The 48,863-nt window shown below is 66.1% G+C and carries 43 protein-coding genes and 1 riboswitch; of the genes, 21 read left to right on the plus strand and 22 right to left on the minus strand.

Features of this window, described 5'->3' with window-relative positions; all coding sequences use genetic code 11:
* The first annotated feature begins 213 nt into the window (after nt 1–213).
* Nucleotides 214–1,080, plus strand: a complete 867-nt coding sequence (locus JO059_RS05015) for a rhomboid family intramembrane serine protease (protein WP_293315005.1) — start codon at nt 214–216, stop codon at nt 1,078–1,080.
* Nucleotides 1,077–1,538, plus strand: a complete 462-nt coding sequence (locus tag JO059_RS05020; RefSeq protein ID WP_293315006.1) for an SRPBCC family protein — start codon at nt 1,077–1,079, stop codon at nt 1,536–1,538. The genes JO059_RS05015 and JO059_RS05020 overlap by 4 nt, the downstream gene beginning before the upstream one ends.
* A 4-nt stretch (nt 1,539–1,542) precedes the next feature.
* Here the strand turns inward: JO059_RS05020 and JO059_RS05025 are convergent, their stop codons facing one another.
* The 4 genes from JO059_RS05025 to JO059_RS05040 are packed head-to-tail and all read right to left on the minus strand — an operon-like array spanning nt 1,543 to nt 6,353.
* Entirely contained in the window at nt 1,543–2,331 is a 789-nt protein-coding gene (locus tag JO059_RS05025) for an SDR family oxidoreductase (RefSeq protein WP_293315007.1), read from the minus strand.
* Nucleotide 2,332: 1 nt separating this feature from the next.
* Nucleotides 2,333–3,961, minus strand: coding sequence for an AMP-binding protein (locus tag JO059_RS05030; protein ID WP_293315008.1), 1,629 nt, complete (start codon nt 3,959–3,961; stop codon nt 2,333–2,335).
* A gap of 14 nt (nt 3,962–3,975) precedes the next feature.
* A complete protein-coding gene (locus JO059_RS05035; protein WP_293315009.1) occupies nt 3,976–4,725 on the minus strand; it encodes a GntR family transcriptional regulator in 750 nt (249 codons plus the stop codon).
* Between the two features lie 8 nt (nt 4,726–4,733).
* Nucleotides 4,734–6,353 carry an SMP-30/gluconolactonase/LRE family protein gene (locus tag JO059_RS05040; RefSeq protein ID WP_293315010.1) on the minus strand — a complete coding sequence of 540 codons (1,620 nt, stop codon included), beginning with the start codon at nt 6,351–6,353 and terminating at the stop codon, nt 4,734–4,736.
* Between the two features lie 148 nt (nt 6,354–6,501).
* On the opposite strand from JO059_RS05040, the gene JO059_RS05045 reads away from it, so the two are divergent.
* The 7 genes from JO059_RS05045 (at nt 6,502) to JO059_RS05075 (ending at nt 16,121) form a co-directional block, all read left to right on the plus strand.
* Nucleotides 6,502–7,401, plus strand: coding sequence for an SDR family oxidoreductase (locus tag JO059_RS05045; protein WP_293315011.1), 900 nt, complete (start codon nt 6,502–6,504; stop codon nt 7,399–7,401).
* Nucleotides 7,388–8,749 carry an aromatic ring-hydroxylating dioxygenase subunit alpha gene (locus tag JO059_RS05050; RefSeq protein WP_293315045.1) on the plus strand — a complete coding sequence of 454 codons (1,362 nt, stop codon included), beginning with the start codon at nt 7,388–7,390 and terminating at the stop codon, nt 8,747–8,749. The genes JO059_RS05045 and JO059_RS05050 overlap by 14 nt, the downstream gene beginning before the upstream one ends.
* On the plus strand, nt 8,746–9,921 hold the full coding sequence (locus tag JO059_RS05055) for an LLM class flavin-dependent oxidoreductase (RefSeq protein ID WP_293315012.1): 1,176 nt from the start codon (nt 8,746–8,748) through the stop codon (nt 9,919–9,921). The genes JO059_RS05050 and JO059_RS05055 overlap by 4 nt, the downstream gene beginning before the upstream one ends.
* Complete coding sequence (locus tag JO059_RS05060) at nt 9,918–11,771, plus strand: NAD(P)/FAD-dependent oxidoreductase (RefSeq protein WP_293315013.1); 1,854 nt, start codon at nt 9,918–9,920, stop codon at nt 11,769–11,771. The genes JO059_RS05055 and JO059_RS05060 overlap by 4 nt, the downstream gene beginning before the upstream one ends.
* Entirely contained in the window at nt 11,771–12,706 is a 936-nt protein-coding gene (locus JO059_RS05065; protein ID WP_293315014.1) for an SDR family NAD(P)-dependent oxidoreductase, read from the plus strand. Before JO059_RS05060 ends, JO059_RS05065 begins: the two co-directional genes overlap by 1 nt.
* Nucleotides 12,699–13,883, plus strand: coding sequence for a CoA transferase (locus JO059_RS05070; protein ID WP_293315015.1), 1,185 nt, complete (start codon nt 12,699–12,701; stop codon nt 13,881–13,883). The genes JO059_RS05065 and JO059_RS05070 overlap by 8 nt, the downstream gene beginning before the upstream one ends.
* A 228-nt stretch (nt 13,884–14,111) precedes the next feature.
* Entirely contained in the window at nt 14,112–16,121 is a 2,010-nt protein-coding gene (locus tag JO059_RS05075; protein ID WP_293315016.1) for an acyltransferase family protein, read from the plus strand.
* A 9-nt stretch (nt 16,122–16,130) separates the two neighbouring features.
* Here JO059_RS05075 and JO059_RS05080 read toward each other — a convergent pair whose 3' ends face one another.
* Complete coding sequence (locus JO059_RS05080) at nt 16,131–16,790, minus strand: class I SAM-dependent methyltransferase (protein ID WP_293315017.1); 660 nt, start codon at nt 16,788–16,790, stop codon at nt 16,131–16,133.
* Nucleotides 16,791–16,911: 121 nt separating this feature from the next.
* Nucleotides 16,912–17,086: riboswitch (M-box (ykoK) riboswitch) on the plus strand.
* A gap of 261 nt (nt 17,087–17,347) precedes the next feature.
* Between JO059_RS05080 and JO059_RS05085 the strand changes: the two genes are divergently transcribed.
* The 3 genes from JO059_RS05085 (at nt 17,348) to JO059_RS05095 (ending at nt 20,105) form a co-directional block, all read left to right on the plus strand.
* Nucleotides 17,348–17,554 carry a hypothetical protein gene (locus JO059_RS05085; protein WP_293315047.1) on the plus strand — a complete coding sequence of 69 codons (207 nt, stop codon included), beginning with the start codon at nt 17,348–17,350 and terminating at the stop codon, nt 17,552–17,554.
* A 118-nt stretch (nt 17,555–17,672) separates the two neighbouring features.
* Nucleotides 17,673–19,331 carry an NRAMP family divalent metal transporter gene (locus JO059_RS05090; protein ID WP_293315018.1) on the plus strand — a complete coding sequence of 553 codons (1,659 nt, stop codon included), beginning with the start codon at nt 17,673–17,675 and terminating at the stop codon, nt 19,329–19,331.
* Between the two features lie 132 nt (nt 19,332–19,463).
* Nucleotides 19,464–20,105, plus strand: a complete 642-nt coding sequence (locus tag JO059_RS05095) for a hypothetical protein (RefSeq protein WP_293315019.1) — start codon at nt 19,464–19,466, stop codon at nt 20,103–20,105.
* Nucleotides 20,106–20,304: 199 nt separating this feature from the next.
* Here the strand turns inward: JO059_RS05095 and JO059_RS05100 are convergent, their stop codons facing one another.
* Nucleotides 20,305–21,060: a L,D-transpeptidase gene (locus JO059_RS05100; protein ID WP_293315020.1), complete on the minus strand. Its 756-nt coding sequence runs from the start codon at nt 21,058–21,060 to the stop codon at nt 20,305–20,307.
* A gap of 205 nt (nt 21,061–21,265) precedes the next feature.
* Nucleotides 21,266–23,023, minus strand: a complete 1,758-nt coding sequence (oxc, locus tag JO059_RS05105) for an oxalyl-CoA decarboxylase (protein WP_293315021.1) — start codon at nt 23,021–23,023, stop codon at nt 21,266–21,268.
* Nucleotides 23,024–23,262: 239 nt separating this feature from the next.
* Between oxc and JO059_RS05110 the strand changes: the two genes are divergently transcribed.
* Nucleotides 23,263–24,822, plus strand: a complete 1,560-nt coding sequence (locus JO059_RS05110; protein ID WP_293315022.1) for a FadD7 family fatty acid--CoA ligase — start codon at nt 23,263–23,265, stop codon at nt 24,820–24,822.
* 18 nt (nt 24,823–24,840) lie between these two features.
* On the opposite strand, the gene JO059_RS05115 is transcribed toward JO059_RS05110, so the two are convergent.
* The 3 genes from JO059_RS05115 to JO059_RS05125 form a co-directional block, all read right to left on the minus strand.
* Entirely contained in the window at nt 24,841–27,006 is a 2,166-nt protein-coding gene (locus tag JO059_RS05115; RefSeq protein WP_293315023.1) for an elongation factor G-like protein EF-G2, read from the minus strand.
* A gap of 141 nt (nt 27,007–27,147) precedes the next feature.
* Nucleotides 27,148–27,573 carry a TIGR03668 family PPOX class F420-dependent oxidoreductase gene (locus JO059_RS05120; protein ID WP_293315024.1) on the minus strand — a complete coding sequence of 142 codons (426 nt, stop codon included), beginning with the start codon at nt 27,571–27,573 and terminating at the stop codon, nt 27,148–27,150.
* Nucleotides 27,574–27,660: 87 nt separating this feature from the next.
* The gene (locus tag JO059_RS05125) at nt 27,661–27,963 is read right to left on the minus strand and encodes a hypothetical protein (protein ID WP_293315025.1); all 303 of its coding nucleotides are present in this window, start codon (nt 27,961–27,963) and stop codon (nt 27,661–27,663) included.
* 516 nt (nt 27,964–28,479) lie between these two features.
* Between JO059_RS05125 and JO059_RS05130 the strand changes: the two genes are divergently transcribed.
* From JO059_RS05130 to JO059_RS05155, 6 genes are all read left to right on the plus strand, one after another.
* Entirely contained in the window at nt 28,480–29,313 is an 834-nt protein-coding gene (locus tag JO059_RS05130) for a GGDEF domain-containing protein (RefSeq protein ID WP_293315026.1), read from the plus strand.
* Between the two features lie 59 nt (nt 29,314–29,372).
* The gene (locus JO059_RS05135; protein WP_293315027.1) at nt 29,373–29,834 is read left to right on the plus strand and encodes a nuclear transport factor 2 family protein; all 462 of its coding nucleotides are present in this window, start codon (nt 29,373–29,375) and stop codon (nt 29,832–29,834) included.
* A 157-nt stretch (nt 29,835–29,991) separates the two neighbouring features.
* The gene (locus JO059_RS05140; protein ID WP_293315028.1) at nt 29,992–31,071 is read left to right on the plus strand and encodes a S1C family serine protease; all 1,080 of its coding nucleotides are present in this window, start codon (nt 29,992–29,994) and stop codon (nt 31,069–31,071) included.
* 120 nt (nt 31,072–31,191) lie between these two features.
* Nucleotides 31,192–32,967 carry a maltose alpha-D-glucosyltransferase gene (gene treS / locus JO059_RS05145; protein ID WP_293315029.1) on the plus strand — a complete coding sequence of 592 codons (1,776 nt, stop codon included), beginning with the start codon at nt 31,192–31,194 and terminating at the stop codon, nt 32,965–32,967.
* Nucleotides 32,964–34,322: a phosphotransferase gene (locus JO059_RS05150; RefSeq protein ID WP_293315030.1), complete on the plus strand. Its 1,359-nt coding sequence runs from the start codon at nt 32,964–32,966 to the stop codon at nt 34,320–34,322. The genes treS and JO059_RS05150 overlap by 4 nt, the downstream gene beginning before the upstream one ends.
* 65 nt (nt 34,323–34,387) lie before the next feature.
* A complete protein-coding gene (locus tag JO059_RS05155) occupies nt 34,388–35,113 on the plus strand; it encodes a YoaK family protein (RefSeq protein ID WP_293315031.1) in 726 nt (241 codons plus the stop codon).
* 43 nt (nt 35,114–35,156) lie between these two features.
* Here the strand turns inward: JO059_RS05155 and ag85C are convergent, their stop codons facing one another.
* The 9 genes from ag85C to JO059_RS05200 all read right to left on the minus strand — a co-directional run bounded on the left by ag85C (nt 35,157) and on the right by JO059_RS05200 (nt 44,225).
* Nucleotides 35,157–36,158 carry a diacylglycerol acyltransferase/mycolyltransferase Ag85C gene (gene ag85C, locus JO059_RS05160; RefSeq protein ID WP_293315032.1) on the minus strand — a complete coding sequence of 334 codons (1,002 nt, stop codon included), beginning with the start codon at nt 36,156–36,158 and terminating at the stop codon, nt 35,157–35,159.
* 180 nt (nt 36,159–36,338) lie between these two features.
* Nucleotides 36,339–37,649, minus strand: a complete 1,311-nt coding sequence (locus JO059_RS05165; RefSeq protein WP_293315033.1) for a PPE family protein — start codon at nt 37,647–37,649, stop codon at nt 36,339–36,341.
* An 11-nt stretch (nt 37,650–37,660) separates the two neighbouring features.
* Nucleotides 37,661–37,960 (minus strand): PE family protein, encoded by a 300-nt coding sequence (locus tag JO059_RS05170; RefSeq protein ID WP_293315034.1) that lies wholly within the window; start codon nt 37,958–37,960, stop codon nt 37,661–37,663.
* 191 nt (nt 37,961–38,151) lie between these two features.
* Nucleotides 38,152–39,426, minus strand: a complete 1,275-nt coding sequence (locus JO059_RS05175) for a Dyp-type peroxidase (protein ID WP_293315035.1) — start codon at nt 39,424–39,426, stop codon at nt 38,152–38,154.
* Nucleotides 39,416–41,461 (minus strand): iron uptake transporter permease EfeU, encoded by a 2,046-nt coding sequence (gene efeU, locus JO059_RS05180; RefSeq protein WP_293315036.1) that lies wholly within the window; start codon nt 41,459–41,461, stop codon nt 39,416–39,418. The genes JO059_RS05175 and efeU overlap by 11 nt, the downstream gene beginning before the upstream one ends.
* Nucleotides 41,462–41,556: 95 nt before the next feature.
* On the minus strand, nt 41,557–42,387 hold the full coding sequence (locus tag JO059_RS05185; protein WP_293315037.1) for an ABC transporter permease: 831 nt from the start codon (nt 42,385–42,387) through the stop codon (nt 41,557–41,559).
* Nucleotides 42,377–43,195, minus strand: coding sequence for an ATP-binding cassette domain-containing protein (locus JO059_RS05190; protein WP_293315038.1), 819 nt, complete (start codon nt 43,193–43,195; stop codon nt 42,377–42,379). Before JO059_RS05190 ends, JO059_RS05185 begins: the two co-directional genes overlap by 11 nt.
* Entirely contained in the window at nt 43,192–43,662 is a 471-nt protein-coding gene (locus tag JO059_RS05195; protein WP_293315039.1) for a MarR family transcriptional regulator, read from the minus strand. Before JO059_RS05195 ends, JO059_RS05190 begins: the two co-directional genes overlap by 4 nt.
* Nucleotides 43,663–43,709: 47 nt before the next feature.
* Complete coding sequence (locus tag JO059_RS05200) at nt 43,710–44,225, minus strand: metallophosphoesterase (RefSeq protein WP_293315040.1); 516 nt, start codon at nt 44,223–44,225, stop codon at nt 43,710–43,712.
* A 193-nt stretch (nt 44,226–44,418) separates the two neighbouring features.
* Here JO059_RS05200 and JO059_RS05205 point away from each other — a divergent pair, with 193 nt between their 5' ends.
* On the plus strand, nt 44,419–44,874 hold the full coding sequence (locus JO059_RS05205) for a MaoC family dehydratase (RefSeq protein WP_293315041.1): 456 nt from the start codon (nt 44,419–44,421) through the stop codon (nt 44,872–44,874).
* Between the two features lie 34 nt (nt 44,875–44,908).
* Here JO059_RS05205 and JO059_RS05210 read toward each other — a convergent pair whose 3' ends face one another.
* Both JO059_RS05210 and JO059_RS05215 read right to left on the minus strand, forming a co-directional pair.
* Nucleotides 44,909–46,204 (minus strand): acyl-CoA dehydrogenase family protein, encoded by a 1,296-nt coding sequence (locus JO059_RS05210; RefSeq protein ID WP_293315042.1) that lies wholly within the window; start codon nt 46,202–46,204, stop codon nt 44,909–44,911.
* 98 nt (nt 46,205–46,302) lie between these two features.
* Nucleotides 46,303–47,001, minus strand: coding sequence for a GAF and ANTAR domain-containing protein (locus JO059_RS05215; protein WP_293315043.1), 699 nt, complete (start codon nt 46,999–47,001; stop codon nt 46,303–46,305).
* A gap of 140 nt (nt 47,002–47,141) precedes the next feature.
* Between JO059_RS05215 and JO059_RS05220 the strand changes: the two genes are divergently transcribed.
* Nucleotides 47,142–48,038, plus strand: a complete 897-nt coding sequence (locus JO059_RS05220; protein ID WP_293315044.1) for a manganese catalase family protein — start codon at nt 47,142–47,144, stop codon at nt 48,036–48,038.
* A 58-nt stretch (nt 48,039–48,096) separates the two neighbouring features.
* On the opposite strand, the gene JO059_RS05225 is transcribed toward JO059_RS05220, so the two are convergent.
* Nucleotides 48,097–48,675: a hemerythrin domain-containing protein gene (locus JO059_RS05225; RefSeq protein ID WP_293315046.1), complete on the minus strand. Its 579-nt coding sequence runs from the start codon at nt 48,673–48,675 to the stop codon at nt 48,097–48,099.
* Nucleotides 48,676–48,863 lie beyond the last annotated feature (188 nt).

The following is a 48,863-nucleotide window of genomic DNA, read 5'->3' on the forward strand; positions in this document are numbered from 1 at the left end:
GCGCCTTGCCCTCGACGACGTCGCAGAACGGGCCCTCCCGGATCAAGCCGTCGTCGGCGATCGTGGTTGCCAGGCCGTCCCAATCGTGTGCCGCCAGGCAATCCAGGTAGCGCTCGACCACCCCGGTCGCATCGGTGGCTGCCACGCAATCACCGTAAGGGACGGCAGCACGGGGAAGGGCGCACCGGACGCGATTCGGGCGACAATGGTGCGATGAGCGCTCCCAGTGCACCGGAGTCGCCCGCCGAGGCGCCGACCTGCTACCGGCATCCCGACCGTCGGACCTACGTCCGGTGCAACCGCTGCGAGCGCTACATCTGCCCGGATTGCATGCGCGCCGCCGCGGTCGGTCATCAATGCGTGGAGTGCGTGCAGGCGGGTGCCCGGACGATTCGGCAGCCACGGACGCGCCTCGGCGGCCGGGAGCGGTCCGCCAGGCCGGTGGTCACTTACGCGCTGATCGCAATCAACGTCGCGGCTTTCATACTGCAGATGGCATCTAGAAATTTGGAAAGACAACTGGCGCTGTGGCCGCCGGCCGTCGCTGAGGGCCAGCTGTACCGACTGGTGACCGCGGCGTTCTTGCACTACGGCGCGACCCATCTGCTGCTGAATATGTGGGCGTTGTACGTCGTCGGCCCTCCCCTCGAGATGTGGCTCGGCCGAATGCGATTCGGCGTGTTGTATGCGTTGAGCGGGCTGGGCGGTTCGGTGCTGGTGTACCTGCTCTCGCCGCTCAACAGCGCGACGGCGGGCGCGTCGGGTGCAATCTTCGGGCTTTTCGGCGCCACTTTCGTGGTGGCGAGGCGGTTGAGCCTCGATGTCCGCGGGGTAGCCGCGGTCATCGTGATCAACCTGATCTTCACGTTCGTCGTTCCGGCGGCCAGTTCGCAGCGCATCAGCTGGCAGGCGCACGTGGGCGGGCTCGTTACGGGTGGGCTGGTCGCCGCAGCCTTCGTCTATCCACCGATAAAGCGCCGAAACCTGGTGCAGGCCGCGGTGACCGTCCTTGTCCTGGCCGTGTTTGCCGCGCTGATCTGGTGGCGCACAGGGGTTCTCCGCGCGGAGTTGTCGATATGAGTTGGTGGCTCTCCCATGCCGAGCGGACCCTGTCCGAAGCGGTCCCCGCGCCACCCGAGGAGGTCCGCAACTTCTATGTGGATCTGAACAACATCAAGCTCGTACACCCGCTGATCGTGTCCGTGCGGGCGACCTCGCGCACCGAGACGCCGGACGGGTACCTGCAGGACTACCGGGTCGTGGACCGAATTCCGTTGGGTCCATTCATCATTCGAATCACCTACCGGGCGCGACTGCAGGTGCCCGTGGATGGCGACGTGCTGACCGAGGCCGATCAGTCGCCCGGGGTGCGGCTGCGCGGCCGGGTGAGCTTTGCGCCGGTCGACGGCGGCACCCGCATCAGCGAGCGGATACGGATTACCGCGCCCCGGCCGCTGGCGTCCGTCACCACGCGCGAGGCGGTCAAGGCGCATATCGAAATGCTGGCGGGCATCCGGTGCCACTTCGAATCCGGCTGACCACCTAGGTTTTTGGCGGCCGCCACTGGGAGTTCAGCGCCGTGTCCGAGAGGTACTTCGTCGTGCTCCAACCGCCGTCGACGACGATTGTCTGTCCGTTGATGAAGGCGCCCCCCGGAGAGCACAAGAACGCCACGGTGCTTGCCACGTCATCGACGGTCCCCAAGCGCTGGTGAGGTGTCATCTCGGTGTTGATCCTGCGGAAGCGCTCGTCGCGCAGGCGCGGCTCGGTCATCGGAGTCTGAATAACGCCGGGAGCCACAGCATTACACCTTATCCCCTGCGCGCCGTACTGGCAGGCGATGTGGGTGGTCAGCGCCGTCAGGCCGCCCTTGGCCGCCGAGTAGGCGCCGCCGCGAAGTCCGCCGACGACGGCGAACGTCGAGGTGACGTTGATGATCGCCGATCCCGGTGGCATGTGCGGCAGCACCTCGCGAATCAGGCGGAAGGGCGCACGCAACATCAAATCCAAAAAATGGTCCAGTGTTTCGTCGTCAGTCTCGTGCACCGGCTTGGGACTGCCGATCCCGGCGACGTTGACCAAGAAGTCGACGTGCCCCCAACGGTCAAGGGCGAGATCGGTGATGTATCTGGGTGCTTCGTCGTCTCTCAGGTCGATGGCGAGCGTGGCCGAGCGATCCGGATCCCCGACGATTTCCGCCAGTCGGGCAAGCTTGGCCTCGTTGCGCCCGGTCGCGAGCACCGCCATCCCCATCCCGGCCAGCTTCGCCGCACAACCCGACCCGATCCCGCCGCTCGCGCCGGTGACGATCGCTACCTGCATGGTCTGCATCTCAGGGACCCGCTTCCATCAGCACCGCCTTGATTTGGTGCTTCAGCACCTTGCCTGCATCGTTCTTGGGCAGCACGTCCCAAATGACCACCTGCTCGGGCGCCTTGAACCGGGCGACGCCCGAATCCGTCAGGAAGCGGCGCAATCCCGCTACGGTGATGTCGGAATCCGGACCGGGCGCGTCCGTGGGCGCGGCGGTGGGCACGACGACCGCGCAGGCCCGTTCACCGGTCCGCTCGTCGGGCAGCCCGACCACGGTGACCTCGGCCACGCCGGGATGGCTCGCCAGGATGTCCTCGACCTCCTTGGGCGAGATGTTTTCGCCATTGCGGACGATGATGTCTTTGGCTCGCCCGGTGACCACGAGGAATTCGCCGTCGACCCAGCGAGCGAGATCTCCGGTGCGAAAAAACCCCTCGGCGTCGAACGCGCCCGCTTCGTCTTCTCGGTGCTGGTAGCCGACCAGCATTTGCGGCCCGCGGGCAAGGATCTCTCCCGCCTCGATCTTGATGTCGGCCAACCCCGCGTGCCCGTCGGTGTCGGCGGCGTGGTCGGGGTTCCCGGGTGAACCGATCGTCGTGACGGGCACCTCCGTCGAGCCGTACACCCTCGTCACCAGCGCCGACTCGAAATAGGTTGTCGCCCTGCGGATCAGCGGCGGCGATACGGCCGCGCCGCCGCAGACGAAGAACCTCAGGTCCGGTAGGCGGGTGCCCGCCCGCTGCGCGGCCGCGAGCAGCTGCTCCAAGAACGGCGTTGCGCCGGCCATGTGGCTGCACCGCTCCGCCTGCATCAGCCGGACCGCTTCATCGCCGTTCCATCGGTCCAGCAGCACGGCGGTGGCGCCCAGCAGCAGGGGGCACTCGAACGCGTAGATTGAGCCACCGATGTGAGCGATCGGCGATGCAACCAGAAATCTGTCTCCCTGCTCGACAAGCCAGTGGTCGCGGATCTGGCAGATCAGCGCATGGATCGAATTATGTGAGTGCAGCACGCCTTTCGGCCGGCCTGTGGTGCCGGAGGTGTAGAGGATCATGCGCACCGCGTCGGAGTTCAGCGTCGGCAGCCGGCCGGGGGCCGCGCGCTGGTCGAGCAGTGGCGCGAACGGGATCTGATCGGCGCCCAGATCCCCGCGGACCACAACGACATCGGGTGGCGATTGGAGCTGGGCGGCTACCCGGGCCAGCATCGCGGGGTAGTCGTGGTCCCCGAAACGGCCGGGGACGAAGATCATTCGGCTCTCAGCGTCCTCGAGGATGAATCGCAGTTCGCGGTCCCGCATGGACGGCAGGATGGGGTTGGCAACCATGCCCGCCAGGGTTGCGGCCAGGTAGATCACCGCGGCCTCGTACCAGTTGGGCAGCATGAAAGAAACCACGCTCCCGGGGGGAATGCGGTCTTGCAGTGCGTGCGCCAACGTTGTCGCCTGCGCGCACAGACTTTGGCAGTCCACGAGCCGATCGCCGTCTACCACCGCCACTCGATGCGGGGTATGCCGAGCGGCATTGCGCAGCGAGTCGGCCAACGTGCCCGGGACCCACCACCCGCGGGCGTAGGCATCGGCGGCGCGCTCGTCGTCCCAGCGAATCGAGCGTCCGCTCACAAGCTTTCGGCCCTGGGCTTTCGGCATGGCAGCGCTGCCGGTTAGCCTCTCATGCGCCGCATCGTCATCGAGTGACGGAAGCGCGACGCGGGGTGAGTGTTGATCGTGACCTGGGCGATCTGTCCGTCGGACGTCGTGTAGGTGCGCCGCACCTGCAGCGCGGGCGTCCCAGGCTCGACCTCGAGGCCGCCCGCCAGCGCCGGGGGAATGAGCATCGCCGCAATCTCTTGATGGACGTCAACGATAGTCAGTCCGAAGAGGTCTTCGATCAGCGGGAAGATCGGCCCTTGGTGGCGCTGCAGGAGTCTGCCGACCGCCGCGAATGCACGGTTGATGTAGTACTCGGTGCGGCACAACGCGGGCTCCGACGCCTGGGCCCCCTCGGCGCGCCGGAAACCGCGAACGGATAGCCACTGCTCGCCGCCGGCCAGGCCGGTGCGGGCGGCCAGCTCGTCGTCGAGCGTGACCATCGCGATCGATTCGATCGCGAACTGGGTACCGGCCGCGAACGCCAGCAGATCGTTGATCGACATGACATGCTGCACATAGGAATCCGATGACGGCCGCGGCACGACGAGGGTTCCGGTGCGCGGACGCGACGACACCAGATTGTCCTCGCGCAACCGACGCAGGGCCTCCCGAATGGTGTAGCGGCTGACCGCAAACCGCGCGCACAGCTCGTGTTCGGTCGGCAATTGGGATCCCACCGGGTATACCCCGTCCACGATCTCTTTTCGCAGGGTGCGCGCAACCTGCAAATAGCGATGATCCGCGACTTTGGTCTCAGGCATGGGGCCCTTCAGGTTTCCTGCCGTATCGCCAGCACGCTGCCCTCGGCGTCCGCCGAAACGTACAGCGTGCCGTCGAGCCCGGCGGCGATGCCCGCGAACGGGCCCTGCGGGCCCGAGAACGGCGGCATGCCCAGCAGCGGCTTCGGGATGACGCCCGGTGGGGCGCCGACCGGCAAGTTGGAGGCGATGGTGCACCGGGCGCCGGTGCGCGGGTCGAACGCGACGAGTTCCTTCGCACCGGCGTCGACGACATACAGTTGCTCGTCGAGCACCAGGACTCCCTGGGGTCGCTGCAAGCCGTCGAGCATGGTTCCCGTGCCCACCTTGACCAGCCGCCCGGCTGCCGCCTCGGTGACCAGACAGGCCCCGTCGGGAGCGATTGCCACGCCGACGGGATCCCCGAGCCCGGAGGCGAGCACCTCGACGTTCGGGCCGGACGGGCCGGGCCGGATCGACAGCACCCGCCCGGCCCCGAGTTCGGCGACCACGATTGTGCCGCCGGGAGCGATCGCCACGCCGTACAGCTGGTCAAAACCCTCTGCCAGGACATCGCTTTGGTTGTGCTCCGGTACATATCGGGCGACCTGACCGTTGGACGTGGTGACGACGAATTCGCCCGCCCCAGCGCATGTCACACCGCGAAGGAACCCCGGATATCCCGGACTGAAAAGCATCCCGACGGTCCGCAACGAGCCGGTCATGGGCGGCGAGACATAAAAGTACGTTCCGTCGGCGATGTAGAGACTGCCGTCAGCACCGACCGCGAGGTCCAGCGGCCAGTTCAACCCGGCTGGCAGCACGGTCCGGGCCTGCCCGCCGGGGAGGACCTCGGTGATCTTGCCGGTGAAGCTCGAGACCAACAGCCGCCGGCCCACGAAGGTGAGGTTGTCCAGGCCGGGGTCCAGGGTTGCCAACACCGTGCGTTCGCCGTTGCGGGGGTCGATGCGCAGCACCTGGCCGCTGTGCAACTGGGTCGAAACGAGGCGTCCGCTTGAATCGAACTTCACCGCATCGGGCACGCCAAGGTCGGCGGCAACGCGTTGCCCTTCGCCCCCCTCGGGATTGATGCGCCAGATCTCGTTGGCACCCATCACCGGGAAATACAACAAGCCGTCCGGGCCGACCTCCATGGCGTTGGGGAACGGCACACCCTCCAGCAGCACCCGCGGCGGGCCGCCGGCCAGATCGAGTTCGAGCAGCCGGCCGCCTTCGCGGCACTCGCCGACGAACAACCGGCCCCGGTGAAAAGTGATGCCGTTGGCCGACGCCACGTCGTCCCGGAGCACTCGTACGTGACCCGCCGCGTCGAGCGCGCTCACCCGCCCGTCCATGACCTCGGTGGCGTAAAGGTTGCCACTCGGGTCGAAGGCCACGTCATCGGGCGCGACGATGTCTCCTCCCTTGGCAGTAATGGTCTCCAGCTGCCCGGTCGTCAGGTCGAGCGCGCTGATCTGGCTGCCGGTCACCTGCGCTATGTACACCCGGCCGTCCGGACCGGTGCGCAGGCCGTTGGCCCCGAACAGCCGGCTGGGTGGCGTAAGCCGATTCAGGCTCCAGCCGTCGGCAAGGCATGGCCGTCCACCCGAGTAGCGGCCAGCATGCAGCGGTAACCCGGTTCCGGCGGCCATCACCGCTCGCACGTTATCAACGGGGCAATAGTCCAGACAATACACCAGCCAAAATATGCACCGCTCTTGACGGCGGGAGCTTGCCGGGAGAATCATGCTCTCTGATGTGTGCACGTCATTATCTTGTCCAGACAAATGCTACTAGCCGATGAGCCAAGATCTGCTCGGGCTTGACGGGCGCGTTGTCGTGGTTTCGGGCGCGGGTGGTGGCGGCATCGGGACGACCGTCACGCGCATGGTCGCGGAGGCCGGCGCCAGCGTGGTCGCGGTGAGCCGCGATCGCGACAACCTCGATCGACACCTGGGACCCCTCATTGCCGACGGTCTCTCGATCGTGCCCGTGGCGGCCGATGCCGCCACCGCCGACGGCGTGAGCACCGCGCTCGAGGCCGTGCGGCGCACCGGCGGCGCGCTGCACGGCCTGGTGAACGTCGCCGGGGGCGCCGATCCGTCGACCTGGATGTCGTCCATCCGGGTGACGCGCAGCGATTGGCGCGCATTGTTCACCCGAAATCTGGAGACGATGTTCTTCATGAGCCAGGCCGTGGCTGCCGAACTGCAGCGGAGCAACTGCGGGGGTTCGATCGTGTCGGTCTCGTCGATCAGCGGGATGAACACCGCCCCCTTCCATATCGCCTACGGCACTGCCAAAGCCGCGATCGTGGCGGTGACCCGCACTATGGCGCTCGAACTGGCCGTTGGCGGAAGCGGGGCCCGGGACGGGGCTGCCATCCGGGTCAACGCCGTGGCACCCGGCGTCACCAAGACACCGGCGTCGGGCACCTACGTCGACGAAGACGCTGAGCGCGATCGGCGCACCATCGCGATGGGTCGCCGCGGCCGCCCGGAGGAGGTGGCCGGCGCCATTCTGTTTCTGCTGTCGGACCTTTCGAGCTACATCACCGGGCAGACGCTGCTGGTGGACGGCGGCCTGAACCTTCGATGGTGTCATTTGGCCGCCGACAACACCTCGGTGTTCCTGAAGGACGAAACACTCCGGAAGGCGATCACACGCTGGGAAAGTGAGGACTGCGATGGGCCCGGCTGACGAAATGACCGCGCCCGTCACCATTCCGGTCGAAGCCTACGTCTCCGAGGAGTACGCCCGCGCCGAACGTGACAAACTGTGGCGCAAGGTGTGGCAGCAGGTCGGGCGCGTCGAAGACCTCCCCAAAGTGGGCAGCTACCTCACCCACGAGATCCTCGACGACTCCGTTCTGGTGGTGCGAACCGGGCCGGACACGATCGTGGCGCACCACAACGTGTGCATGCATCGCGGACGTCGGCTGGTGGACGTTCCCCAAGGCGCCAAAAGCGCTTGCGGCCATAGGAAGTCGTTCGTGTGCGGCTTCCACGGGTGGACCTATGACCAAGACGGCGGCTGCATTCACGTGCCCGAGAGACAGGACTGGCAGGGTGCCCTCACGCCGGAGAACACCCACCTGGCGCCCGTCAACGTGGACACCTGGGGCGGCTGGATCTGGATCAACATGGATCCGGCGTGCGAACCGCTGCGCGACTACCTCGAACCCGCCGCAACCATGCTGGATCCCTTCCGGTTACAGGACATGCGTTGCAAATGGCGCAAGTGGCTGCATTTCGGGTGTAACTGGAAGGTCGCCATGGAGGCCTTCAACGAGACCTACCACGTCGCCACCACGCATCCGCAGTTCAACAAGTTCGGGAACTTCCGCGGTTGGGCCATGGCACAGGGCAAGCACAGCAACATCGGCTACGACGCGCCCGCGGAGCTGGCAGAGACGAAGTCGAAGATCCGGCTCGGCACCGGCGCCGATCCCCGCGTGTCGACGGCCGAGATGCAGGTGTACACGCTGGAGGAGACCAACGCCACCACCACGCAGACACTGGTGGACGCGGCGCGCAGGCTCGTCGACGAGTTGCCGGCGGGCGCCCCGGCCGACAAGGTGCTCGAACACTGGTTGTCGTCGGCACGGCGGGACGACGCCGCGCGGGGCGTGGTCTGGCCGACGATCGCGCCCGAGCATCTGGCCCGCAGCGGCACCGCCTGGCAGATCTTTCCCAACTTCCAGATCGGGCAGGGACTGACCACCGCGTTGTGCTACAGCGCCCGGCCCCACGGGTACGACCCGGACAGCTGCATCTTCGAAGTCTCCAGCTACGAGCTGTATCCCGAAGGCCAAGAGCCCCAGACAGACTGGACGTATGCCCCGCCGGACGACCCGAACTGGCGAAGCGTGCTGCCGCAGGACTTCTCCAACATGGCCGCGGTACAGCAGGGCATGAAGTCCTATGGCTTTTCCGGCCCCAGGCCGAACCCCTACATGGAACGCAGCACCGCAAACCTGCACCGTCACCTTGCCGAATACATGGGCACCGGTGCGCCACGCAAGATAGTTACGGAGATCGAGCGATGAAAGTCAACCTCGGTTTTGGCGCTCACAATTCGCGCGACTGGGATCGTGTGCTGGCCAAGGATTTCGGTCACCAGCCCGCAATCCCGGACTGGGAATGCGTGCAGGCCACGCTGGCCATTGCCGATCTGGCCGAACCGCTGGGTTTCGACGGCATCTGGATGCCGGAGCACTGTGGAACCCCGTACGGCATGACGCCCAACCCGATTCAGACCCTGAGCTATTTCGCCGGGCGTACCGAACGTGTCAGCCTCGGCACTTTCGTGGTCGTCGCGCCGTGGTGGCATCCGGTCCGGCTCGCGCACCAGATCGCCTACCTCGACATCCTGTCCAACGGCCGATACACGACGATCGGAATCGGCCGTGGGGTCTCCAAGGGTGAGTTCGAGGCGGTCGGCGTACCCCGCGAGGAAAGCAGGCAGCGATTCAACGAAACCCTTGACATCCTGCAGCTGGCGCTCTCCGGCGAGAGGTTCTCCTATGAAGGGGAAATCTTCAAGGTCCCCGAGATGTCGCTTCGCCCCGAACCGCAAAGCAAAGACCTCTTTTCTCGCATTTACAGCTCCTCGTCGACGGCCGAGTCCCTGGAGATCCTGGCGCGGCGCGGCATGGTTCCGCTGTTCGTGGGCAACAAGCCGATCGGGGACGCCGGACGGGAAGTGCAGAAGGTCAACACGTTCCGCAAGGAGGAAGGCCTGCCGCCCTGCCAGCCGAAGAACGTGATGTTCATGTACTGCACGACGGAGGACCCGGCCAGAACGGAGGAGTGGATCTGGACCGCCAACCGCGACGTCACCGTACACTACGGATTCGCCGACGCGTCGAACTTCAAGGGCGTCAAGGGTTATGAGGCCTACGCAGCCCGGGAGGCCACCGCGACGGCGGTGCTCGCCTCGTCGGTGACTGGTGAAGCTCAGGGCGGCCCGTCCAAGACGCCGGGCTACCACGCCTCCAACCTGTTGATCGGCACGCCCGAGGAGATTTTCAGTCGGATCAAGGCTGCGCAGGAGGCCTGCTCCTTCTGCGAGCTGACGATCGTCCCGCAGTTCGGCACCATGCCGTACCCCGAGGCGATCGCCAGCACGGAGCTGTTCGCGAAGGAGGTATTGCCCGCGGTGCAGCAGATGCCGGCGCCGCTGCATCGCGCGGCGCTCCCGGAAAACGCGCTGGCATGACCGACCCAAACTGTCCACCCACTCAAACGCCCGACGACATCGATTTCGAGGCGCTGCGAGAAAGGTATCGCCGCGAACGCGAAAAGAGGTTACGCCCAGAGGGTTCCAAGCAGTACGTCGAACTCGTCGATGACTTCGCGGGTTACTACGAAACGGATCCGCACTCGCCGCCGTCGCTGCGCGACCCCATCTCGGAGGATATCGACGTCGCGGTAATCGGTGGCGGCTTCGGCGGCCTGCTCTGTGGGGCATACCTGAAAAAGGCAGGGGTCGAGGACGTGCGGATCATCGAGCTCGGCGGTGACTTCGGCGGGGTCTGGTACTGGAACCGCTACCCCGGCCTGCAATGCGACAACGAGTCATACTGCTACATACCGCTTCTCGAAGAGCTGAACTTCATGCCGTCGAAGAAGTTCGCCGACGGCATCGAGATCTACGAACATTGCCGGCGCATCGGAAAGCACTACGGCCTCTATGATTCCGCGATCTTCTCCACCCAGGTCCGCGACTTGCGCTGGGACGAGGACGTCAGGCGGTGGCGGATCGGCACGAATCGCGGCGACGAGATCCGCGCGCGTTTCGTGGTGATGGCCTCGGGTCCCTTCCATCGGCCGAAACTTCCGGGCATTTCCGGCATCAAGGACTATCGGGGCCACAGCTTTCACTCGTCCCGCTGGGACTACGGATACACCGGCGGCGACAGCAACGGGGGGATGGACAAGCTTGCCGACAAGCGGGTCGCGGTGGTGGGGACGGGCGCGACCGCTGTCCAGATCATTCCGTACCTTGGCCGAGACGCCAAGCATCTCTATGTCTTTCAGCGCACGCCGTCATCGGTCGGTGCGCGGAACAATGCCCCGACCGATCCGCAGTGGGCGGAATCGCTGCGACCGGGCTGGCAGAAGGAGCGGCAACGCAACTTTCATGCCTGGACGTTCGAGGGGATGGCACTGGGCCAGCCCGATTACGTCTGCGACTTCTGGACCGAACTCGGCCGCAATACCGCGGCGCGGGTGATGGCGCTGGAGGATCCCGCGGCGATGACGGCCGAGCAGTTCATGGCCATTCGGGAGGAAGAGGACTTTCGGGTCATGGAGCGCCTGCGCCGCCGGGTGGAAAACATCGTGGAGGACGCCGACACCGCGGAGGCGCTCAAGCCCTACTACCGGTTCCTGTGCAAACGACCGTGCACCAACGACGAATATCTACAGACCTTCAACCGCCCGAATGTGACGCTGGTCGACGTGTCTGCGGCAAAGGGCGTCGAGCGGGCGACGGCAAGGGGCCTCGTTGCCAATGGCGTTGAGTACGAGGTCGACTGCATCATCTATGCGAGCGGATTCGAGATCACGACGGAAATCAGCCGCCGGTATTCGATCGACGCGATCAAGGGTCGCGAAGGTCTTTCGCTCTTCGACTACTGGCATGATGGATACCAGACATTCCACGGGATGACCAGCCGCGGTTTCCCTAACCAGTTCTTCACCGGGTTCACCCAGGTGGGTATCTCGGCGAACATCGCCGCGAACTACGAACTGCAGGGCGAGCACATCGCCTACATCATCTCCGAGGCCCTGGCCCGCGGCGCGGTGACCGTCGAGCCCACCCAAGAGGCGCAGGACGAATGGTGCCACACCATCCGGAGAACCGCGATCGACACCAGCCAGTTCGACGCGCAATGCACGCCCGGCTACTACAACAACGAAGGCGGCGGCGCCGGTGTCGAGGAGGGCGAGGGCATCCGCTCGCATCTGGGCGAACCGTACGGACCGGGCTTTTATGCGTTCGGCGAGTTATTGGCCCAGTGGCGCGACGACGGCAAGCTTGCGGGCCTGGTTCTCGAATCGTGATGGGTGAACTACGATTCGACGACCGTGTGGCGGTCGTCACCGGCGCGGGGCGGGGGCTGGGGCGAGCCTACGCGCTGCTGTTGGCATCCCGGGGCGCCCGCGTGGTCATCAACGACACCGGTGGCGTGCTGAGCGGTGACGGCACGGATGCCGGTCCCGCAGAACAGTTGGTGGCCGAGATCAGGGCGGCGGGCGGCGACGCGGTGGCGTGCCTCGAGTCGGTCGCGACACCCGAGGGTGGTCAGGCAATCATCGGTGCGGCGCTGGACCGCTACGGCCGCATCGATATCCTCATCCACAACGCCGGCAACGTGCGCCGAGGATCGTTGAAGGACATGAGCTATGACGATTTCGATGCCGTCATCGATGTCCACCTGCGCGGCGCCTTCCACGTGGTTCGTCCCGCGTTCCCGCTCATGTGCGAGGCGCAGTACGGCCGCATCGTGTTGACCTCGTCGATCGGCGGCCTGTACGGAAACCATGGCATCGCAAACTATGCGGCCGCCAAGGCGGGCCTCATGGGGCTGTCCAACGTCGTCGCCCTTGAAGGCGCGGCGGACGGTGTGCTGTGCAACGTCATCGTTCCGTCGGCGGTGACGAGAATGGCTGAGGGGCTCGATATTTCGGCATATCCGCCGATGGGAACCGAACTGGTGGCGCCCGTGGTGGGCCTGCTTTCGCATGAAAGCTGCCCGGTGACCGGCGAGATGCTGGTCGCCATCGCCGGCCGGGTGGCCCGGGCGGTGGTCGCCGAAACAGCGGGAGTGCACCGCCCGTCCTGGTCCATCGAAGACGTTTTCTCACAGCTCGATACCATCCGTTATCCGGCCGCGCCGCTGGTCTTTCCCGTCGTACCTAGTGGTCATGCCGACCACATCCGTTACAGTTTCGAGGTCGCCGCAAGGATCGGACGGGAAGAGGCGCACCATGGTTAGCTCGGGCCCCCTGGCGGGGGTGCGCGTCGTCGACCTGACCGCGATGGTGATGGGACCCTATTGCACCCAGATCATGGCCGACATGGGTGCCGACGTCATCAAGGTCGAGCCCCCGCAGGGCGACGACACCCGGTACATCTCGGTCGGGCCGGCGCGCGGCATGGGTGGCGTCTTCGTCAACGTCAACCGCGGCAAGCGCGGTATCACGATCGACCTGCGGTCCGATTTCGGTAAGTCGGTGCTGCGTGCGCTGATCGAACGCGCCGACGTCTTCATTCACTCCATGCGGGCGAAGGCGGTTGCGCGGCTCGGATTCGGCTATGACGAGGTCGCGGCGATCAATCCCGCCATCGTCTACACCAACTGCTACGGGTACAGCCGGCGCGGACCCAACGGGGATCTGCCCGCCTATGACGACACCATCCAGGCGGCGTGCGGGCTGCCGTTCGTTCAGGAGCAGTTGACCGGCGAGCCGCATTACGTGGGCACGATATTGGCCGACAAGGTCGCCGCCCTCACGGCGCTCTACGCCACGGTCATGGCGCTCTTCCACCGTGAGCGCACCGGCGAAGGCCAAGAGGTGGAAGTCGGGATGTTCGAGACGATGGCGTCGTTCATGTTGGTCGAGCACGCCAACGGCGCGATCTTCGATCCGCCGTTGGGTCCCGCTGTCTATCCGCGTACGGTGGCGCCCAACCGTCGGCCGTACCGCACCAGCGATGGTTATGTCGCGGCGTTGATCTACAACGACAAGCATTGGGCGGCGTTCATCGACGCCGTGCGCCCCGACTGGGCCAGCGACCTGTACGCCACGCTCGAGCTGCGCGCGGGTCAGATCGACGCCGTGTACGCCCTGCTGGCCGAGACGCTGTCGCAGCGAACGACGCGGGAGTGGCTCGACCTGTTCCACGACCTGGAGATCCCCGCCTCCCCCCTGTCCAGTCCGGCGGCGTTGTTCGACGACAATCATCTCGGCGCCGTCGGTTTTTTCGAGACGGTGGACACGCCGCACGGTCCGGTGCGGTTCCCCGGTGTGCCGACCTGGTTTTCGCGAACGCCGGGCAGCGTCGCCGGGCCCGCCCCGGAGCTGGGCGCCGACACCGAAGACGTGCTCGAAGAACTCGGATTGGGGCTCCCCACCGCGAAAGCCACCGCCAAACCGGCGGCATCCGGATAGGGCAAGTCCGACACCGCAGAAGCCAAGAGCGCCTTCGCGTGTCTTCGCCGCGATCGGCTGCGTCGCCTCTAAGCTTGCTTCGAGCAAGAGGAGGGGCAACGACGTATCGGCAGCAACCACGGCGCCGGGCGACCTGCTGGTCAGGGCGCGCTGGCAGCGAGCACTGAGCCGGGCGGGGCACACCCCGCACCGGCGCGTTCTGGTTCGCGGCCGCGTTGGGTTGCTCCCGTGCGCCGGGTCGGGCGGCTGGCGATCTGGGATAAACCAGAGCGGCGCAGCGGCATTCCCGCGCTGGACGGGCTTCGCGCGGTAGCGGTTGCGCTCGTCCTCGTCGGGCACGGTGGGATCCCGGGTATGGTCGGTGGGTTCATCGGCGTGGATGTCTTCTTCGTTCTCAGCGGCTTCCTGATCACCTCGCTGCTGCTGGACGAGTTGGGACGCACCGGTCGGATTGAGCTGACCGGCTTCTGGATTCGGCGGGCACGACGGTTGCTCCCGGCGTTGGTGTTGATGGTGCTCACCGTGGGAGCGGCGCGTGAACTGCTGCCGTCGCAGGCTCTCACCGGGCTGCGCAACGACGCGATCGCGGCGTTCCTGTGGGTGGCGAATTGGCGGTTCGTGGCACAAAAGACCGACTATTTCACCCGGGGCGCTCCGCCCTCACCGCTCCAGCACACCTGGTCGCTCGGGGTCGAGGAACAGTACTACATTGTGTGGCCGGTCCTGTTGATCGCGGTGACCCTGATACTGGCCGCGCGGGCCAGGCGCTACTTCAGGCGAGCCACGGTGGGCGGCGTACGGTTTGCCATCTTCGTGATCGCCACCGTGGGCGCGCTGACGTCCGCGGCGGCCGCCGCCCTCCTTGCCTCCGACACCACACGCGACCGGATATATTTCGGCACCGACACCCGCGCGCAGGCGTTGTTGACCGGTGCCGCGGCCGCGGCCCTGCTGGTCAGAGATTGGCCGTCGCTCAACCGCGGCTGGTGCCTGATCGGCACCCGTTGGGGACGGCGGGTGGCCCGCTTGCTGCCGCTGGTCGGCGTGGCCGGGTTGGCGGCGGCGACGCACTACGCGACGGGCAGAGCGGACGAGTTCCGCCATGGTTTGCTGTTCGGCGTCGCGATCGCTGCCGTCCTCGTGATCGCTCCCGTGGCGCTGGAGCAGCGCGGAGCGATCGCCCGGCTCCTCGCGCTGCCTCCTCTGGTGTGGCTCGGCACCATCTCGTACGGCGTCTATCTGTGGCACTGGCCAATCTTCTTGGCGCTCAACGGCGAGCGCACCGGATGGTCGGGTTCGCCATTGTTCGCGGCGCGGTGCGCCGCGACGGTGGCGGCGGCCGCCGCTTCATGGTGGCTGATCGAACAGCCCATCCGGCGCTGGCGGCCGGCCCGGGTGCCGCTACTCCCGCTCGCGGCGGCCACCGTGGCCAGCGCCGCCGCGGTGACGTTGCTGGTGGTTCCGGTGGGCACCGGGCCCGGCTTGCGCGAGTCCGGCCTGCCCCCCGGAGTATCGGCGGTCGCCGCGGTGTCGCCATCGCCACCGGGTGGAAGCCGCCCAGGTCCGGTAGGGCCGCGAGATCCCAATCGGCCGTTCACCGTTTCGGTCTTCGGCGATTCCATCGGGTGGACCTGGATGCATTACCTACCGCCCACACCGGGATTCTCGTTCGTCGACCACACGGTCATCGGCTGCAGCCTCGTGCGGGGAACACCATATCGGTATATCGGTCAAACGCTCGAGCAGAGACCGGAGTGCGATGGCTGGCCGATCAGGTGGTCGGCGCAGCTCGGCCAGGACCAGCCGGACGTCGCACTGTTGATCATCGGCCGTTGGGAGACGGTTGACCGCGTCAATGAGGGCCAGTGGACCCATATCGGCGATCCGACGTTCGACGCATATCTCAGCGGGGAACTGCAGCGGGCCCTGAATATACTGGGCGCGAGCGGTATTCGCGTCATGGTGGCGACGGTCCCCTACAGCCGCGGCGGCGAAAAGCCCGACGGCCGCCTGTACCCGGAGGATCAACCGGATCGGGTCAATCTCTGGAATGCCATGCTGCGCAAAACGGTTGCTCTGCACCAGAATGTACAAATTCTCGACCTGAACAAGAAGCTATGTCCCGATGGCGTTTACACCGCAAAAGTCGACGGGATCAAGGTGCGCAGCGACGGCGTGCATCTCACCCCGGAGGGGGTGAAGTGGCTGACGCCGTGGTTGGAGGAGTCGCTCAGGTAGCTCACCAGCTCAGTCGCCCACGCGGCAGCTGACTTCCATGCTGTCGCTGGCCCGCACGGCGAAGTTGAAGCTCACGTAGCCGTTCCCGGGATCGCGCACCCGGTCGAGGTAGGGCCGGGTGTCGGCGGCGTTGGCATTATCGGCGACCACCAATGCGCCGGTCGACAGCCGCGGTTCGAGGAGCTCGATCACCGGAAGATACAGATCCTTCCAACCGTCGAGCAGAACGAACTCGATGGGCCCACCGACATCGGCGAGTGTGGACAGCGCATCTCCCTCGAGAATGGTGATCAGGTCGTCCAAACCGGTCTCGGCGAACGTCTGCCGGGCGGCGGCGATTTTGCCGGCGTTGAGCTCGGTGGTCACCACACGGCCGGTCCCGTTGTCGCGCACCGCGGATGCCAGATGGATGGCGGAAATGCCGAAAGACATGCCGAATTCGATCACCGTCGTCGGCCGGATCGCCCGCACCAGGGCATACAGCAGCCGGCCGGCCTCCGCCGTCACCGGGATGTAGAACTCGCTCATCGCGTCGGCGCGCTCCTGCGCGGTCATCGGCCGACCGAATTCGCCGTGCCTCGCGCGCAACAGCGACATTTGCGCCTTCGCTTCGGCGTACATCCGGTCGAGCGCGGCGGCGACCCTGGGGTCGCGAAGAGTGCTGGCCATGTCCTCGAGAGTAGGCAGGCAAGCGCCGCGAAACGCAAATTCGCTCTTGGTTACGAAAAGCTTAATTGAAGGTTGCGAAAAGGTTTGACGGCCCTTGGGTCACGCAGGCAAAATGGATGAGCAAGCACCTCGGTAGGTGAGGCGTCTGCACGGATAGAGGCCACTGACCCCGAACGTCGAGAGACGCCCCGGTTCAGGACAGCTCTTCCCGGGTCCAAGGGTTGAGCCCAAGTGGCTTCTGGACGCGGTTCCGGATACGCCGTGCAGTGCCGAAGCTCCGGCGAGAGGGGTGTGCGACCGGCGCGTTCGGCGTCGGTCAGTGGCGCCTCTTTCGTTCAGGTGGATGTCATGACACCCGCGTGTGTCCCGGCCGTGAGGAGGTGAGGGCGAGATGAGCAAGACCAGTCCGGGCGATAGTCGGTATCCAAAATCATCTCGTCCCGATCCGGATGTCGAGTTCTTCCCCACGTGCGTTGAATCCGTTGCGCGTGCGCGCAGTTGACGCAGTGGCGTGGAAACGAGACGAGTCGGTCGGGCCCTCCGGCAAGGAGAAGATCATGGCATTTGTCATTTCACGGCGACTCACCGGCCAACGAACCCGCTCCATGCTGCGTGCCGGCCGCCTATGGGCCGACAAGCTGCACCTGCGGAGCACGCTGACTCCGCAGGAGCGGGCGAATCTTTATGTCTCGCGGATGCCGATCGCGGTGGTCACCGCCTCGCTGGGCGGCCACCCCTCGGACAGCACGCGCAGCCGGCAGTGATTCCCTCCCATGGCTCAGCGGCGGGCGCCGGTGCGGGGCCCGCCGCTGAGCGAGCATTCCTCGCGGACGCAGGCCGCCGGTTTCCCCAGCTCGAAGTCGTTGAGCGGGCGACGATTCGATGACGTCTGTCTCGACCGATGCGGCGGCCGCGGTTCCCCCGTGCGAGGGGGACATCATCGGCGCATTCGGCCGCGTTGGCCGTGACGTCACCAGCGACGGTCGCAGATGGTGGCAACGGCTGCGTCTGCTGATGGTCATCGCCGGTCCCGGACTGATCGTCATGATCGGCGACAACGATGCCGGCGGGGTCGCCACCTACGCACAGGCCGGACAGAACTGCGGCATGCAGCTGCTGTGGGCGCTCGTGCTGATGATTCCGGTTCTTTACGTCAACCAGGAGATGGTCCTTCGGCTGGGCGCAGTCACCGGGGTGGGACATGCGCGACTGATCTTCGAACGGTTCGGCAAGTTCTGGGGCGCATTCAGCATCGGCGACCTGGTGGTTCTCAACGCGTTGACCATTGTCACGGAGTTCATCGGCGTGGCGCTGGCGCTCGGCTTCCTCGGATGTCCGAAGACCATCGCGATACCGGCGGCCGCCGTCTTGCTGTTCGCAGTGGTGGCCGGCGGCTCGTTCCGCCGTTGGGAGCGGGTGACATTCGTGCTCATCGCGGCGAACGTCGCGCTCATCCCGCTCATCCTGTTGGTGCATCCCGCCCTGGGCCCAACCCTGCACGGGTTGGTGCCGTCGTTGCCCGGCCATCCCGACTCGGTCGTGCTGTTGTTGATCATGGCGATCGTGGGTACCACGGTGGCGCCGTGGCAGTTATTCTTCCAGCAGTCCAACGTCGTCGATAAGCGGATCACGCCGCGCTGGATGCGTTACGGGCGAGCCGACCTGGCCATCGGCATCGTCGGCGTAATCGGAGGCGCGATCGCCCTGATGGCGACCACCGCGTTCGGTCTGGCCGGTACCGCCGCTGCGGGCAGGTTCACCGACGCCGCGGCGGTGGCCTCCCAGCTGTCCGGCCACCTCAGCCACACGGCCGGGGTCCTGTTCGCAATCATCTTGTTGGATGCGTCGCTGATCGGTGCGAACGTCGTCGGGCTCTCGACCACCTACGCGCTCGGTGACGCTATGCGCAAGCCGCATTCGCTGCATTGGAAAGTCACCGAGGCGCCACTGTTTTACGGGTGCTACGCGGTGCTGCTGGCGGTATCGGCGGCCGTGGCGTTCAGCCCGGACCACATCCTCGGGCTGATCACCCAAGGCGTGCAAGCGCTTGCCGGCGTTCTGTTGCCTTCGGCCACAGTGTTTTTGGTGCTGCTCTGCAACGACCGAGCTGTGCTGGGTCCTTGGGTGAACACCGTGCGGCAGAACGCCCTGGCGTGGACCATCGTATGGTCGCTGGTCGTGCTTTCGCTGATGTTGACCACGGTGACGTTCTTTCCCCAGCTGTCGACTCCGACGCTGGCGAGCGGGCTCGCCGTCGGCGCCGGGCTCGGCGCGCTCGGCGCCGCCGTCGTCTTTGCCGTCGGCTGGTTCACGGACCGACGCGACGGGGATACATCGGCGAGGTTCGGCGGCCTGACGTTGGCGGAAAACACCGCCATTCGCGATGAGATGCGCGCCAACTGGACCACGCCTGCATTGGCGACGCTGGAACGGCCGGTGATGTCGTCGATGCGGCGGGCCGGGCTGCTGACGTTGCGTTGCTATCTTGTCCTGGCCGGCGTTCTGGTCGTTGTCAAAGTGGTGGAGGCCGGCTTGGCTTGAGCGCGCCCGACTCCCGCGCTGGCCGGCGACCGCTGCTTGTTCCCGCAGGCATTTCGAAGTAGCCTCAGGCGCCGCGGCCGAAGTGCCATGGTTCGGCGCTTCACCGAGGGATGGATATGGAAGGGAATGCCGATGGAGGTCGGGCGGGCTCCCGTCGTGCGCTGGGCGGTCGCGATCGCCGTGGGCGGCGCCGCCATCTCCGGGTGCGCCCACAAACCCCCGTCGCCGTGGGTACCGGGGCCGGGCGCGGGTACCGTCGCTTCGTCCACCAGCCCGAGCCCAAGCACCTCAACCAGGACGAGCAGCCCGACGAGCCAGGCGCCCGCAGCGCCGCCCGATTACAGTTCCTTGTTGATCAAGGTGGCGGACCTTGGTGGCGATTTCACCACTCCCCAACCACCCGTGCTCAATCCCGGGATGCCCGGCGTCGCCCAGCTTTTCACCAACGCCGACAACACCAGACGCATCGGGGACACCATCTTGATCGTCGCCGACCCCGCCGCGGCGGTAGTGGGGGTTGCGAACACCAGGGGCAACTACGCGAGCAAGGTCAACGGTACGTGGCAATCGGTCGATGTCGGTTCCAACGGGACGATGATCTCCGGAACATCGCCGGACAACTCCCAGGCGGTGACCGCCCTCGTGTTCGCCGAGGGCAAGGCGCTGGTCAACCTGGAATTCGACAGCGCGGCCAACGATCCCATAGATCCTGCAGCCGCCATCGACATCGGCCTGAAGCAAGACGCCGCGATCAAGAGCGGGTTGCCCGGCTAGCTCGGTCCCCGGGCTGGATCACGTTGAAGCGCGCGCGGGAACTGCATGGACACATTGTATTCCGGTCCGGGCGGCGAAGGCCTGCGGAATATCTTGAGCTGCAACAGTTTTGGCTGAACCCGACGAAATTTGTCCGGCGATGCCGGCGCGGGGACCTGGGATCAGTCGGGCCCGTACCCAACCGCGGAATGCTCGACGGTCAGGCCACCACCTCGATGGGGTCGCCGACGTTGACCTGGTTGAAGTACCACGCGGCGTTGTCCGGGCTCAGGTTGATGCACCCGTGGCTGACGTTGGCGTGGCCCTGTGAATCGACGGACCAGGGCGCCGAATGCACGTAGACACCGCTCCAGGTGACCCGCACCGCGTACTGGGCCGTGATCTTGTATCCGTCGGGCGAACTCAGCGGGATACCGATGGTGCGCGAGTCCATCACCACCGTGCGGTCCTTCTCCAGGGCGGTGAAGTTGCCGATCGGCGTCGGGCGGCTGGGCTTGCCCATCGAAGCCGGCATGGTGCGCAGCACCTCTCCGTTTCGGCTGACGGTGAAGGTGTGCCCGGACAGGCTCGCAACGCCGAGCAACGCGTCGCCGGTGTCAAATCCCGACGTCAGTGCCTGGACGCCGACCGAGACGTGGGTGTGGGTGGGCCAGTAGTGGTTTGGTACCCACTGCACGACGTTGTTCTGCAACCACTCGAAATGTCCGGGTACGGCGCTCGGCGATGAAACATGGATAGAGCGTTCGGCGGCACCACGATCGGTGACCGGCGCGCTGAAAGTCACCACGACGGGATGTGCCACACCCACGAGCGCGCCATTCGCCGGCAGGACGGAGGCGATACTTGGTACGGGTTCGGTGACCGGGACCGCGGCCATAACGCGGGCGCCACTCCACAGCGCGCTGGTACCGGCGATCGCTACCATAACGAATAGATAACGAACCGCTCGTCGCATTGCGTTCACCCCCCGACACGGTGCAGTCAACACACGGTATTCTACTGGCTGTCTAACCATTACGGTTTTCAGCAACTTTGCGGCTTTCGTGCTGGCCGGTATCACGATCCCGCCATCGGTTCGGTTCGGTACCGTCGCGGGGGGACGCGCATCGAGTAGCAGCATCGTGGCAAACGATCGCTACACGCGGCACAGCCGTCGGGGATCATCCGTCGGTGCTGCCCCGGCCCGTCGGCGCCGCGGCCACGCTGGTCGGGTTGAGACCGGCCAGATGGCCGCTTTCCACGCCGGCTGCCGGATCCAGTTGGCAGTCGATGACCGCCGGCTCGTTGGAGGCGATCGCCTCGGCCAGGGCGGACCTCAGCTCGGGCGGTGAGGTGACGTGATATCCCTTGCCGCCGAACGCCTCAGCGATTAGCTCATGACGTGCCCGCGCATTGAGCACCGTCGGCGCCGGATCCCCGTTCGTGGGTGCCTCGTCGCCGCGGTAGACACCGCCGTTGTTGAGGATGACGACCGTCACCGGGAGGCGGTAGCGGCAGATCGTCTCGACTTCCATGCCGCTGAATCCGAACGCGCTGTCACCCTCGATCGCGACCACCGGGTCACCGGTTTCCACGGCTGCGGCGATCGCGTAGCCCATGCCGATGCCCATCACACCCCAGGTCCCGGTGTCGAGCCGGTGCCGTGGCAGCTCCATGTCGATGACGTTGCGGGCCAGGTCAAGTGCATTGGCTCCCTCATTGACCACGTAGACTCCCGGGTTGTCTTGCAGGACAGAGCGAATGGCTCCGAGCGCGTCGTAAAACCGCATGGGATGGTGGTGTTCCTCCAGGCGCTCACGCATCTTGGCGTTGTTGAGCGCTTTTCGAGCGGCCAGATCGTCGGTCCATTCCGCGGGTACCGCGATCAGCGGTACCGAAGAAGCGGCCATGGCATCGCAGAGCGCCGACATCACGGAGCCGATATCTCCGATCAGCGGCGCCACTATCGGTTGGTTGCTGTCGAGTTCCGACGCCGCGATGTCGACTTGCACGAATTTGGCATCGGCACGCCATTGCGGCGAATCCCCGTGTCCAAGGAGCCAATTCAGCCGGGCGCCCACCAGCAGAACCGTGTCGGCGCGGGAGATCGCCAACGAACGCGCGGCGGCGACGGAAAGCCGGTGTGAGTCCGGCAGCAAGCCCTTGGCCATCGACATCGGCAGGAAGGGAATTCCGCTGCCCTCCACGAATTTCCGGATGATCTCGTCGGCCTGCGCGTACGCGGCACCCTTGCCGAGCACCAGCAGTGGTCGCCTCGCCTGCGCGAGCACGTCCAGCGCACGGTCAATCGCTTCGGGTGAGGGCAGCTGGCGGGGCGCGGGATCGATCACCCGCCACACGGTGGCCGCGGCGGCCGATGCGTCGAGCGCCTGGCCAAGAACCTCGCCGGGGATATCGAGATAGACGCCGCCCGGGCGTCCCGACGTCGCCGTGCGAATGGCGCGTGAAACAGCGCGCCCGATGTCCTCGACGCGCCCGATTCGGTAGGCCGCCTTCGCGAAAGGTTTTGCGGCGCTGAGCTGGTCGAGGTCCTGGTAGTCACCGCGCTGCAAATCCACCATCGCCCGGTTGCTGGAACCCGAGATCTGGATCATCGGAAAGCAGTTTGCCGTGGCATTAGCCAAGGCCGGCAATCCGTTGAGGAAACCGGGCCCGGACGTCGTGAGACACACGCCTGGGCGCCGGGTGAGGAACCCTGCAGCGGCGGCCGCGTTGCCGGCCGATGTCTCCTGCCGAAAGCCGATGTAGCGAATGCCGGATGACTGCGCGATCCGGGCGAGATCGGTGATCGGGATGCCGACGATGCCGTAGATGGTGTCGACGTCGTTCGCCTTGAGAGCCTCCACCACGAGGTGGAAGCCGTCGATCCGCTGGGTCGACTCGGGCGCCGTGCCGTCGGATGCCGAGGCTGTGGTCATGGTGGCTGATCCTTGCGTGCGGTTTGGTCGACCCGTCGGTGACTTGTTGCCTCAGGGCCCGTCGTGTCCAAGACTAAGCGCGAACGGGGCCACGGCCGTCAGTGATCGGTGGCCCTTCGGTATCCGACGGACAGGTATGGGACGGACAGGTATGCGACGGACAGGGATGCGACGGACAGGAAGGCGGCGCGAGGTGGCGCGGTTCGCAGTTTCCCGCTTGACGCGGAAGGGGTGGCCCGATGGTTGCCGGCCCGCGCATCGCTGACCTGATCGAGGCGGCGGCGACCCCGCGACCGGAGGCGCCCGCGCTCGTGGTCGGGCCGGATCGCACACCGGTCACCTACCGCGACTTGACCCGACTGGTTGACCAGCTGGCCGATCGGCTGACGCGGGGTGGCCTGCTGCGGGGTGATCGGGTCGCGCTGCGCGCCGGGAGCAACGCCGAATTCGTCGTCGGCTTGCTGGCCGGGTTGCGCGCGGAGCTGATTGTGGTCCCACTGGACCCCGCCCTGCCCGTCAGCGAACAGCGCGCCCGCAGCGACGCGGCGGGAGCGCGTGCGGTGCTCGTCGACGGTGACCGGCCCGGCGACAGCAACGAACCGAGTGTGCGATGGTGGCCCGTCACCGTTGGCGTCGGCCATGACGGGAATGCGATGGCGACGCACCTGGAGGCCGCTGCGCCGCCGGCGGACTGCCCTGCGAGACCCGAAGGCCTACACGACGACGACGCCATGATCATGTTCACCGGCGGAACGACGGGTGTGCCGAAGATGGTCCCGTGGACCCACGACAACGTTGCCGGGGTGGTGCGCGCCATCGCCGCCGGCTACGGGCTCGGACCGCAGGACGCGACCGTGGCCGTGATGCCGCTCTATCACGGCCACGGGCTGATCGCCGCATTGCTGTCGACCCTGGCGTCGGGCGGTACGGTTTTGCTGCCGGCACGCGGTCGGTTCTCGGCGCATACGTTCTGGGACGACATGGAGGCGGTCGGGGCGACGTGGTACACCGCGGTTCCGACGATTCACCAGATCCTGCTGGAGCGCAATCAGACCGAGCAACCGCGGTACAGACCGCCGACACTGCGGTTCATCCGCAGCTGCAGCGCCCCGCTCACACCGGAAACGGCTCGGGCACTGCGGGACACGTTCGCGGCGCCGGTGGTGTGCGCCTTCGGCATGACCGAGGCGACCCATCAGGTCGCCACCACGGGCATCGATCGCGTGCATCGAGGCGAAAGTCCTGCTGGCACACCCGGTCTCGTCGGCCGTTCGACCGGACCCGAGATCCGGATCGCCGGCCCGCAGGGCCAGCCACTACCGGCCGAAGCTGTCGGCGAGGTCTGGTTGCGCGGCCCCACGGTGGTGCGCGGCTACCTCGGTGACCCGGCGATAACCGCCGCCAATTTCACCGACGGCTGGTTGCGCACCGGCGACCTGGGATCTCTTTCGGCGACCGGCGATTTGAGCATCCGTGGCCGCATCAAGGAACTGATCAACCGGGGCGGCGAGAAGATCTCGCCCGAGCGCGTCGAGGGCGTGCTGGCCACCCACCCCAACGTGCTGGAGGTCGCCGTGTTCGGCGTGCCGGACAAGATGTATGGGGAGACGGTGGGCGCGGTGATCGTCCCCAGGAAATCGCCCGCCCCCTCGGCGGGCGAGCTTGCCGTGTTCTGTCGGGAGCGGTTGGCCGCCTTCGAAGTGCCCGCCACGTTCCGCGAAGCCGAGGAGTTGCCGCATACCGCGAAGGGCTCACTGGACCGACGCGCCGTGGCCGAAAGGTTCGGCCGCGACAGCTAGGCCCAAAGGCACCGGCATTCACGCGGTTGATTTCACCTTGGCCGCAGCCGTTTCCGGCATCGGTTCGTAGCGGACGAACGAACGGGTGAAGGACGCCGCCCCATGCGAAAGCGAACGCAGATCGATCGCATAGCGGGTCAGCTCGACCTGAGGCACCTCGGCTTTGACCACCGTGCGCTCGTGGCCGGCGGTATCGGTGCCGAGCACGCGTCCACGCCGCCCCGACAGGTCGCCCATCACCGCGCCCACGTAGTCATCCGGCACCAGCACCGAGATCTCGTCGATCGGCTCGAGCAGGATCACCTTCGTCGCCGCCGCGGCCTCCCGCAGGGCCAGCGCTCCTGCCGCCTGGAACGCGAAATCCGATGAATCCACGCTGTGCGCCTTGCCGTCGAACAGCGTCACCCGGATGTCGACCATGGGGTACCCGGCGTGCACCCCCTTTTCCATCTGCGCGCGGACGCCTTTTTCCACGCTGGGAATGAAATTCCGGGGCACCGCTCCGCCCACCACCTTGTCGACGAACTCAAACCCGGCACCCTCCGGCAGCGGCTCGACCTCGATGTCGCAGACCGCGTATTGGCCGTGCCCACCCGACTGCTTGATGTGACGCCCGTGGCCTTTTGCCTTGCCGCCCAACGTCTCCCGCAGTGGGACGCGGAGCTCCACCGTGTCGACGCTGACACCGTACCGGTTGGCCAGCGCGTCCAGGACGACGCCGGCATGGGCCTCGCCCATGCACCACAGCACGATCTGGTGCGTCTCCTGGTTCTGCTCGATCCGCAGTGTCGGGTCCTCGGCGGCCAACCGCCCCAGCCCCACCGACAGCTTGTCCTCGTCGGCCTTGGCATGAGCCTCGATCGCGATCGGCAGCAGCGGCTCCGGCATGGTCCAGGGCCGCAGCACCAGCGGCTCGGACTTGTCCGAGAGTGTGTCGCCGGTTTCGGCCCGACTCAGCTTGCCGATCGCGCAGATGTCGCCCGCCACCGCGGCGGGGGCGGGGCGCTGTTGCTTGCCGAGGGGGAAGGACAGCACTCCAATGCGTTCGTCTTCGTCGTGGTCCGGGTGCGAGTTGCCGTGGGAGTTCGAGCCGTTGGCTCCGCCGAAAAACGACGAAAAGTGGCCCGAGACATGGACCGTCGCGTCGGGCCTGATGGTCCCCGAGAACACGCGCACCAGGCTGACCCTGCCCACGTAGGGGTCCGACGTCGTCTTGACCACCTCGGCGAGCAAGGGCGCGCCGACATCACAAGCGAGCGAAGCGTGCCGGGCGCCTTGGGGTGTGAAGACCTCGGGTAGCGGATGTTCCATCGGGGATGGGAATCCCCGGGTGGCTACCTCGAGCAATTCCAGGGTGCCGACGCCGGTGGTGCTGCACACCGGGATCACCGGGAAGAACGAGCCGCGCGCAACCGCTTTCTCCAGATCCTCGATGAGCACCGATTCGTCGATCGCCTCACCGCCGAGATAGCGGTCCATCAGCGACTCGTCCTCGGATTCCTCGATGATCCCTTCGATCAGCGTGCCACGGGCCTCCTCGATGAGGTCGGCGTCCGACGGGTCCGGCGGATGCAGGGTTCGCTTGCCGTCGGCGTACTGGTAGCGCGTTTGCGACAGCAACCCGATCAGGCCCGTGCAGTTGGGGGAAGTCGGCAGATAGAGTGGTAAGACCTTGTCGCCGAAGGCGTTCTGGGCCGCGCCCAGGGCCTCTTGATAGTTCGCCCGGGCGTGGTCGAGCTTGGTGATCACCACGGCGCGGGGCATGGCGACCTGACTACATTCCTGCCACAGCGACTTCGTTGGTTCGTCCACGCCTTCGTTCGCGGCGATCACGAACAGCGCGCAATCCGCGGCCCGCAAGCCGGCGCGCAACTCGCCGACGAAGTCGGCATACCCGGGCGTGTCGACCAGGTTGATCTTGACGCCGTTGTGTGACAGGGAGGCCACCGCAAGCCCCACGGACCGCTGTTGGCGGATCTCGGCATCGTCGTAATCGCAGACCGTGCTGCCTTCGGTGACCGAACCCGGCCTCGAGAGCACTCCGGCGGCGACGAGCAATGCCTCGACCAGGGTGGTCTTGCCGCCCCCCGAGGGTCCTACCAGGACCACATTGCGAACGTCGGCCGGACTGTTCGCGGTGGGGGCGGCTGCCGCGCCCTGGGAAGCGTTCGCCTTGTCCGCCATACTTTCCTCCAGTTCCCGCAAGTCCATTGGCTCGCCGTGTGTGTCGTGCACCACAGTCCCCAGTAAGCAACTTTTCCCCCAACCGCGGCCCAACACAAGGCCACCGGCCCACCACAATCGGGTGGGTCCGAACCGGCCGGATCAGGCGTGCCAGCTCGACCAGCGGTGCACCGTGATCGCTATGACCGGCCCATCCAAAGAAAACGATTGATACTGAGGGTATTTCGCACGCAGCAAGCGATATCCGGTGTCCATCGCGTCACCGCCGGAATGAATCTCGGCCACACCGTCGGCCCGGATCCACCACAATCGCGTCCAATCATCGACGTAATGGTCGACGAGCAGGCAGACCCTTGGATGGCTTTCGATGTTGGATAGGCGGCGCAGCCTTCGCGTTGCCTTCCGCTTCCCGTCAATGGCGGTGTACACCGTGTCGCGCCCCGCGGGCCCGCCGACGTCGGCCGCGAACACCACCGGCACCACGTGCGGCATGCCGTCGGGCGTGAGGGTGGCCAGCCGGGCGACGGGGGACTGTGTGAACCTGACCCTGGGGTCGAATTCGCCCACTCATTCAGCTTAGGGTTCCGCCTGCTTGGCGCGTACCGCGCCGATCAGTGGGACTCGGGTAAGAGGCGGTCCATGGCCTCGTGTTGCTCAGCGCACCGCCGTGATCACCCGAAGCAGTTCCTGGAGCCGGTGCGCGTCGTCGCTGTGGGTATAAGCGTCGAGCCAATTAGTGAGCTTGGCTACGAGTCCGGCGGGCAAGGCCGAGCCCTGTCCCGCCAGGATTTGCAGTACCGCGTCGATCGCGGCGTATGAGTCGCCTGAACCGATGGCGGCGTAAAGCCGGTCGCGCTCACGGTCCCGGTTGGCGAGTAGAGGGCTGATCGCCTCAGCCAGTTCCCACGCCAGGTCGGATGCGGCCCAGTCGTCCACCTTCTCATCTTCGGTGGCCAAACGAATCCATAAATTGCCGCGAAGTAAATTTCCTCGAAGCCTCGCAACCAGAGACGAGGCCGCGAAACTGTCCGGCGTCGAATGAGCCGGCGCCGGGCCATCGAGTCTCGATGAGGGGTAATCGGGTCTCCGCCGAGACCGCGGTATTCAGAGCTTGTCAGACATATGAGATCAATCGCCGTGCCCGTATGTTTGAAAAATGCCACCGGGCAATGACTTCTCCGCGACTTCTCCGCGGGCCACCAACGTGCGCGGGTGATGTAGGTGATCAGCTGGCGACCGAACCCGCACTACGACTGGCTGTCCGGGTATCTTGCTGCGCGGCGTTTGATCGTGGTGACACGCGCCCTGATGGCCTTTCTCATGGCGTCGTACATCGGATGCCTGCTTGCCCTGCTGGCGGGTAGAGACAGCCCCCACGGGTCCATACCGATTGCGATGACGTGGATCGCGTGCGCTGGGGGCGTCGCCGGGCTGCTGTTGTGGGTATGCCGCTGGCCCACCTGCGCACAATCGATGGCGTTCGCCCTCGGGCTCAACATCAGCATCGCGTTGGCATGCCTGGCCTATCCCAATCCGCTGGCCGGGATCATCGGCTGCATCGCCTTCGCCACGTGCGGCGCCTATATCGCCTTATTCCAGACGGCCGGGTGGGTGCTTTACAACTTCGCCGTGAGCGCCGCCGTCGCCTCGATTCAGGCGGCACGGCTGGCCGCATCCGGACATCCCGCTCTCGCAGGGGTCGACCTATGGCTGGTGATCCAGGTCAATATTGCTCTGCCTGTGGCGATCCACGCCCTGGTTAGGGCCGTAGCAGGTGATCTGTTGCAGGCCGAGCACGACCCCTTAACCAACCTCCTCAACCGGCGCGCCTTCAATCACAAAGTCCTCGGGATAATCACCACCCGCCGCAAGGTCGACACCCATCTGGTGGTGCTGGTCATGGATCTCGACAACTTCAAAGCTGTCAACGACACGCGCGGGCACAATGCCGGTGACCAAGCGCTCGTCGCCGTCGCCCATGCACTGCTAACCCTGGTCGACGGTCACCAAGCCACGATCGCACGAAGCGGCGGTGAGGAATTCGTCTTAGCCGCCCTATCGCCGACCTGCAACGCAGAGGCTTTGGCCAACGAGGTCTGCGATGCTGTCGCCGCCTTGCCGGCCGCAATCACAGCCAGCGTGGGCACCGCCTGCGCCCATGTCGATGACGAAACACTCGCCGTGTATCACGCACTCCTCAAGGATCTCATCACCGCCGCCGACACCGCGATGTACACCGCCAAACGCCGCGGCGGCAACCAAACCCACCACCACGGCCTCCTATCTGGGCACCGGGACAGGATCTGATCAGCTCTCCTCGAGGCGTGCTGATGCTCGCTCCATGAGCCACGCCGTAGGTTTACCGCATGCTGGCGGAGACACAGATCACCAACCTCCTGTATCGCTATGCCGAATGCATCGACGCCGGCGATCTCCCGGGGGCGGCAGCGCTGTTCGAGCACGCGCGTATCCGCATCGGCGGCACCGACGATCAGGACACCATCGATGCGGCCCGCCTGCTGGGCATCTGGAAGTCGCTGATCCTGCTCCACGCGGACGGCACACCCCGGACCAAGCATCTGACCACCAATCCGATCATCGAGATCGACGATGAGGCCGGCACCGCGAGTTGCCGCAGCTATTACACCGTGCTGCAGCAGAGCGACGAGTTTCCCCTGCAGGCCATCGTCACGGGCCGCTACCACGACCGCTTCGAGCGCGTCGATGGCCGGTGGCGGTTTTCCTATCGTGACCTGACGCTCATCGACATGGTCGGGGACGTCAGCTGCCACCTGGCCCACCCCATCACTCCGGCCGAACGCCGCTGAGCAACCCGAGCAGATAGCCGCAGGGTAAGGGCCCAATGAGGGGCTCACCACTGCCGTGCATAGCTACCTGCATTACGGTTATACGGATTAGGTCATATCGCCCGGACCCCGAGCTGGGCCAGTCCTCGTTCTTGGACGCGACGCAGGAGGTGACGGGATGAGCAAAGGGCACCACCGCTCAGTCTGGTGGTCATGGTTGGTCAGCGTGCTGGCTGTGATCGGGCTGGGCATGGGCCTCGCCATCGCGCCGGCGTCCGCCACACCATCCGGGCCGTCCACCCCGGCGCTCGACCGGTTCGACGATCGACCGATGGCGCCGCTCGACCCCTCGGGGATCGTCGGGCAGGTGGGGCCGCAGGTGGTCGACATCAGCACCAAGTTCGGCTACAACAACGCGGTGGGCGCCGGAACCGGCATCGTCATCGATCCGGCCGGCGTAGTGCTGACCAACAACCACGTCATTTCGGGTGCCACGGACATCAGCGCGTTCGCCGTCGCCAACGGCCAGATCTACCCGGTTGACGTGGTCGGGTACAGCCGATCCGCGGACGTGGCGGTCCTGCAACTGCGCGGGGCGGGCGGCCTGCCCAGCGCCAACATCGGTGGCGGGGTCGGGGTCGGTGACCCGGTCGTCGCGCTCGGCAATGCCGGTGGCCAGGGCGGAACTCCGAGCGCGGTGGCCGGTAGGGTCGTCGCCCTCAACCAGAGCGTGTCGGCGACCGACACCCTCACCGGTGCTCAAGAGAATCTCGGCGGATTGATCCAGGCGGACGCCGCGATCAGGCCCGGCGACTCGGGCGGTCCCATGGTCAACAACGCCGGGCAGGTGATCGGCATGAACACCGCCGCCACCGACAGCTACAAGATGTCCGGCGGCCAGGGCTTCGCCATTCCGATCGGTACGGCGATGGGCGTCGCCGGGCAGATCCGGTCCGGCGCCGGGTCGAACACCGTCCACATCGGTCCGACCGCCTTCCTCGGCCTGGGTGTGACGGACGCCGGCGGCAACGGCGCGCGGGTGGAACGGGTGGTCGGCAGCGGCCCCGCCGCGGCGGCCGGGATCTCGGCCGGCGACGTCATCACCGCCGTCGACAATGTCCCGATCAATGGGGCGACGTCGATGACCGACGTGCTCGTTCCGCATCACCCCGGCGACACGGTCATCCTGCACTGGCGCGCTCGAGGCGACGGCGATCGCAGCGCGCCGGTGACATTGGCTGATGGGCCACCGGCCTGATTAAGCCCGGGTCATGCCCGTATCCCATCGAATTCGTTTGCGGCCCAGCGTGATTCGTCGCTTGACGGTAGGCGTGATTCCCGGCGACGCGCCTCGGGTACCCGTGGCAGCGTGGAATTGATGAACGACGCAAGAGACGCTGTCGAGCACGATCCTGCGGGGGGGAGTCACGTCGAGGGCGGCGTGGTGGAACACCCGAACGCCGAGGATTTCGGCAATGCCGCCGCGCTGCCGGCGGACCCGACGTGGTTCAAGCACGCCGTCTTCTACGAGGTGCTGGTCCGGGCGTTCTACGACGCGAGCGCCGACGGTGCCGGCGACCTTCGTGGGCTCCTCGAACGCCTGGACTACCTGCAGTGGCTCGGCATCGACTGCATCTGGCTGCCGCCCTTTTACGACTCGCCACTGCGGGACGGCGGCTACGACATTCGGGACTTCTACAAGGTGCTGCCCGAGTTCGGCACGGTCGACGATTTCGTCGCGCTGGTGGACGCCGCGCACCGGCGGGGCATCCGCGTCATCACGGACCTGGTGATGAATCACACGTCCGAGTCGCATCCCTGGTTCCAGGAGTCGCGCCGCGATCCCGATGGGCCATACGGGGATTACTACGTGTGGAGCGACACCAGCGAGAAATACGTCGACGCCCGCATCATCTTCGTCGACACCGAAGAGTCGAACTGGACGTTCGATCCGGTTCGTCGCCAGTTCTACTGGCACCGGTTCTTTTCCCATCAGCCGGACTTGAACTACGAAAACCCGGCCGTGCAGGAGGCGATGATCGACGTCATTCGCTTCTGGCTGGGACTCGGAATCGACGGGTTCCGCCTGGACGCGGTGCCCTACCTGTTCGAGCGGGAGGGCACCAATTGCGAGAACCTGCCCGAAACGCACGCATTTCTCAAGCGGGTGCGCAAGGTCGTCGACGACGAGTTCCCCGGCCGGGTGCTGCTTGCCGAGGCCAACCAGTGGCCCGGCGACGTGGTCGAGTACTTCGGTGACCCGAGCACCGGCGGCGACGAATGCCACATGGCATTTCACTTTCCCTTGATGCCGCGCATATTCATGGCCGTCCGCCGGGAGTCGCGGTTTCCGATCTCGGAGATCATGGCGCAGACGCCGCCGATTCCCGACATGGCGCAGTGGGGGATATTTCTGCGCAACCATGACGAGTTGACCCTCGAAATGGTCAGCGATGAAGAGCGTGACTACATGTACGCCGAGTACGCCAAGGACCCGCGGATGAAGGCGAACGTCGGCATTCGCCGCCGATTGGCGCCCCTGCTGGACAACGACCGCAACCAGATCGAACTGTTCACCGCGCTGCTGCTCTCGCTGCCCGGCTCGCCGGTCCTCTACTACGGCGACGAGATCGGGATGGGCGACGTGATCTGGTTGGGCGATCGCGACGGCGTCCGCACCCCGATGCAGTGGACACCCGACCGCAACGCCGGGTTCTCCACGGCCAACCCCGGCCGGCTGTACTTGCCCCCGAGCCAGGACCCCGTCTACGGCTATCAGGCCGTCAACGTCGAGGCCCAGCGGGATACGTCGACGTCGCTGCTGAACTTCACCAGAACGATGCTGTCGGTGCGGCGCCGGCACCACGCGTTCGCGATCGGCACCTTCGAAGAGCTCGGGGGGTCGAACCCGTCGGTGCTTGCGTTCATCCGCGAGGCGGGGGACGGTGCCGGCGACACCGTGCTGTGCGTCAACAACCTGTCCCGGTTCCCCCAGCCCATCGAACTGAACCTGCAGCACTGGAACGGCTGGACGCCGGTGGAGCTGACCGGACACGTGGAATTTCCCCGCATCGGTCACCTGCCCTACCTGCTGACGCTGCCGGGACACGGCTTCTATTGGTTCCAGTTGTCCGCATCGGAGGAGAACCTATGAGTCTTCCGGCCAAGCTGCCCTGGATTGATTGGCTTCCGCAGCAACGCTGGTACGCCGGACGCAACCGCCAGTTGTCCGCGGTCGAGGCCGCGGTGGTCATCCCGCTACGGGAGGACCTCGACCTGGTGTTGGTCGACGCCCACTACGACCGCGGTTCGTCGGAGCGCTACCAGGTGATCGTCGGGTGGGACTCCACGCCGCTTTCCGAGTACAGCACGATAGCCACGATCGGCGCCGCGGAGGACCGGACGGGCGTCGACGCCCTCTACGACGGCGACGCGCCGCGGTTCCTGCTGTCGCTGATCGAGTCGTCGGCCGTGCGTGGTTCGTCCGACGCTGAGGTGACATGTTTTAAGGAACCGGACGTGGAGCTGCCGCTGGAGGCGATGCCGCACGTCTCCGACGCGGAGCAGAGCAACACCAGCGTGATCTTCGATCGGCGCGCCATCTTCAAGGTGTTCCGCCGGATCAGCCGCGGCATCAACCCCGACATCGAGCTCAACCGCGTGCTGGGGCGCGCCGGGAACCCGCACGTGGCCCGGTTGCTCGGTAGTTACGAGCTGACGACCCCCGACGCCGATGACCCACGAGATGACGAGCCATGCCCGTTGGGCATGGTGACGGAGTTCGCCTCCAATGCCGCGGAGGGCTGGGCGATGGCCACCGCAAGCGTTCGGGACCTGTTCGCGGAGGGTGACCTATATGCGTACGAGGTGGGCGGCGACTTCGCCGGCGAGTCCCGCCGGCTCGGCGAGGCGGTGGCCTCGGTGCACGCCACCCTGGCCGAATGCCTCGGAACGGCGCAGGCAACGTTTCCGCTGGACACCGTGCTGGCGCGATTGTCGGCCACGGCTGCGGCAGTGCCCGAGTTGCAGGAATACGCGGCAACCATCGAAGAACGATTCCACAAACTCGGCAGCGAGCCGATCACCGTCCAGCGCGTGCACGGCGACCTGCACCTCGGACAAGTCCTGCGCACCCCGGAAAGCTGGCTGCTGATCGACTTCGAGGGCGAGCCGGGCCAGCCCCTCGACGAGCGCCGGGCGCCGGATTCACCGTTGCGCGACGTCGCCGGCGTCCTGCGCTCTTTCGAGTACGCCGCCTACGGGCCGCTCGTCGACCAGGCCGCCGACAAGCAGCTGGCCGCCCGCGCCCGCGAATGGGTCGAGCGCAACCGCACCGCGTTCTGCGACGGCTATGCGGCCGCGGCCGGGATCGACCCGCGGGATTCGGCACAACTGCTGGCCGCCTACGAACTCGACAAGGCCGTCTACGAGGCCGGCTACGAGGCCCGGCACCGGCCCGGATGGCTCCCAATCCCGTTGCGGTCCATCGCTCGGCTGACCGCCGCCTGATCCAGCGCAATCGGAGAAAGCCTTCCCGGCTGCACGGGCCCGTGTCGTCTGAAAGCATGTTCTTCATGGCGAGCGGGCCCACGAGCGGGGTGTTCAACAGCGAGGCGCGGTTGTCGTGGGTGCTGGCGGTGCTGGCCGGCGTGCTCGGGGCGATCTCTTTCACCCACTCCGCGGGGTACTTCGTGGTGTTCATGACCGGGAACGCCCAACGCGCTATGCTGTCGTATTTCACGCATCAACCGTGGCTTGCCGTGACCGCCGGCCTGCTCATGGTGGCGTTCGTCGCCGGCGTCGTGATTGCCTCCGTGTGCAGGCGGCATTTCTGGGTCAACCATCCGCACGGCCCGATCGTGCTGACGACGCTCACCCTTGTCGCAGCCACGCTGGTGGACCTCATCGATGAAGGCTGGGAAGAGAATTACCTCGACTTCGCCCCAATTGTGTTGCTGGCCTTCGCCAATGGAACCTTGAATACGTCATTCGTCAAGGATGGCGAGGTGTCGGTCCCGTTGAGCTACGTGACCGGCACGATGGTCAAGATGGGTCAGGGTATCGAACGCCACATTGCGGGTGGGCGAGCGTCCGACTGGCTCGGTTACTTTCTGCTGTTGGCCAGCTTCATGGTGGGTGCGGCGCTGGGGGGCGTGATCAGCGTCGTCGTCAACGGGACGTGGATGCTGGTGATCGCGACGGCAGTGTGCGCGCTGGCCACTGTCTACACGTACTTCCATCAGGACCGCCGGCTGCTGCTGGCCGCAGAGGCGAACAAGGAGGATCGGCAGCAGCGCTGACCGGTGCGCCGCTGCCGATCCGTCTCTCGCTCAGGCAAATCCGCTAGGCAGAGTTGTTGCCGCCGTTGAGCACCTGCTGGATGTCGGGTTTCATGGCCACCAGTTGCTGGTTCCAGTAGGGCCACGAATGTGTGCCGTTGGCCGGGAAGTTGAACACCCCGTTGCGTCCGCCCGCGGCGATGTAATTGTTCTGGAAGGTCTGGTTGGTGCGCAGCGTGAGGCCCTCGAGCAGCTTCGCCGGCATGTTGTCGCCGCCGAGGTCGCTGGGCGTGCCGTTACCGCAGTACACCCAGATCCGAGTGTTGTTGGCCACCAGCCGCGGAATCTGGATCATGGGGTCGTTGCGCTTCCAGGCGGGGTCGCTGGATGGGCCCCACATGCTGTTGGCGTTGTAACCGCCCGAATCGTTCATCGCCAGACCGATCAGCGTCGGCCACCAGCCTTCGGACGGGTTGAGGAAGCCCGACAGCGAAGCGGCGTAAGGGAATTGCTGCGGGTAGTACGCGGCCAGGATCAAGGACGAACCGCCCGACATCGACAAGCCCACCGCGGCGTTGCCGAACGGTGAAACTTGCTTGTTGGCCTGCATCCAAGTGGGCATCTCTTGGGTCAGGAACGTCTCCCACTTGTAGGTGTAGTTCTGTCCGTTGCCTGATGACGGCTGGTACCAGTTGCTGTAGAAACTGGACTGGCCACCGACGGGCATGATCACCGAAAGGCCCGACTGGTAGTACTCCTCGAAGGCCGGCGTGTTGATGTCCCAGCCGTTGTAGTCGTCCTGTGCGCGCAGCCCGTCGAGCAGGTAGACCGCGTGCGGTCCGCCCCCTTGGAACTGGACCTTGATGTTGCGGCCCATCGACGGCGACGGAACATCCAGGTATTCGACCGGAAGACCCGGCTTGGAAAACGCCGCCGCGGTGGGGGAGCCGCCGGCCGCGGCGGCGAGACCCGACAGCAGGGCAGCCCCCATAGCCGCGACCGCAAGCCGCCGCGGCATGGTTGCCGCCAAACCACGCAACTTTCGCACGTCTTCGACGAACGTCATAGCTCCCACCCATCTCAACTTTCAACTGCCGCACGAAGCGGTTGATGTACTCGCCTTGGCAGTGAAACACAGAGGCGCGAGGTCGCCCGTCTGTCAGAGCCGAAGTGCCACATCGCGATTGGCTAACGGTTCGGAGTCGGCCGTGAGATGTTGTGATCCGGTCACATCCGGCGGGTAGGGTCAATCGGTGTAATCGGCCGCCGATTGCGGTGGTTTGACGATGACGATGGGCAGGGGCCGATGTCGGCCCTCGGTGACCCCCGCGGGGCGTGCGCTGCCACTTGCGGTCCCGACCGCCCTTCCCGCCAAGCTCGCCAAAGCCGCCTCACCGAAAAGGATTCCGTCGTCTCCCGCAGCCGCGGCGCCGGCGCCGAGTCCGTTACTGGTCAATGCCTCGGCGGCAAGCTTGATCTCCGGGGCGGCCGTCGTCCAGCCGTACGGAACCGACAGCGCGCCGACCGAGGACGCCTGCCCAAGGCCGCTCGACACGACACCACCGAGGCCCGTCGACCCAACCGGGCCGGCCGTCGACGCGACCTCGGCTTCAACCGGCACCGATCCCAGCGCCGTTCCTGCGGCCGCATCCGCGGGCGCGGCCGCGCCAGCAGCCCCGGCGGCGCCGGCGTTCCCCATGCCGGCGAAATCGGTCATGGTGCCCAGGTAGTTGCCCGGCATGTAGAAGCCGGACGAGAACATGGTGTTCAACAGATTGTTGTTCAGGAAGGCACCCATCGGCGACCCATCTGCGCCGGCCAGAAAGCTCAAAATGCCTGCCGGGCTTGTGAAGTCGGCGCCGTTCAGCCCCATCCACGCCGCCATTGCCGGCGCGGACGACACGGGTGAGGTGAGGCCATGCAGCGCGGCCGGCACGGCGGACAGCAGCTGGGCTAACGCTGCCGACGTGTTGGCCGCCCGTGACGTGGCAGCGGCGTTGGTGGTTGCGGCGGCCTGCATCACCTGTCCTGCCGGGTTGGCGGTCTGCGGCGGTGGGGTAAACGGGGTCACCGCCGACGCGGTGGCCGAATCCGCGGCGTAGGAGTACATCGCGACGGCGTCTTGGGCCCACATTTCGCCGTACTGCGCCTCGGTGGCCGCAATGGCAGGCGTGTTCTGCCCCAATACGTTTGTGGCCACCAGCGACAGCAACAGGCTGCGGTTGGCCGCGACCGCCGCCGGCGGCACCGTCATCGCGAACGCGGCCTCAAATGCGCTCGCGGCGGCCCTGGCCTGGGTGGCGGCCCGCTCCGCCTGAACGGCGGTGCTTCCCATCCACGCTGTATAGGGCGCGGCAGCGTGCGCCATGGAATCCGACGCCGGACCCCGCCAGTCACCGGCCAGCTCCGCGATCACCGAGCAACACGTCGAGGTCGCGGCACTGAGCCGCGAGGCCAATCCGTCCCAGGCGATCGCGGCGCTCAGCATCGGCGTCGCCCCGGGACCGGCATACATCAAGCCGGAGTTGATCTCCGGCGGTAACAAGGCGAAATCCATTGTAGCCCAACCTATCTAGCGGCGAGCGAGTTGGCCGTTTCGGTGGCCGCATACGAACCGGCGTTGGTCCGAAGCATGGTCACCATCATTTCGTGAATGGCCGCCGCCTGGGCGCTGACGGCCTGGTACATCCGGGCGTGCGCGGCGAATTGCGCCGCCGTCAATGCCGACACCGCATCGGCGGCGGCGGGCAGCACTCCGGTTGTCGGAGCCGCCACGGCCGCATTTTCGGCGACCACTGCCGAGCCGGCCGCCTGCAAGGTGCTTGCCGCCGCGGCCAGCGTTTCCGGTTGAGTGATAACGAAAGGCATGGACATCTCCCCCTAGCAAGATGGCGAATGCGTACCGAGCTATATTAACTTAGGCTACCCTAAGTAGACTAGTCCGATCTTCCCCCGGATTTCCGAACGCATCACAATGCAAGCCGGAGCCGGTGATCCACAGGGGATTCCGTGGTCTCAGACGAAGAGACCGGACCCGGATGCGCCTAACCGCTGGCGGCTCATCGGAACATGCCGCTACCGAGCCAGTCGGTTGCGTCGCGGACGCCGGGCGGCAGGAAGAAGTAGCCGCCGCCGAACGGCGTCACATAGTCGACGAGGGGCTCGTCGATCAGGCGCGTTTGCACGGATTCGAATTGGCGCTCCACGTCCTGCTGGAAGCAGATGAACACGTGACCGCAGGACATGTTCCCGTTGGGATCGAGGCCCAAATCGTAATTGTAGGAACGACGTAGCAAGCGTTCGCGGTCCGTCTTTGCGATACGGGGATTCGCAAGGCGCATATGCGAATCCAACGGGATCACCGCCCCGTGCGGATCTGCGGCGTAATCAGGAACATCGAACTCGGCGGACCCGTCCAGCGGCGCACCCGAGTCGCGGCGCCTGCCGAACATGTTTTCCTGCTCGGAGATTGAAATGCGATCCCAAAATTCGACGAGCATGCGGATCAAGCGCACCACCTGGTAGGTGCCGCCGCGTGTCCACGCGGGCTCCGGGCCGCCCTCCACCCATACCAGCGACTCGGCGTCCGAACCGGTGGGGTTGGCCGTTCCGTCCTTGAACCCGAGCAGATTTCGTCCGGTCCCCGAGGGTCGCGGCGGTGCGTTGTAACCCTGTATCTTCCACCGCGGCTGCATCCCGGCCCGGGTGTGCTTGGCGATGTCGCGGAGCGCGTGGTGCAAGGTGTCCGGGTGGTTGGCGCACAACTGAAGGATCAGGTCACCGTGCATCTGTGCCGGGTCGGGCTGATCGTTGGGGAACACCCGCATCGGTTTCAGCTTCGCGGGCTTCACCGCGGCCAGCCCGAACCGCTGGTCGAACAGGCTGGCTCCCACGCCGAGCGTGATCGTCAGACCGTCGGCGGGCACCACCGGGCCGAGCACCGCGTTGTCGGACGGCGGGGCTCCCACACCGAGATCCGCCGGAGCGCCGCCGCAGCACAAGAAGCGGGCCCGCTCGGTCACTGTCTTGAGCAACGACATCAGCTCGGTGCGTGCCGGGGCTATCACGTCGAACGACGCCATCATGAGATACGGCTGCTTAGCGGCCGGGCCTGGGGTCAGAACCCCGGATTGGTGTTCTCCGTGGAACGGGTAACTCGGCTGGTCGGGGGCGACCATGGCGGCGCGGGCGTCCGCACGCGCGCCGCCCGCGACAAGAGCCCCGCTTGCCGCGGCGCCCACCGCCCCGGCGGCGGCACCCTGAAGGAACCGGCGCCGGCCGAGCCGGGCGGTGCCGCCGTCGTCGCCGGGTGCGTTGGCCGGGTCAGTTGGCATGTTTGGGCACCTCCAGCAGGGTCGGCACGAGGGACAGCGTTTCCAGGGCGGCGCCGACGACGCCGTTGACTCGCTCGCGGGCCGCCGGTGGGGTCTGGTCGAGCGGGCGCCAGGCGCCGTCGGGTCCCTTCGCCTCGTTGAGCGCCTGGGTCACCGCGCTCAGTTGTGCTCGAGACGTCCGCAGCAAGTCGGCGTCGCGGGCGGCGATCAACGGCTCGAACTGAGTGAGGACAACCTGGGTCACATCGACGTCGGCGGCGGTCGCAGCCAGCGCCGCGCCACCGCCCTGGTCGTCGGCGCCGCTGAGGTGATCGCGCAACGCGTCTTCGAGAATCTCCTGTGGCCGCTTGGTGAGTTTGACGGGATCACCGGCGATGTCGTCGGTGCCAAGCGCGCCGGCAATATCGTCGACTCCGCGCGCGGTGGTGTCGACCACCGGTAGCAGCTCCGAAGCGGCCTGTCCGTGATAAAGCCCGTACTCCAGCCGGCGCAGGCCCGTGAAGTCGGGATCGTTCACGCCGGCGGGGAGCCCGTCCGGTGAGCCAGCAACCGCGGTACCGGCCTTGCCGAAGCTGTTGTACGAGGCGCCCACGCGCTCCCAGTCGAGGAGGGCCGCCAGCCAGGCCCGTTTGGCCGCCGAGTAGTCGCCCCCGGCCAGTGCGGTCCGCACCAGGCCGAGGTCGGCTTTGAGTGCGGGCAGCACGGTCAGTACGTAGTTCTGGTACGCGCCGTTCGAGCCGGCGAGATCGGCGGTAGTGACGGGCGAGACGGCCCTCGGGGCATTGACCGCCGCGCCGCTGACGGTGAACAACGGCGACCGGCGCTCCGGTTGGCCGGCCAGATAGCAGACGAACTGGTAGCTGCCGGCGCCGAGGGTCGCCATGAGCTGGGCCGTGGTGGCCGGTCCCATGGTTTCGATCTCACCGACCACGGCGCCGGCGCCGTTGACCAGGTTCACCTCTCCCGATTTGCCGGACCTGTTCGTCACCGAAATCCGTTGGGTCCCCGCGCTGAGCCCCGGGGCATCTCGCCCACACCCATCCGCGGTGACGGTGATAGCCGTGGCGGACTCGGTCCGCCGCGGCAGGGCCGCTATCACCGCCACCGCGACCACCACCGGCACGACGGCGATGACGGCCGCAGTCAGGATCAACCTGTTGGCGGCGAGGTGTTGGGCCGACCGTTCAAACCAGCCGTGCTCGCGCGCCGGTGTCTCGGAAGTCGCCGGTTGGCGCCCGGACGCCAGGAAGGCGGTTGATACCACGGCGAGGTAAACGCACCAGGCGAACACCTGCAGGACCGTCATGCGGGGCGTCAAGTTCGTGACGCCTGTGATCAGCGTGGCCCACCACGAATCGGGATTGACCGAGTGACGCAGGTCGAATGCTGTCCAGCTGCGACCCGGGAGCCAGCCGGCGTTCTGCAGGTCGCCGAGCCCGTAGGCCAGCACTCCGGCCGCCACCAGGATCAACAGCACACCGGTGCGGGAGAAGAAAACCCCGAGGTTCACGCGCAGGGCCTGCATGTAGAGCAGCACGCACAAGCCGATGGCCACCGTGAGGCCTACGGCGGCGCCCAGCGCGGGTGCGAGATTGTCTCGGGACGCCTTCGCGGCGGCCCACAGGAACAGGGTGGTTTCCAACCCCTCCCGAGCCACGGCGAAGAACGCCGTCATGACCAAAGCCCCGGTGCCCAGGTGCGCCGCGCGCTGCACCCCCGCCCGCAACTCGCCCGACAGCGACCTGGCAACCCGCCGCATCCAGAAGATCATCGCGGTGACCAGGCAAACCGCAGCCACGGTAAGCAAGCCGCCGGCGATGTCCTGGGCTTCTGACGACAACGCTGCCGTGCCGAAACCGAGGACCGCGGCAAAGCTCGCCGACACCGAGACCGCCCCCACGACGCCGAGCCAGACGGGCACGACGGAGCCACCGGCCCGGCGCACCGCCGCGAGCAAGATGCTCACGATCAGCCCGGCTTCCAGACCCTCGCGAAGGCTGATCAGGAAATTTGGAAGGGCATCACTCCACAGCACCCGTATAAGGTAAGGCATACCTCACTGCGGAGTCGAGCCGCCTCGGTTCGGCGATGCGTGGAGTGCGCAAAACGGCCCGCACGCACCTGTGGGCCCTAAGCAACCAGGCGCCGCAAAAGGGTTGATGCCGCGGCGATTCCGACGGCGGCCGCGATCAGCAGCACGAGGAAGTCGACGGGGTTGAGCGCGGTGCCCAGTAGCAGTCCGCGCAGGGCGTTCACCTCGTAACTCAGCGGGTTCACCTTGCTCAGGGCGTGCAGCCAGGACGGCATCACGTCGACCGGGTAAAGCGCGTTGGAGGCGAAGAACAAGGGCATCGTGATGGCCTGCCCGATGCCCATCATGCGGTCCCGGTTGCGCACCAACCCGGCCAACGTCATCGACAGGCACGAGAAGAACGCGGCACCCAGGATGACGATGGCCATGGCTGCCAGCACCCGCAATGGATTGACGGTTAGCCCGACGCCCATCAGATAGGCGAGCGCCATGACACCGATCACCTGGGCGACCGAACGCACCCCCGCCGCGAAGGCCTTGCCCGTGATGAGCGCCGACGCCGGCGCAGGCGTCACCATGAGTTTCGCGAGCACGCCCGCATCTCGATCCCAGATGATCTGGATGCCATAAAAGATCGAGATGAACAGCGCCGACTGGGCGATGATTCCCGGTGCCAGGAAGGCCAGGTAGGGCACCTTACCGGTGTTGATCACGTGCAGATGGGTGAACGTGGTACCGAAGATCAACAGCCATAGCGCAGGCTGCACCATGCGTGTCACCAGTTCGCTACGGTCATGCCGCAACTTCTGCATCTCGACGATGGCGAACGCTCCCACGCGGCCCAACGTGGCGCCGACCCGTTGCCATCCGCGCGGCGCCCGGACCAGGCTGACCGCCGGGGGCTTCGCGATGTCCTGGTTAACTGACACGGCGGGCAACCTTTCTGGCCGAACGGATTTCACGGAATGATCCTGCGGCCTGCTCGCCGTCCAGGCCCGAGGCCGCGTAGTGGCGGAACACGTCGTCGAGCGTGGCATGGGGCGACACGGTCAACTTCAGCTTGGCCGGCGTGCCCACGGCGCGTAACTGACCGCGATGCATCAGAGCGACTCGATCGCACAGCGCGTCGGCCTCTTCCATGTAGTGCGTGGTGAGCAGTACGGTCATGCCAAACTGCGCCTGCATTTTCTGTACCTGGGTCCAGACGCCGTCGCGCGCAATGGGATCCAGCCCGACGGTCGGCTCGTCCAGCACCAGCAAGGATGGGCGGTTGACAAGGGCCTGCGCAACTTCCAGCCGGCGGACCATCCCACCGGAGTACGTCGCCGCCAGTCGGTCGGCCACGTCGAGCAGCTCGAGGGCGCCAAGGGCCTCATCGACTCGTTCGGCCCGGTCGGCGCGGGCCACGCCGTACAGACGGGCGAACCATTCCACATTCTGCCGTCCCGTCAGCGCCGGCTCAATTGAAAGTTGCTGCGGCACATAGCCAATATTGCTGCGAATGTCCGTCGTCTCCCGGCGCGCGTCCATACCGAAAACACGCAGTTCGCCCTGCTGCACCGGTGTCAGCGTGGTGAGCATGCGGACCAGCGTCGTCTTGCCGGCGCCGTTGGGTCCGAGCAGACCCATGGTCTCGCCCGGACGAACCTGCAACGTCACGTGGTCGACCGCGGTGAACTGGCCGTAGCGATAAGTGACGTCGCAGCAGTCGATGGCCATGGGAAGTCGTGCGCTCATGATTGCCGCTCCTGCAATAGTCGGGTCAGGGTGTCGATGACCGCCAATCCCTTTGTGAGGTCCTCGATTTGGTCTTCATCGAGTTCGCCCAGCACACTGGACAGCACCGCGCGACGCGTGGCCCGCGACGCGTCGACGATTTGCTGGGTGGGCTCGGCAAGCCGTAGGCGGCCGACGCGGCGGTCGGTCTCCCCCACGGTCCGATTGAGCGAACCGTTGGCCACCAGCTTGGAGACCAGGGTGGAGGCGGTGTTGGGCACCAGGCCCAGCTCCGCAGCCGCGGCGCTGACCGAGATCCCGGGTCGCCGGCCGACGAGCCACAACAACTCCGACTGCGCCTCGCTGAGCCGCGCCGGATCGAGCCCGCGGCCGGTCGACCTGCGAAGTTGTCGACGGAATCGACCGACGACGCCGAAAACGTCGCCGACCAAGGCGACCACATCGGGACTCGTCTTCACCGCATCCATATATAGCTCTGTTTACGAGCTATTTATGGGCGCCAGCTGTGTAAGACCTAGATCTCAGCTACTTTTCGATTCGGTAGGTGATGCAGCACTACGTCCGTCAGTGCCCCCTGGTCCACGGTCGCCGTCATGTAGCTGCAGAACGGTTGCCGGCGGCGGTCCGTGGGCGAACCTGGGTTGAGCAGCCGCAAGCCCGTATCAGTCGTGGTATCCCACGGGATGTGGCTGTGGCCGAACACCAGGACGTCGGTGTCCGGGTAGAGCCGCGACATCCGCGCCTCCCGGCCGGCCGCGGCCCCGGTCTCGTGGACCACGGTCAAGTGCAGCCCGGCCACCATCGCGTCGGCGCGCTCCGGCAGTCGCGCGCGCAACTCCGGACCGTCATTATTTCCCCAGCACGCCACCAGCCGAGCGGCCCTGGACTGCAGCTGGTCGAACAATTCGGGCGCCACCCAGTCGCCCGCGTGGACGACGACGCCCGCTTCGGCGACCTCGTCCCATACCCGCTTGGGCAGGTCGCGTGCGCGTCGGGGAACGTGGGTGTCGGCCAGCAGCAGCAGTCTCACACTGTCATCTTGCGGTCATCGCCCGCATCAGCGCGCCGATGCTAGCCCTGGCGGCTGCGCGCCTCGGCGCCCGTTTCGCCGGCATCGGTCTTGTGACGGTTCGATTCAGGCATGCGGACAGGGGTTCCCGTAAGGGTCGAAGCGACACGGGTGGCACGATGTTGATCATTGCCGAGCCACAGGAGGACACCGAATGCGTACCTTCGAATCAGTAGCCGAACTTGCCACCGCGGCGGGTGAGACCATCGGGCAGAGCGACTGGGTGATTATCACCCAGGAGGACGTCAACCTGTTCGCCGACGCCACCGGTGATCACCAATGGATTCACGTCGACCCGGAGCGCGCGGCGGCCGGTCCGTTCGGCAAGACGATCGCCCATGGTTTCATGACCCTTGCCCTGCTGCCGCGGCTGCAGCACGAAATGTACACAGTCAAGGGCGTCAAACTGGCAATTAACTACGGGCTCAACAAGGTTCGCTTCCCCGCCCCGGTGCCCGTCGGGTCCCGCGTGCGCGCGCGGAGCTCGTTGGTCAGCGTCGACGACCTTGGCAATGGCGCCGTGCAGGCGACCGTGTCGACCACAGTTGAGGTCGAGGGGTCACCCAAGCCGGCATGCGTGGCTGAAAGCCTGGTTCGCTACATCTCCTGAGTAGCGCGCCGATACAGAACTCGGCGTTGGGCCGCTAGAACTCGGCGATCGAGTGCTCTAGGCGCTCGGCCAGTCGGGCCTGTGCCTCGGCCCGCCGGGTCGGTATGTGCGCAGACGGGAAAGGCGTTGTCACGGGCTGGTATTCGCGCAGCGTGCGACGGGCGACCGTCATCTTGTGCAATTCGGTGGCACCGTCGGCGATGCCGAGTGACTCGGCGGCCACCATCATCTTGACGAACGGCATCTCGTCGGACACGCCCAACGCACCGTGGAGGTGCAGGGCGCGCTGCGCGACGTCATGCAGCACCTGCGGCATGGCGACCTTCACCGCGGCGATGTCGCGGCGGACCTTTTGGTAATCGTGGTGCTTGTCGATCAACCACGCCGTGCGCAGCACCAGCAGGCGGAACTGCTCGATCTGAATCCAGCTGTCGGCGATCTTCTCCTGCGTCATCTGGAAGTCGGACAGCCGCCCGTGTCTGGTCTTGCGCGACACCGCGCGCTCACACATCATTTCGAATGCGCTGCGCGCCAACGCGATCGTGCGCATCGCGTGGTGAATGCGGCCGCCGCCCAGCCGGGTCTGGGCGATCATGAACGCCTGACCCTCGCCGCCCAGCAGGTGATCGGCCGGCACCCGCACATCGTTATAGCGGACATAACCGTGGCTGGCGCGATTGCTGGATTCGGCACCCACCCCAACGTTGCGCACGATCTCGATCCCCGGTGTCTCGGCGGGAACGATGAACAGTGACATCTTGTCGTAGGTCCGGGACTCGGGGTTGGTGACGGCCATGACGATGAAAAACGAAGCATGCTTGGCATTTGTGGAGAACCACTTCTCCCCGTTGATCACCCAGTAGTCACCGTCACGGGTCGCCGCGGTGACGAACTGGCCGGGATCGGAACCGCCTTGCGGCTCGGTCATCGAATAGCACGACGTGATCTCGCCGTCGAGCAGTGGCCGCAGGTAGCGGGCCTTCTGCTCGTCGGTGCCGAACAGCGCGAGGATCTCGGCATTGCCCGAATCCGGCGCCTGGCAGCCGAACACCGACGGCGCCCATCGGGAGCGTCCGAGGATCTCGTTGAGCAGCGCGAGCTTGACCTGGCCGAAGCCCTGGCCGCCAAGCTCAGGACGCAGATGCGCGGCCCACAATCCCTGGTCTTTGACCTGCTGCTGCAACGGCCGCAGGATGGCCATCACCTCGGTGTTCTTCTTGTCGTAGGGGTCGAGAGCGACCAGATCGAGCGGTTCGAGTTCGTCGACCATGAACTTTTCGACCCAATCCAGTTTCGCCTGGTATTCCGGGTCCGTTTCGAAGTCCCACACCGTTGACAACCGTTCCCCGGCGCATCGTCGCAGCCGGACTCGTTGATGGAGTCACACCATCCTAGATGGACCCGATTGCCGTGATGGCGTGCCGGGGATCAGCCGGCGCCGCGGGTCTCGATGACGCGCTCGGCGACGTCGACCAGCTTTGTTTGGCGCTCCTGGGACAGCCGCCGCAGCAGCTCGAACGCGCGCATCTCGTCCACGCCGTGGCGCTCCATGATGATGCCTTTGGCCTGGCCGATGCGGTCTCTGGTCGATAGCGCCGATTGCAACTGTTCCCCGTGGCGCCCGGCCATAATGGCTGCCGCGGCATGAGCGGCGAACACCGAGCCGATGGTCTCGGCCTCGGTATCCCACACGCCCGCCGCGAAACTGAACAAGTTCAGCGCGCCCGCCGTGCGCTCCGCGGTGTACAGCTTGAACGACAGGCTGCTGAGCACACCGAGCCCCACGGCCGCCGGCGCGTACTTGGGCCAGCGCGGTTCCTTGCGCAGATCATCGGACCGCACGATGGTTTGCTTCAGAGCAGCGTCCGAACAGGGACCCTCGCCGAAGTCGTTTTGCAGCTTGTCCAGCTTTGCGACCAGTTCTTGGGTGTCCGCCAGAGATCTGAAGTCCCCGCCTTTCTTGACCAGCAGGACTCCCGCGACGTCAGCGCCTGGTATCACCTCCACGGCGGTGGCCGTGACGTCGGCGAGGACTCGTTCCAGCTCCCGGGGCGGGGCCATCTCCCGTACGAGCTCCGCCATCCGAAGGGCCAGCTGGTGTCTGGAAGTCGTGTCTGAAAGGTCCATTCAGTGAAATTCCCGCTTTGCGTTTTGCAGATCGAAGAGCTGCCTTGAGTTGCCCTTGAGTTGCCCTTGTCAACGTTTGGGTACTTATTGCCGGGGTACCCGCGTCGACCGGCATTATATCGAGCCATGAGAGGGAACCAATGTTCGTTCACAACAAGGATCTTCAATTCGAGGTCCGGATCGACCGACCCGATCCCCGCTTTGCGTCGCTGCTCATGGAGCAGTTCGGCGGCGCCAACGGGGAACTCACCGCGGCGCTGCAGTACTTCACCCAGGCGTTCGTGCTGCGGCAGAAGAACCCGAAAATGTATGACCTCTTCATGGATATCGCCACCGAGGAGCTCAGCCACCTGGAAATGGTCGGCTCGATGATCACGATGTTGCTCGACGGGCTCAACGACGACCTGAAAATGGCCAATCAGCGCTGTAATTGGATGCCGGCGGTCGCCAGCACCGACGGCCGCGACGGCATCATCCACTCGGTGGCCGTCAACCCGATGTTCCTCGTGCTCAGCGGCGGCGGCCCGGACGTCAAGGACTCCGCCGGCAACAACTGGACAGGCGCGTTCATCGACGCCAACGGCGACCCGACGGTGGACCTGCGCAACAATGTCGCCGCCGAGTCCCGCGCCAAGGTCGTCTACGAGTACCTCAAACAGTTCACCGACGATCCCGGCGCGCAGGACACCCTGAGTTTCTTGATGACGCGGGAGGTGGCGCACTATCAGCAGTTCACGGCGGCGCTCAACGAGCTCCCGGTGAACTTCCCGCCCGGGCAACTGCCGGGAGACCCGCGGTTCCAAAACGTGGCGTTCAACATGTCGAACGGCGGTGGGGAGTCGATCCGCGGCCCCTGGAACCAGGGCCAGGGCCCGTGGCCCGAGGGCATGGAATGGGAGTACGTGGAGAAGCCCGAACAGCAGTGGCTGGGCGGCACCACGCGGCAGAACAAAGGGGCCGAGCAGAATCCCCAGGGCTCGCCGGCCGTCGAGGCGGAAAAGCCGTTCACGCACGAACAGCACACGCCGACAAGCTAATTGGTAACAGCAGAAGGCCGGGCGTCGGGCTGTTGGACGCCCGGCGTTCTGCTGTAGTTCAGTGAACCTGCGGATCGGGCGGGTTGTCCTCCCCCCGGCCGGTGACCGCATCGCGCACGTGATCCATGACCGCCGCCCCCATGCCCATCGTCTTGAGCACCGCCGGGTTGGGCGGGGTGCCCGGATGCGGCCGGGTTGGCGCGATCTTCTTTGCCTGCTCCAGTTTTTCGCCGATCTTTTCCAGCTCCTCGCGGCTGATCGTCGTCTCGACCTGCGGCCAAACGACGTCCTGCTCGTAGGCGATGTGCTCGCGGCCGGCCTTGACGAACTCCTGCAGCGCTTCGTGGTAGTCCGGCTCGCCGGGCTTGCCGTCCTCCAGGCGCTGCAGCAGCTTCTTGCCCTCCTGCTCTTGTGCGATGGCCTTGTCGACGACGCCGTCACCGATCGCCTTGCGCACGGCGGGCCAGAAGAACTGCTCTTCGATCGCCTCATGCTGCGACTCGGCGATGATGAGGTTGTTGACCACGGTTTCCAGGCCGCTGCTCTTTGCGCCCTCGCCCGACGGGGCGCCATCGAGCGTCTCCAATAGTCCGAGCACGCTCTTATGGTCTTGACGAAGAAAAGTGATTGCGTCCATGTGTTGCCTTCCAGTTGGGCGTCTCCTTAGAAGAGTTGCCAGCGGATACCCGCGGCCCCGGTGCCGAAACCGGCCCTGAAACCGGCGCTGAAACGGCTGCGCGGTGGGCCAATTCGCCCTATCGCAGCTTGGGCAGGACGTTGGCACGATAGAAATCGATTGCGGCGACGGGGTCTCGCTGAGGGAAA

This window comes from Mycobacterium sp., from assembly GCF_019247615.1.
In the GTDB taxonomy this organism is placed as follows: Bacteria; Actinomycetota; Actinomycetes; order Mycobacteriales; family Mycobacteriaceae; genus Mycobacterium.

Coding starts and splice junctions, on each gene's coding strand:
- JO059_RS05175 (WP_293315035.1), bottom strand. CDS start 39,426: ATGCCAACTGACCCGGCCAACGCACCCGGCGACGACGGCGGCACCGCC.
- JO059_RS05215 (WP_293315043.1), bottom strand. CDS start 47,001: ATGGACCTTTCAGACACGACTTCCAGACACCAGCTGGCCCTTCGGATG.
- JO059_RS05090 (WP_293315018.1), top strand. CDS start 17,673: ATGACGTCTGTCTCGACCGATGCGGCGGCCGCGGTTCCCCCGTGCGAG.
- JO059_RS05095 (WP_293315019.1), top strand. CDS start 19,464: ATGGAGGTCGGGCGGGCTCCCGTCGTGCGCTGGGCGGTCGCGATCGCC.
- JO059_RS05080 (WP_293315017.1), bottom strand. CDS start 16,790: ATGGCCAGCACTCTTCGCGACCCCAGGGTCGCCGCCGCGCTCGACCGG.
- JO059_RS05155 (WP_293315031.1), top strand. CDS start 34,388: ATGGCGAGCGGGCCCACGAGCGGGGTGTTCAACAGCGAGGCGCGGTTG.
- JO059_RS05065 (WP_293315014.1), top strand. CDS start 11,771: ATGGGTGAACTACGATTCGACGACCGTGTGGCGGTCGTCACCGGCGCG.
- JO059_RS05035 (WP_293315009.1), bottom strand. CDS start 4,725: ATGCCTGAGACCAAAGTCGCGGATCATCGCTATTTGCAGGTTGCGCGC.
- JO059_RS05070 (WP_293315015.1), top strand. CDS start 12,699: ATGGTTAGCTCGGGCCCCCTGGCGGGGGTGCGCGTCGTCGACCTGACC.
- JO059_RS05225 (WP_293315046.1), bottom strand. CDS start 48,675: ATGGACGCAATCACTTTTCTTCGTCAAGACCATAAGAGCGTGCTCGGA.
- JO059_RS05020 (WP_293315006.1), top strand. CDS start 1,077: ATGAGTTGGTGGCTCTCCCATGCCGAGCGGACCCTGTCCGAAGCGGTC.
- oxc (WP_293315021.1), bottom strand. CDS start 23,023: ATGACCACAGCCTCGGCATCCGACGGCACGGCGCCCGAGTCGACCCAG.
- JO059_RS05115 (WP_293315023.1), bottom strand. CDS start 27,006: ATGGCGGACAAGGCGAACGCTTCCCAGGGCGCGGCAGCCGCCCCCACC.
- JO059_RS05140 (WP_293315028.1), top strand. CDS start 29,992: ATGAGCAAAGGGCACCACCGCTCAGTCTGGTGGTCATGGTTGGTCAGC.
- JO059_RS05040 (WP_293315010.1), bottom strand. CDS start 6,353: ATGGCCGCCGGAACCGGGTTACCGCTGCATGCTGGCCGCTACTCGGGT.
- JO059_RS05060 (WP_293315013.1), top strand. CDS start 9,918: ATGACCGACCCAAACTGTCCACCCACTCAAACGCCCGACGACATCGAT.
- JO059_RS05170 (WP_293315034.1), bottom strand. CDS start 37,960: ATGCCTTTCGTTATCACTCAACCGGAAACGCTGGCCGCGGCGGCAAGC.
- JO059_RS05045 (WP_293315011.1), top strand. CDS start 6,502: ATGAGCCAAGATCTGCTCGGGCTTGACGGGCGCGTTGTCGTGGTTTCG.
- JO059_RS05025 (WP_293315007.1), bottom strand. CDS start 2,331: ATGCAGACCATGCAGGTAGCGATCGTCACCGGCGCGAGCGGCGGGATC.
- JO059_RS05195 (WP_293315039.1), bottom strand. CDS start 43,662: ATGGATGCGGTGAAGACGAGTCCCGATGTGGTCGCCTTGGTCGGCGAC.
- JO059_RS05220 (WP_293315044.1), top strand. CDS start 47,142: ATGTTCGTTCACAACAAGGATCTTCAATTCGAGGTCCGGATCGACCGA.
- JO059_RS05050 (WP_293315045.1), top strand. CDS start 7,388: ATGGGCCCGGCTGACGAAATGACCGCGCCCGTCACCATTCCGGTCGAA.
- treS (WP_293315029.1), top strand. CDS start 31,192: ATGAACGACGCAAGAGACGCTGTCGAGCACGATCCTGCGGGGGGGAGT.
- JO059_RS05130 (WP_293315026.1), top strand. CDS start 28,480: ATGGCGTTCGCCCTCGGGCTCAACATCAGCATCGCGTTGGCATGCCTG.
- JO059_RS05030 (WP_293315008.1), bottom strand. CDS start 3,961: ATGCCGAAAGCCCAGGGCCGAAAGCTTGTGAGCGGACGCTCGATTCGC.
- JO059_RS05165 (WP_293315033.1), bottom strand. CDS start 37,649: ATGGATTTCGCCTTGTTACCGCCGGAGATCAACTCCGGCTTGATGTAT.
- JO059_RS05150 (WP_293315030.1), top strand. CDS start 32,964: ATGAGTCTTCCGGCCAAGCTGCCCTGGATTGATTGGCTTCCGCAGCAA.
- JO059_RS05135 (WP_293315027.1), top strand. CDS start 29,373: ATGCTGGCGGAGACACAGATCACCAACCTCCTGTATCGCTATGCCGAA.
- JO059_RS05100 (WP_293315020.1), bottom strand. CDS start 21,060: ATGCGACGAGCGGTTCGTTATCTATTCGTTATGGTAGCGATCGCCGGT.
- JO059_RS05055 (WP_293315012.1), top strand. CDS start 8,746: ATGAAAGTCAACCTCGGTTTTGGCGCTCACAATTCGCGCGACTGGGAT.
- JO059_RS05205 (WP_293315041.1), top strand. CDS start 44,419: ATGCGTACCTTCGAATCAGTAGCCGAACTTGCCACCGCGGCGGGTGAG.
- JO059_RS05015 (WP_293315005.1), top strand. CDS start 214: ATGAGCGCTCCCAGTGCACCGGAGTCGCCCGCCGAGGCGCCGACCTGC.
- JO059_RS05110 (WP_293315022.1), top strand. CDS start 23,263: ATGGTTGCCGGCCCGCGCATCGCTGACCTGATCGAGGCGGCGGCGACC.
- ag85C (WP_293315032.1), bottom strand. CDS start 36,158: ATGACGTTCGTCGAAGACGTGCGAAAGTTGCGTGGTTTGGCGGCAACC.
- JO059_RS05190 (WP_293315038.1), bottom strand. CDS start 43,195: ATGAGCGCACGACTTCCCATGGCCATCGACTGCTGCGACGTCACTTAT.
- JO059_RS05085 (WP_293315047.1), top strand. CDS start 17,348: ATGGCATTTGTCATTTCACGGCGACTCACCGGCCAACGAACCCGCTCC.